Origin of the sequence: Pseudoalteromonas sp. S3431, from assembly GCF_000690035.1 — a bacterium.
Lineage (GTDB): Bacteria > Pseudomonadota > Gammaproteobacteria > Enterobacterales > Alteromonadaceae > Pseudoalteromonas > Pseudoalteromonas fuliginea.
This window is the reverse complement of the sequence record NZ_JJNY01000007.1, coordinates 1-57,671: the sequence shown is the minus strand read 5'-3', so window position 1 is coordinate 57,671 and position 57,671 is coordinate 1. Positions and strand designations below refer to the sequence as shown.

At 38.9% G+C, this 57,671-nt stretch carries 51 protein-coding genes and 1 pseudogene (1 of these 52 running past the window's edge); 28 read left to right on the top strand and 24 right to left on the bottom strand.

The genetic code is table 11. The annotated features are described in order from the left end of the window. The 5 genes and pseudogenes from DO88_RS16120 to DO88_RS16140 form a co-directional block, all read right to left on the bottom strand. A protein-coding gene (locus tag DO88_RS16120; protein ID WP_050482416.1) for a hypothetical protein crosses the window boundary here: on the bottom strand, nt 1-175 show its beginning. 698 nt of this gene lie to the left of the window's left edge; only the first 175 of its 873 coding nucleotides appear in the window; the start codon lies at nt 173-175; its stop codon lies beyond the left edge, outside the window. A gap of 72 nt (nt 176-247) precedes the next feature. Then, nucleotides 248-580, bottom strand: a complete 333-nt coding sequence (locus DO88_RS16125) for a DUF1493 family protein (protein ID WP_033038013.1) — start codon at nt 578-580, stop codon at nt 248-250. A 373-nt stretch (nt 581-953) separates the two neighbouring features. Further along, a pseudogene (locus DO88_RS16130) lies at nt 954-2,003 on the bottom strand (IS91 family transposase); the annotation flags it as partial. Continuing rightward, entirely contained in the window at nt 2,000-2,833 is an 834-nt protein-coding gene (locus tag DO88_RS16135; RefSeq protein WP_033038011.1) for a tyrosine-type recombinase/integrase, read from the bottom strand. The gene DO88_RS16135 and the pseudogene DO88_RS16130, both read right to left, overlap by 4 nt. Nucleotides 2,834-3,692: 859 nt before the next feature. Continuing rightward, nucleotides 3,693-5,069, bottom strand: coding sequence for an NAD-dependent succinate-semialdehyde dehydrogenase (locus DO88_RS16140; RefSeq protein ID WP_033038010.1), 1,377 nt, complete (start codon nt 5,067-5,069; stop codon nt 3,693-3,695). A gap of 199 nt (nt 5,070-5,268) precedes the next feature. Between DO88_RS16140 and DO88_RS16145 the strand changes: the two genes are divergently transcribed. After that, complete coding sequence (locus tag DO88_RS16145) at nt 5,269-6,309, top strand: NAD(P)H-dependent flavin oxidoreductase (protein ID WP_033038008.1); 1,041 nt, start codon at nt 5,269-5,271, stop codon at nt 6,307-6,309. A gap of 78 nt (nt 6,310-6,387) precedes the next feature. On the opposite strand, the gene DO88_RS16150 is transcribed toward DO88_RS16145, so the two are convergent. After that, nucleotides 6,388-6,903, bottom strand: a complete 516-nt coding sequence (locus DO88_RS16150) for an NUDIX hydrolase (RefSeq protein ID WP_008137549.1) — start codon at nt 6,901-6,903, stop codon at nt 6,388-6,390. 283 nt (nt 6,904-7,186) lie between these two features. On the opposite strand from DO88_RS16150, the gene DO88_RS16155 reads away from it, so the two are divergent. The 6 genes from DO88_RS16155 to DO88_RS16180 all read left to right on the top strand — a co-directional run bounded on the left by DO88_RS16155 (nt 7,187) and on the right by DO88_RS16180 (nt 13,629). Continuing rightward, a complete protein-coding gene (locus DO88_RS16155) occupies nt 7,187-8,527 on the top strand; it encodes a sigma-54-dependent transcriptional regulator (protein WP_007377040.1) in 1,341 nt (446 codons plus the stop codon). A gap of 58 nt (nt 8,528-8,585) precedes the next feature. Continuing rightward, on the top strand, nt 8,586-8,777 hold the full coding sequence (locus tag DO88_RS16160) for a histidine kinase (RefSeq protein WP_033016122.1): 192 nt from the start codon (nt 8,586-8,588) through the stop codon (nt 8,775-8,777). Nucleotides 8,778-8,805: 28 nt separating this feature from the next. Continuing rightward, nucleotides 8,806-10,290 carry a sensor histidine kinase gene (locus tag DO88_RS16165; RefSeq protein ID WP_008137547.1) on the top strand — a complete coding sequence of 495 codons (1,485 nt, stop codon included), beginning with the start codon at nt 8,806-8,808 and terminating at the stop codon, nt 10,288-10,290. Then, on the top strand, nt 10,291-10,752 hold the full coding sequence (locus DO88_RS16170; RefSeq protein WP_007377037.1) for a response regulator: 462 nt from the start codon (nt 10,291-10,293) through the stop codon (nt 10,750-10,752). A 10-nt stretch (nt 10,753-10,762) separates the two neighbouring features. Next, nucleotides 10,763-12,730 carry a hybrid sensor histidine kinase/response regulator gene (locus DO88_RS16175; protein ID WP_033031441.1) on the top strand — a complete coding sequence of 656 codons (1,968 nt, stop codon included), beginning with the start codon at nt 10,763-10,765 and terminating at the stop codon, nt 12,728-12,730. Between the two features lie 284 nt (nt 12,731-13,014). Beyond that, nucleotides 13,015-13,629 (top strand): fumarylacetoacetate hydrolase family protein, encoded by a 615-nt coding sequence (locus DO88_RS16180; RefSeq protein WP_033038006.1) that lies wholly within the window; start codon nt 13,015-13,017, stop codon nt 13,627-13,629. Nucleotides 13,630-13,683: 54 nt separating this feature from the next. Here the strand turns inward: DO88_RS16180 and DO88_RS16185 are convergent, their stop codons facing one another. Beyond that, a complete protein-coding gene (locus DO88_RS16185; protein WP_033038005.1) occupies nt 13,684-14,736 on the bottom strand; it encodes an aldo/keto reductase in 1,053 nt (350 codons plus the stop codon). Nucleotides 14,737-14,745: 9 nt separating this feature from the next. Then, complete coding sequence (locus tag DO88_RS16190; RefSeq protein ID WP_033038003.1) at nt 14,746-15,180, bottom strand: acyl-CoA thioesterase; 435 nt, start codon at nt 15,178-15,180, stop codon at nt 14,746-14,748. A 202-nt stretch (nt 15,181-15,382) separates the two neighbouring features. On the opposite strand from DO88_RS16190, the gene dinB reads away from it, so the two are divergent. Both dinB and DO88_RS16200 read left to right on the top strand, forming a co-directional pair. Next, complete coding sequence (gene dinB, locus DO88_RS16195) at nt 15,383-16,435, top strand: DNA polymerase IV (RefSeq protein ID WP_033016120.1); 1,053 nt, start codon at nt 15,383-15,385, stop codon at nt 16,433-16,435. A 130-nt stretch (nt 16,436-16,565) separates the two neighbouring features. After that, nucleotides 16,566-18,101: a M17 family metallopeptidase gene (locus DO88_RS16200; protein WP_033038033.1), complete on the top strand. Its 1,536-nt coding sequence runs from the start codon at nt 16,566-16,568 to the stop codon at nt 18,099-18,101. 362 nt (nt 18,102-18,463) lie between these two features. Here the strand turns inward: DO88_RS16200 and DO88_RS16205 are convergent, their stop codons facing one another. Together DO88_RS16205 and DO88_RS16210 are read right to left on the bottom strand one after the other, a co-directional pair. Then, on the bottom strand, nt 18,464-20,098 hold the full coding sequence (locus tag DO88_RS16205; RefSeq protein WP_033038002.1) for a methyl-accepting chemotaxis protein: 1,635 nt from the start codon (nt 20,096-20,098) through the stop codon (nt 18,464-18,466). A gap of 145 nt (nt 20,099-20,243) precedes the next feature. After that, on the bottom strand, nt 20,244-22,469 hold the full coding sequence (locus tag DO88_RS16210) for a S9 family peptidase (protein WP_033023629.1): 2,226 nt from the start codon (nt 22,467-22,469) through the stop codon (nt 20,244-20,246). A gap of 111 nt (nt 22,470-22,580) precedes the next feature. On the opposite strand from DO88_RS16210, the gene DO88_RS16215 reads away from it, so the two are divergent. Further along, nucleotides 22,581-22,985, top strand: a complete 405-nt coding sequence (locus DO88_RS16215; protein WP_007377028.1) for an HIT domain-containing protein — start codon at nt 22,581-22,583, stop codon at nt 22,983-22,985. 41 nt (nt 22,986-23,026) lie between these two features. Here the strand turns inward: DO88_RS16215 and DO88_RS16220 are convergent, their stop codons facing one another. Further along, complete coding sequence (locus DO88_RS16220) at nt 23,027-24,727, bottom strand: dipeptidyl-peptidase 3 family protein (RefSeq protein WP_007377027.1); 1,701 nt, start codon at nt 24,725-24,727, stop codon at nt 23,027-23,029. Between the two features lie 300 nt (nt 24,728-25,027). On the opposite strand from DO88_RS16220, the gene DO88_RS16225 reads away from it, so the two are divergent. Continuing rightward, complete coding sequence (locus tag DO88_RS16225) at nt 25,028-25,867, top strand: HDOD domain-containing protein (protein ID WP_007377026.1); 840 nt, start codon at nt 25,028-25,030, stop codon at nt 25,865-25,867. Between the two features lie 434 nt (nt 25,868-26,301). Here the strand turns inward: DO88_RS16225 and DO88_RS16230 are convergent, their stop codons facing one another. Then, nucleotides 26,302-26,958: a Crp/Fnr family transcriptional regulator gene (locus DO88_RS16230; protein WP_002962665.1), complete on the bottom strand. Its 657-nt coding sequence runs from the start codon at nt 26,956-26,958 to the stop codon at nt 26,302-26,304. A 287-nt stretch (nt 26,959-27,245) separates the two neighbouring features. Here DO88_RS16230 and DO88_RS16235 point away from each other — a divergent pair, with 287 nt between their 5' ends. Next, nucleotides 27,246-27,482, top strand: a complete 237-nt coding sequence (locus DO88_RS16235) for a YgjV family protein (protein WP_007377025.1) — start codon at nt 27,246-27,248, stop codon at nt 27,480-27,482. A gap of 52 nt (nt 27,483-27,534) precedes the next feature. Here the strand turns inward: DO88_RS16235 and DO88_RS16240 are convergent, their stop codons facing one another. The 5 genes from DO88_RS16240 to DO88_RS16260 form a co-directional block, all read right to left on the bottom strand. After that, nucleotides 27,535-29,211, bottom strand: a complete 1,677-nt coding sequence (locus tag DO88_RS16240; protein ID WP_033038000.1) for an amidohydrolase — start codon at nt 29,209-29,211, stop codon at nt 27,535-27,537. Between the two features lie 133 nt (nt 29,212-29,344). After that, the gene (locus tag DO88_RS16245) at nt 29,345-29,581 is read right to left on the bottom strand and encodes a calcium-binding protein (protein WP_007377023.1); all 237 of its coding nucleotides are present in this window, start codon (nt 29,579-29,581) and stop codon (nt 29,345-29,347) included. Nucleotides 29,582-29,590: 9 nt separating this feature from the next. Further along, on the bottom strand, nt 29,591-29,827 hold the full coding sequence (locus tag DO88_RS16250) for a calcium dependent protein (protein ID WP_033016114.1): 237 nt from the start codon (nt 29,825-29,827) through the stop codon (nt 29,591-29,593). 290 nt (nt 29,828-30,117) lie between these two features. Next, entirely contained in the window at nt 30,118-30,345 is a 228-nt protein-coding gene (locus DO88_RS16255) for a hypothetical protein (RefSeq protein ID WP_007377022.1), read from the bottom strand. A gap of 24 nt (nt 30,346-30,369) precedes the next feature. Beyond that, nucleotides 30,370-30,603, bottom strand: coding sequence for an EF-hand domain-containing protein (locus tag DO88_RS16260; protein ID WP_033037999.1), 234 nt, complete (start codon nt 30,601-30,603; stop codon nt 30,370-30,372). A 331-nt stretch (nt 30,604-30,934) separates the two neighbouring features. On the opposite strand from DO88_RS16260, the gene DO88_RS16265 reads away from it, so the two are divergent. From DO88_RS16265 to DO88_RS16300, 8 genes are all read left to right on the top strand, one after another. After that, a complete protein-coding gene (locus tag DO88_RS16265) occupies nt 30,935-32,392 on the top strand; it encodes a sensor histidine kinase (RefSeq protein ID WP_033037997.1) in 1,458 nt (485 codons plus the stop codon). A 1-nt stretch (nt 32,393) separates the two neighbouring features. Next, nucleotides 32,394-32,936, top strand: coding sequence for a hypothetical protein (locus tag DO88_RS16270; protein WP_007377018.1), 543 nt, complete (start codon nt 32,394-32,396; stop codon nt 32,934-32,936). A 2-nt stretch (nt 32,937-32,938) separates the two neighbouring features. Then, the gene (locus DO88_RS16275; protein ID WP_033037996.1) at nt 32,939-34,285 is read left to right on the top strand and encodes a sigma 54-interacting transcriptional regulator; all 1,347 of its coding nucleotides are present in this window, start codon (nt 32,939-32,941) and stop codon (nt 34,283-34,285) included. A gap of 10 nt (nt 34,286-34,295) precedes the next feature. Continuing rightward, nucleotides 34,296-34,796, top strand: a complete 501-nt coding sequence (locus tag DO88_RS16280; RefSeq protein ID WP_033037994.1) for a DUF1543 domain-containing protein — start codon at nt 34,296-34,298, stop codon at nt 34,794-34,796. A gap of 601 nt (nt 34,797-35,397) precedes the next feature. Then, on the top strand, nt 35,398-38,433 hold the full coding sequence (locus DO88_RS16285) for a TonB-dependent receptor domain-containing protein (RefSeq protein WP_033037992.1): 3,036 nt from the start codon (nt 35,398-35,400) through the stop codon (nt 38,431-38,433). A gap of 57 nt (nt 38,434-38,490) precedes the next feature. After that, on the top strand, nt 38,491-39,597 hold the full coding sequence (locus DO88_RS16290) for a metallophosphoesterase (RefSeq protein WP_033037991.1): 1,107 nt from the start codon (nt 38,491-38,493) through the stop codon (nt 39,595-39,597). Nucleotides 39,598-39,817: 220 nt separating this feature from the next. After that, a complete protein-coding gene (locus DO88_RS16295) occupies nt 39,818-41,905 on the top strand; it encodes a winged helix-turn-helix domain-containing protein (protein ID WP_033037989.1) in 2,088 nt (695 codons plus the stop codon). A 146-nt stretch (nt 41,906-42,051) separates the two neighbouring features. Continuing rightward, a complete protein-coding gene (locus tag DO88_RS16300; RefSeq protein ID WP_033037987.1) occupies nt 42,052-43,203 on the top strand; it encodes a murein transglycosylase domain-containing protein in 1,152 nt (383 codons plus the stop codon). A 374-nt stretch (nt 43,204-43,577) separates the two neighbouring features. On the opposite strand, the gene DO88_RS16305 is transcribed toward DO88_RS16300, so the two are convergent. Both DO88_RS16305 and DO88_RS16310 read right to left on the bottom strand, forming a co-directional pair. After that, nucleotides 43,578-44,015, bottom strand: a complete 438-nt coding sequence (locus DO88_RS16305) for a hypothetical protein (protein ID WP_033037986.1) — start codon at nt 44,013-44,015, stop codon at nt 43,578-43,580. 128 nt (nt 44,016-44,143) lie between these two features. Next, complete coding sequence (locus DO88_RS16310; RefSeq protein WP_033023621.1) at nt 44,144-44,362, bottom strand: hypothetical protein; 219 nt, start codon at nt 44,360-44,362, stop codon at nt 44,144-44,146. A gap of 132 nt (nt 44,363-44,494) precedes the next feature. On the opposite strand from DO88_RS16310, the gene DO88_RS16315 reads away from it, so the two are divergent. Continuing rightward, nucleotides 44,495-45,754, top strand: coding sequence for a multifunctional CCA addition/repair protein (locus DO88_RS16315; RefSeq protein WP_033037985.1), 1,260 nt, complete (start codon nt 44,495-44,497; stop codon nt 45,752-45,754). A 6-nt stretch (nt 45,755-45,760) separates the two neighbouring features. Here the strand turns inward: DO88_RS16315 and DO88_RS18945 are convergent, their stop codons facing one another. The 3 genes from DO88_RS18945 to pdsR form a co-directional block, all read right to left on the bottom strand. Beyond that, nucleotides 45,761-45,925: a hypothetical protein gene (locus tag DO88_RS18945; RefSeq protein ID WP_002961633.1), complete on the bottom strand. Its 165-nt coding sequence runs from the start codon at nt 45,923-45,925 to the stop codon at nt 45,761-45,763. Nucleotides 45,926-46,177: 252 nt separating this feature from the next. Beyond that, nucleotides 46,178-48,316: a proteobacterial dedicated sortase system histidine kinase gene (pdsS, locus tag DO88_RS16320; protein WP_033037984.1), complete on the bottom strand. Its 2,139-nt coding sequence runs from the start codon at nt 48,314-48,316 to the stop codon at nt 46,178-46,180. Next, nucleotides 48,316-49,005 (bottom strand): proteobacterial dedicated sortase system response regulator, encoded by a 690-nt coding sequence (gene pdsR, locus DO88_RS16325; RefSeq protein WP_033038032.1) that lies wholly within the window; start codon nt 49,003-49,005, stop codon nt 48,316-48,318. Before pdsR ends, pdsS begins: the two co-directional genes overlap by 1 nt. Nucleotides 49,006-49,209: 204 nt before the next feature. On the opposite strand from pdsR, the gene pdsO reads away from it, so the two are divergent. Genes pdsO through DO88_RS18655 form a run of 3 tightly spaced genes read left to right on the top strand, consistent with a single transcriptional unit; the run spans nt 49,210 to nt 52,608 of the window. Next, a complete protein-coding gene (pdsO, locus tag DO88_RS16330; RefSeq protein WP_033037983.1) occupies nt 49,210-49,941 on the top strand; it encodes a sortase-associated OmpA-like protein PdsO in 732 nt (243 codons plus the stop codon). Nucleotides 49,942-49,987: 46 nt separating this feature from the next. Then, on the top strand, nt 49,988-52,006 hold the full coding sequence (locus tag DO88_RS16335; protein ID WP_033037982.1) for a marine proteobacterial sortase target protein: 2,019 nt from the start codon (nt 49,988-49,990) through the stop codon (nt 52,004-52,006). Beyond that, entirely contained in the window at nt 52,003-52,608 is a 606-nt protein-coding gene (locus DO88_RS18655; protein ID WP_081824594.1) for a class GN sortase, read from the top strand. Before DO88_RS16335 ends, DO88_RS18655 begins: the two co-directional genes overlap by 4 nt. Here DO88_RS18655 and DO88_RS16340 read toward each other — a convergent pair. Further along, nucleotides 52,503-53,462: a DMT family transporter gene (locus DO88_RS16340; RefSeq protein WP_033023620.1), complete on the bottom strand. Its 960-nt coding sequence runs from the start codon at nt 53,460-53,462 to the stop codon at nt 52,503-52,505. The genes DO88_RS18655 and DO88_RS16340 overlap by 106 nt on opposite strands. 119 nt (nt 53,463-53,581) lie before the next feature. Here DO88_RS16340 and proB point away from each other — a divergent pair, with 119 nt between their 5' ends. The 4 genes from proB to DO88_RS16360 all read left to right on the top strand — a co-directional run bounded on the left by proB (nt 53,582) and on the right by DO88_RS16360 (nt 57,144). After that, a complete protein-coding gene (gene proB / locus DO88_RS16345) occupies nt 53,582-54,685 on the top strand; it encodes a glutamate 5-kinase (protein WP_007377006.1) in 1,104 nt (367 codons plus the stop codon). Between the two features lie 116 nt (nt 54,686-54,801). Then, a complete protein-coding gene (locus tag DO88_RS16350; protein ID WP_033037981.1) occupies nt 54,802-55,161 on the top strand; it encodes a glutaredoxin family protein in 360 nt (119 codons plus the stop codon). Between the two features lie 39 nt (nt 55,162-55,200). Continuing rightward, nucleotides 55,201-56,685 carry a glutamate--tRNA ligase gene (gene gltX, locus DO88_RS16355; RefSeq protein WP_033037980.1) on the top strand — a complete coding sequence of 495 codons (1,485 nt, stop codon included), beginning with the start codon at nt 55,201-55,203 and terminating at the stop codon, nt 56,683-56,685. Between the two features lie 159 nt (nt 56,686-56,844). Then, on the top strand, nt 56,845-57,144 hold the full coding sequence (locus DO88_RS16360) for a hypothetical protein (protein ID WP_007377003.1): 300 nt from the start codon (nt 56,845-56,847) through the stop codon (nt 57,142-57,144). Between the two features lie 13 nt (nt 57,145-57,157). On the opposite strand, the gene DO88_RS16365 is transcribed toward DO88_RS16360, so the two are convergent. Then, nucleotides 57,158-57,553 (bottom strand): hypothetical protein, encoded by a 396-nt coding sequence (locus tag DO88_RS16365; RefSeq protein WP_033037979.1) that lies wholly within the window; start codon nt 57,551-57,553, stop codon nt 57,158-57,160. Between the last annotated feature and the right edge of the window lie 118 nt (nt 57,554-57,671).

The window sequence follows — 57,671 nt, the reverse complement described above, 5'->3', positions numbered from 1 at the left end:
TGCCTTCATATAAACTGATCGAATAGCAATTGACTTGCTTACCGCTATCACCTGTTCTTGGAATGCGAGTTGGGCATGGCTTTGTTAGTAAGCTCTTTAAAATCCATTTCTGCAATTTATTCATATGATGTGGATTACTTTGTATATGTAACTTTTCAATAACGGGCGCAGACATGTGGGGCATAATGGCGCAGCCGCCCCGCGTGTATGCGTCCCAGCGAACGAAGTGAGTGAGTTTATTGAGTTGTTATACAAGTTTTTCAAAATCACCTTGTTCACAAGCATTGACTAAATCAGCTACAGTAAATCTTTCCTTTTTCCTTACTAAATGCTCGTCTTTTAACTTTAGCTTACGAAACATATAGAAAGCTCCCTTGTAGCAAGGCTCTGAGCTGAAATAATCTGTGAATTTCAAGTTGCATAGATCTAAGTTAAATTGTTCATAACAACGCTCAAAAACTTCCCAAGCGTCATCGCCGTCGATATTCAAATCGACTAAAAAAGTACTGTCCATTGAAATCGATTCAATAGGCAAATTCATTTCTTGTGAAATTATTTCTACCACTTTATCTCTAATCATCAGCTACTTGTATAACACTTTAGTATTTATGCGACACGCAGTTTGTGTTGCATAATCGCTTGTTGGACTGAGGCGCTACCTGCTCGGTGTGTCAGAGTTGGTGTTGTTTATGCTATGGGAATTTGCTTTTTAGAGGCTCTAGCTAAATCAGCTAATTTAATAAGCTTACCTATTATAATTTAAGCTTTCCCTGCATTGCTCAGCGTTTATTATCTATTCATTAAACCGAATGTTTAACCGTTAAGCAAGGATATTTTTCGCTCGCACAGTCGCTATTAGCCTGAGCAATTAAGCAGGTTAACTTATTGATTTGATGCAGCAAGCAAGGCTGCTGACTCGTTCGCGCTATTTTATTTGTCGCCTCATCTAAATTCATCACACCAATAAATCGTAAGGTACCCGTCTTGCATGACTGGCAAGACCAATGGGGTATTAATCGTTCTTGCTCTACCTTCGGCTTCACCGCTTTGCATGGGGTTGCTGATACTTGAGCCTTTATTAACCCTAACTTTCGCTTGCGACACGCATTAGCTAAAAAGCCATAGTGACGAATGCGCATAAACCCTTTGGGCAATACATGTTGTAAGTAGCGCCGTAAAAATTCATCACAACTCAGAGTCATGACTTTATCGCGGTTGTTATCTGCATAATCGCGGTATTTAAAGCTCACTGTTTCTTCAGTCGCTGACACTAATCGCGATTCTGACATCACGCCTTTTCGGGTATAACGAGCAAGGTAACTAACTAGCTTTTCACTGTACGTTAAACAGGCTTTGCTATACACGCACCATTTGGCTGGCGTACTTATCTTCGCTAATGAACTATCGCATTCATTGAGCGCCGCGAGCATTTTCCCTCTAAACACTGTTGATAATGCTTTAACGGGGTATAAATAGCCTTTTTCTATTTCATGCCATTGCGCTTTATCAAGCGCACCTGCGGGTATCAAGCAATGCAGGTGAATATGCTGACTTAAGTTCTGCCCCCACGTATGCAGTACGCTTGTCATACCTAACTGACCATGCCTCTTTCGTTTCGCAAATTTACACAGCGTTTGCCATGCGACTTTAAATAAACAGTGATACAACGCGTTTGGGTTGTAGTGCGCAATGATATTTAACTCATGCGGGAGCGTAAAAACAAGGTGGAAATACCGACACGGTAATAAATCTTCCTGCTGTTTTTGCACCCATTTAGCCGTAGCCATCCCTTGGCAACGTGGGCAATGACGGTCTCGACAACTACACCCAATTTGTTGTACTTCACTACAGTTATCACATTGCCATGCTTGATAACCGAGCTGACCCGTTCTGCATGATTGAAGGTGTTGGCAGACTCGTAACTGCTGATAACTCATTATGTGGTGCTGCCGATAATTCCCAAGGCCAGAATTTAAAATATCAGCGAGGTGCAAGCCGCTCATTGGTTTCCCCAACTTGCGAGTAAATCAATACCACCATGCCCTAATTCAGGTAACCAGTGTAAGTAACTTTGCGTGGTTCTAATGTCACTGTGACCAAGCTGATGTTGAAGTTGATGAAGCGGCATCCCTAACTCAAGTTGATGTGTTGCATAAGCATGGCGTAATACATGTGGATTACAGTGCTTTAAACCACACATTTGTGCATGTTTTTTCAATGCCTTTCTGAAGCTTGAGGGTGACATAGGTTTATCCATTAACCATCGTGAATAAAACATCCAGCCCGTTGGGTGATACATTTTCCAATAGCAACGTAATTGATTTAGCACGCTATCTGATACAACAACATAGCGTGACTTATCTCCTTTACCCTGTTCAATTAAAATGGTTTTACGCTGTCCATCGATGTCTTGCACTTTGATGCGCAGCAGTTCGCCAATACGCAAACCACATCCATAACACACCACTATCAATGTTTTTAAGCGCATATCCGTGCAACTTTCTATAAGTCGTCGAATATCATCACGCGATAAATAAGTAGGTGCCCGAGGTTTTGCTTTAGGCAAGGCTATGTCTAAGTTCAGTGGGCGGTGTAAAATATTCTTAAACAAAAACCAAATGCTGTTTATTTGTATTTTTTGACTCGCTCTGGAGAGCTTGCGAATGGCGGGATCTTTAAAAAAGATATTCAGCTCATCATCAGTAATTAAATCGAGTGGTTTATTAAAATAATGGCTGAGTTTAAGTAAATGCTCGCAGTAACTTTTACAGGTACTTTGTGAATAACCACGGTAGGCTATTTCAATTTTGACTTGTTCAATGAGTGTATTCATGACTTACCTCCAAATATGGGATAACCCCAAGGTAAGTGTGGCTCAAATGGTCAGAATAGGATCTCCGCGTAGCGGATTAGTTCAACAATTTAATAGTGCGCTCATCGCGCATATTTCTGCCGACTAGACGCTTATTCATCTACTTTTAACAAATAACCTAAAGCATTACTACCAAAAGTTTTTTAAAGCTTTAAAGTAAAGTTTAATAGAACAATATGCGCGCGTCGCTCATTTTCATGGATATATGCGCAAAGAGCAGTTTGACCAATCAAGAACTACGATATTTAGTCAACCTCAACGTCAGCTCATCGCTCATTGTTGCCTGTCAGATTAAGTCTATCCGTTTAGTATTAGCTACTACAATAAGTTGTTGGCTCTGTGGTTAATAAAGTTTATCGGGCTTTACGGACTTAAACTATTTGAAGAGCATCATAGGGTATTTTCTTTCATAGTATTCGCTATGTTTATGTCTTTAAATACACGGCTTAACAGGTTTGTAAGCGTAATTTAAAATAGCGACAAAAGTAGCGTGCTTACATTTTTATTAAATAAGCTAAATTGTGAATTGAGTTTTAAATTATTAAAATTTAATGAAGTAGCAATGGTTAGTTTGTAACTTTTTATTTTGAAGGATATTTAATTCTCAAAAGCGCGATGTAAAATCGCACCTACGAATATATCCAAAATTCGGTACTATCACTTACTAAAAACCAAGTATTGTCTCCTGAAAACTACTTTCTAAAGCTATAAATAAAAAAGCCTAAAAGTGGTTACCCACTTTTAGGCTTAATAATTTTTGTATTTTAAACACGTATTAAAAATCTTTATTTAAAACGCGTATTTCATTTATGTAGCTAAATTAGCTGGCGATCATAATGCTTTTAACATTTACGAACTCACGCATACCAAAGCCGCCATGTTCTCGTCCGTAGCCACTGCCTTTAACGCCACCAAACGGTAAGTTAGGTTGTGCTAAACCGTAGCCGTTAATGTTGATCATGCCGGTGTCAAAGTGCTTTTTAGCGAGCTCAATGGCTTTTTTCTCATCTTTTGAGAAAATACCACCGCCTAAGCCATAGCGAGAGTCGTTGGCGATTCGCATTGCGTCGTCGTTGTCTTTGGCTTTAATAAGCGAAGCAACTGGACCAAATAATTCGTCGTCGTAAGCAGGCATACCTGGCGATAAATTATCAAGTAGCGTTGGTGGGTAGTAGTAACCCGTTTGCGATGGTATTTCGCCGCCCGTTACTATGTTTGCACCTGCTTTTACTGACTCCATTACTTGGTCGTGAATGCCGTCGCGTAAATCTTCACGTGCCATTGGGCCTAAGTCTGTGTCGTCTGCCATTGGGTCGCCCATTTTCATGGCTTCAAACTGCTCTTTTATTTGCGCTTTAAAGTCATCGTAAAGTGACTCAACAACAACATAACGTTTAGCTGAAACACATGTTTCGCCATTGTTGATCATGCGCCCGGTTACACAGGTTTTAACTGCAAGCTCTAAATCGGCGTCATCAAGTACTAAGTAAGCGTCGTTGCTGCCCAGTTCTAACACTGTTTTTTTAGCGTGTTTACCCGCTTCTTCAGCTACTTTTTTACCTGTGGCATCACTACCCGTAAAGGTTACGCCGCTAATTGCCTTGTGAGCAATGAGTGAGCTGGCGGTTTTACCATCGATGAGTAAGTTGTTGAAGCAGTACTCTGGGAAACCGGCTTGCTTAAATAGCGCTTCAATTTTTTCAGCCATGCCAAATACGTTACCAGCATGCTTTAATACGGTTGTGTTACCTGCCATGATGTTAGCGGCGCTGTAACGAATTACCTGATAAAGCGGGAAGTTCCACGGTTGAATACCCAGTAGTACACCCGTTGGTTGGTAGCTAATGATTGCACGGCCGCCATCCATCTCGCGATCTTCATCGGCAAGTACTTGTGGGCCGTTTTCAGCAGTATAACGACAAATGCCTGCGCACAGCTCAACCTCTTGTAGGCCTTGCTTGTACACCTTGCCCATTTCTTCGGTCATAAGTTTTGCAATCGCTTCTTTTTGCTCTTCAAAAAGTGATGCTAAGTTATTTAAATATTTCGCGCGTTCAGCGAATGACGTTAAGCGCCATTTTAAATATGTTTCGTGAGATTTTTCTATTTCCTGCTCCGCTTCTTTTTGAGAAAGCAGTGTATAGGTTTCAATGGTTTGCTCAGTTGCGGGATTAATCGTTTTAACTGTGTTACTCATTTATATCTCCTTACTAATTATGTATAGGTAGTAGTGCAAAACGAACACCAACTATTTAAAGATATAAAATTAAGTGTAACCTATTGTTATTTGTAGTTTTTTGTTTTTATTTGTGAGTGTGCTTATTTTTTATTTAGTTAGTTTTCTGATATGTTCTGTAAATAATGCAAGTTGCAGAAAAAATTACATGGAGAATAAAATGATACGGACACTTTTTGATATTTCAGTTGCGCTAATACAAGCGCCTATGGCAGGTGTGCAAGATGCCAACTTAGCTGCGAGTGTTTGTGAGGCTGGTGGGCTTGGCTCATTACCATGTGCGATGCTTTCTAATCAGCAGCTTATCGAACAGCTAGAGTTGCTTAGCCGCTCAACCAGTAAACCTTATAATCTTAACTTTTTTTGCCATTCAACCTTGCAATATACCAAGCTGCAAAAACAACAATGGCATTCATTATTAGCCCCTTATTTTAATGAATACGCGATTGCTGAAAGTAGTTTAACGGACGAAGCTTCTCGACAGCCAATAAATCAAAGTGTTATCGATATTATTGCGCCTTATAAACCTGCCGTGGTGAGTTTTCATTTTGGTTTACCTGCGCCTTCTTTGCTTGAACAAATTAAAAGTTGGGGAACAAAAGTCATTTCTACCGCAACAACTGTTGAGGAGGCTAAATGGCTTGCTGATAATGGTGCAGATGCTGTTATTGCCCAGGGCTTAGAAGCGGGCGGACACCGTGGTCATTTTTTATCTATGGATTTAAGTTTGCATAAAAGTACGGCTGAACTAGTGCAAGAATGCGTTGCGCACGTATCAGTTCCTATAATTGCTGCTGGTGGAATTGCAACTGAGGATGATGTAGCACATATGCAAACATTAGGCGCATCAGGGGTACAAGTTGGCAGTGCGTATTTACTCTGTAATGAGGCAACTACGTCAAAGCTTCATCGTGATGCTATTTTAGCTCAACAAAAAGATAGTACCGCGCTTACTACGTTGTTTTCAGGTCGTGCTGCGAGAGGCGTTTGTAATCGCGTTATGCAAGAGCTTGGTGCAATACCTGCACATGTGCCACCATTTCCTTACGCAAGTATTGCAATAACGGCTTTAAGAAGTAGGGCTGAATTGCTAGGTGGTAGTGGCTTTTCACCTTTGTGGTGTGGTCAAAAATACATTCCAAGAGAGAACATTAGCGCAGCTCAGATTACACAAATATTAATGCAAAAATGGTCTGTATAAATGCGTAGCTGTAAATAGTTGAACGCATGTTAGCTACGCAGGTAAAAGGGCGTATAAGTAATTAAGCGTGAGTCGTAATTAAAAAAGTTGTTTAGCAATCTTTTTGAGTAAATAGGTTTCACGAAGGATCGATAACCCTTGCTTTTCACTATTTGCTAACGTGCGTTCGTTGTGTGCGATTGCATCGCTAATATTAACCCATTTAGCGGTCATTCCATTTTGCTGTTCGTAATGCTCTAGTTGTGTTTTACCCAGCTCGTCGGCAATATTACAGACGTAGCAATACGATTTGATATGGATAATATCAAAGTCCTCTTTATACCAAGGGCGATACTCTTCATAGAGTCCAAAAGCTTTAACTACACTTATTTGTTGTGCACCGGTTTCCTCGCTTAGCTCACGTATTAAGCCTTGTTCAATACTTTCGCCGTCATCTACTCCACCGCCTGGCAGGCTGTAGTCTTCATAACGATTTGTATACATTAAAAGTATTTTATTATTTTTAGTAACAATGGCACGGGCTGTTAAGCGGGTAAAAATAGTGCCTTCATTAATATTAATACCAGAGTGAATCAAGGTTTTTAATTGCTGCATTTCGTCTCCTTTTTAAGTTTGTAATGATAACAGTTGCTACCATTGTATAAATAGAAACGATTTTAATTATTTTTTAGGGTGTGTTCCTTTTTCGAGATTAAAAAAATTCAATCTTGAAATATTACCACGCCTAGTGATCGATTTTTTTAAGCATACGTAAATATTAAGTTGGTAATATAAACGCAGTGAATCACTTAAGTTAATTCAGGTTATTAGATTCTAGGCGTGACTTTAAATTTGTATTTAAGGTGCGTAGAATAATAAAAAAGCATAGGGATTTATCATGTTAAACATACTTTTAGTTGATGATGACGTTGAGTTTAGTGACGTTGTTTGCCACATAGTCGAATTCCTCGGCCATAATATAAACACCGCAACCAGTTTAAAAGAAGCACACCAATGGTTTGAAAATAATACTTTCGACCATGTGCTGCTTGATTTTATGTTACCTGACGGCAGCGGTTTACACCTACTTGATCATTTGAAAATGATTGGTCAATCTCCAAAAATTACACTTATATCGGGCCATCCTTCAGTTAAGGGGATTTTAGCTGAAATGTGTGAGCCTAATGTTGGGCATTTATTAAAACCATTACAGCGAGAAGACTTAGAGCTGGTTTTAAATGGGCCTAAAAAAACAGCTAAAAAAGTAAAACCCAGTGGTATTACGCGCCACTTTGGTAGCTTAATCGGTGAATCAGAGCCAATGCAAAAACTCTACACCATGATTGAACGTGTTGCTAAAACAAATGCTAACGTGATGCTAATGGGAGAAAGTGGCGCAGGTAAAGAAGTGGTTGCTCAGGCTATCCATAACGCTAGCCAGTGCGAAGGTCCATTAGTTGCAAGTAACTGTGGTGCGCTTTCAAAAGAGTTAATTGGTAGTGAATTATTTGGCCATGAAAAAGGCGCATTTACCGGTGCTATAGCGCGCAAGGAAGGTGTGTTTGAACAATCTAACGACGGTACTTTATTTTTAGATGAAGTAACTGAAATGCCGATTGATATGCAGCCAAATTTATTGCGTGTACTTGAAACTAAAAAAGTAACGCGTGTTGGTGGAAATAAAGAGATACCCACCAATTGCCGAGTTATTTCGGCGACGAATCGCTCGCTTATAGATTTAGCGCAAAATAATGTAATTCGTGAAGATATTTATTTTAGGCTGGCTGTTTTTCCTATCGATATACCGCCACTTCGCGATCGTAAAGAAGATATTCCACTTTTAGCTAAAGCTTTTTTAGAGCAACTAAATGATGAAAATGGCACTTCATTTAGTTGGAAGAGTGAACAGTTAAAAGAGCTGCAAAATTATGAATGGCCGGGTAACGTTCGTGAAATTCGCCATGCGATACATCGTGCATTTATTATGAGCGATCCGCAATCAAGTGAAATTACACTGCCTGATAATTTAGAGTCACCTTTTTCTCGGGTTAATAATAAAACCGCTGAAAAGCAGGTATCGGCAGGGCAAACAATCGAAGAAGTCGAAAAAGAACTTATTCATGCCACGCTTGATAAAGTACAAGGTAATAAAACGCTTGCAGCCCAAATGCTGGGTATTAGTACAAAAACACTTTATAACCGCCTTAATGCGTACGGTGGGATTGGTGAATACAAGTAATTTAAGTTCAGGTTAAATAAAAGGAAATAGAGTGTCTGAAGAAAATAACGAAGCCATAATGCTTAATAAATTAGTTCATGATGCAAGAGCCCCGTTAAATAGAATCTCAATGAATGCGGAGCTAATTAAATTAGTGTTGGAAAACGATATGCCCAAACAAAAGGCACTCGAGGCCCTAGATAAAATAATTTTAAACTGTCAGCAGTGCAGTGAGAGTTTACAAAATATTACAGAGCATAATAACGGTTAGTAAATTCAACTAAGGCATTTATACATCTATGAGCAAGCAAAAACAGCAAGGTAAAGCGAATGTTACATGGGCCGCTTTTATAGTCGTAGTACTAAGTATTATTGTGGGTAATGCTTTTTTGGCGTTAAATACTATTCAGGGGTTAACGCAAACCCAAAAGAGTTTAGACAACACCAGCATGCTAACCACTGCAATTGAGCAACTGCATTTGTCCATAGTGCAAGCTGAGTCAGGACAGCGTGGCTATTTATTAACAGAAGAAGATGATTATTTAACACCGTATTATGATGCTATTGGGCAGTTAGAAGCACAAACTAATCATGTAAAGTCACTTCGTTCTGAAATTGATGGTCAAGCTGAGCGAATTGCTGAGTTGTTACTGCTTGTTGAGCGTAAAATACGTGAATTAAAGAAAACAGTTAATCTTGCATTAGATGATAAAGAACGACGTGCGTTAAATATAGTTAACACACATAGCGGTAGAGACCTATATAAGCAAATTCGTGAACATATTAATGAAATTCAAGACCGTGAATTACTCTTTAAGGTGAGTCACTTTTCGAAATTAGCAAAAATAAAAAATGAGGCAAAAATTACCTTTGCCATTACAGCCATAACAAGTGCTTTGCTTATTATTGGTATGTTTATTATGACCAGACTTAATTTAAGAAACGCGGCGCAATATAGGCTAGAACTTGAAAATCAAAATGAAACATTAGCAGGTAAAGTGTCTGAGCGTACGCAAGAGTTAACCCTGTATTCTGATGAGCTAAGCCGAAGTAACCGAGAACTTGAAGAGTTTGCTTTTGTGGCAAGTCATGATTTACAAGAGCCGCTTCGAAAAATTCAAGCCTTTAGCGACCGCCTCGAAACCATGTTTAAAGATGAACTGGGTGAAAAAGGGATGGATTATATTGGCCGTATGAAAAATGCGGCGCAACGCATGTCTAACTTAATTAACGATCTATTAGAGTTTTCACGCATTACAACGCGCGGTAAAGACTTCGCTGATACAAATTTAAACGAAGTGGTAAGCGATATATTAAGTGATTTAGAAATTGCGATAAAAGAGTCTAATGCACGAGTAGATGTAGAAGACTTGCCGGTTATTCAGGCTGATAAAAGCCAAATGCAGCAACTATTTTTAAATCTATTGTCGAATGCGGTTAAATTTAGGCATCCGGATGTAAGCCCACACATAAAGATTAGTTATGTGCATGAGGATATTTTTAGTGCTGATCATAATACGCATTTAAGTTTCCAAGTTATTACTATAAAAGATAATGGCATTGGTTTTTCACAAGACTATGCCGACAAGATATTTGTTCCATTTCAGCGTTTACATGGTCGTTCACAATACAAAGGGACTGGTATTGGTCTTTCTGTATGTCGGCGTATTGTAGAGCGTCACGGTGGAACAATTACAGCCCAAAGTAAAGACGGTGAAGGTGCTACCTTCGTTATAAAACTACCTGTGGAAGCTGCGCTTTTCACATTGCAAGGAGAGGCTTAAATGCCCTATTCAAAAGTAAAACCGATTACTATTTTAATGGCTGATGATGATGAAGATGATCGTTTGCTAACACAAGATGCCCTTGCTGAAAGCCGTGTACTTAACGAGCTTCACTTTGTTGAAGATGGTGTTGAGTTACTTGAATATTTAGAGCGCAGAGGTAAATTTGAAGATAAAGCTGTGTCGCCACGACCAGGACTTATATTGCTTGATTTAAATATGCCAAGAATGGATGGCCGTGAGGCACTTGAGGCCATTAAATCAAATCCCAACTTGAAAGGTATTCCGGTTGTTATTTTAACTACGTCTAAACAAGAAGAGGACATGGTTAAAGGTTACAACTTAGGCGCTGCATCGTATATAACCAAACCCGTGACGTTTGATGGCTTGGTTGAGCTAATGAAAACGCTAGGAAAGTATTGGGTAGAGTTTGTAGAGCTGCCGACAACTTTTAACGATTAAAGGAGATTTTATGTTAGATAAAGTGACTCAGTTGCTGCTTGTAGAAGATGATGAAGATGATTACATACTCACCTGCGACTATTTAGACCAATTGGATTCACACACGTTTAACATTCAATGGATTAGCTCCCCAGAGCAGGCAATTGAAACGCTTAGTAAAAATGAGCATGACATTTGCCTGCTTGATTACCGCCTAGGTGCATCTAATGGATTAGATGTATTAAAAGAAGCCATTGCGAATGGCTTTAGCGGCCCAATTATTATGCTTACTGGGCAGTCAAACGACGAATTAGATTCAGCGGCGCTTGATGCTGGTGCAGTAGATTACTTAATAAAAACAGAAATGAGCTCGAGCCGTTTTGCACGCGCTATTCGTTATGCACTTGCTCGTAAAGATGTTGAAGGCGAGCGAGTAGAGCGTTTAAAAGCCGAAGCCGAAAATCGCTCAAAAGATCGCTTTTTAGCTCATTTGAGCCACGAATTACGTACCCCTCTATCGTCCATTTTAGGGTACACCGAACTCTTAATGCAGAGCGACTTTAGTCAGCAAGCAGAAAATGAGCTAGGTGTTATTTATCGAAACGGTAAGCACTTATTGAGCTTGTTAAACGATGTACTCGATTTATCTAAAATAGCTGCCGATAAACTAGAGCTGACCCTAAGTGAAGTTAATCTCGATAGCATGCTTGCTGATGTATACACATTAATGCGTGTGTCTGTGCTCGATAAAGGCCTTACGCTTCGCTTTGAATCAAATCAGCCATTACCTTTGGTTGCACAACTAGATGCAACAAGGGTGCGTCAAATTTTAATAAATTTGATAAATAATGCGGTTAAATTTACCGATAAAGGCGAAATAGTTGTTAATGCGTGGACACAGTGGGTTGATGAGCGCGAAATGCTATTTTTTAGCATTAAAGACTCAGGTATGGGCATTGCCCCTGAAAAACAAGAACTGATTTTTAAACCGTTTGAGCAAATTGCCGATGTAGAATCGCGCTCTGTTGGTGGTGCTGGTCTTGGTTTGGCAATATGCGCTGAGTTATTAGCGCGTATGCAAGGAAGCATTAGTTTAGACTCCGAAATTGGCAAAGGCTCTACATTTACTATTTCTGTGTATCCGGGCGATATAAGTGAAGTAGAACGACAGGTACTTAATTTTAGCAGTGCCCCACAATTACAAAGCAAATCAGCACCTTGTAAGGTGCATGGACGTGTATTAGTGGTAGATGATTTACGCGATTTACGCATGTTGGTTGGCCACATGATTAGTACTTGTGGTGCAAGGGTTGATTATGCGGAGCATGGGCAACAAGCGCTGGAAAAAGTGCGTATTGCGGATGCTTACAAAGCTCCATATGATATTATTTTTATTGATATTCATATGCCTGTAATGGGTGGCAAGGAAGCGACTATAGAGCTTAGAAAAATGGGCTATAAAGGCCCAATAATTGCGCTTACAGCGGCAACGATGAAAGGCATTCGAGAGGAATTGGCAGCCCTTGGTTTCAACGATGTAATCCCCAAACCAGTTGACAGTGCAGTTTTGTACCAGTGTTTACAAGATTACTTAGTGGCGCCTGAAAGCGCACCACAACCTAAAAATATAAATAGTAGTAAAAGTTTAACCGAGAAGAAACAGCGTTTTTTACTTGTTGAAGATGACCACGATGCTGCGCAAATTACGCAACTACTTTTAGAAAGTTTAGGTGTAGAGACCGTGATTGCATCGAGTTGCGCGCAATGTTTACAAATACTCAATCACGATCAGCAATTTAATAAAGTATTGTTAGATATGCACTTACCTGATGGGCGTGGCATTGATTTAGGCCAGCAAATTAATGAACGATACCCTGAATTACGTTTAGTGATTGTAAGTGGCGCAGAGCCAGATCCAAGAGAAATAAAAGATTTAAATATTGACCGAGTTTTACTTAAACCTATTAATTTGAGCTTACTCGAAACGCTTATTAGTTAGGGCCTGTTTATCTTTAGAGGTTAAATTTGCAGCAGTATGTTTGGTGTTTAGGCAAGGCAGAGCCTGTGTAGTGTGGTTATTCCCCATAAATAGGCGATAACGTAGCACAAATGCCAAATATGTGCTGCCCGAAGGGTTCTGCCCAGGGGCTATTTACTCTTTGTTGCTCGGTTTTTACTTAGCCCACTAGGTTACAAACCTCGCGCCGCGATTAAATAGCCCCTAGATTGAACAAATTTTAATCCTGAAAGGTCAACAGGCCCAATAACTGAGACATTATTTATATGAATTCAATAAAGCTAGTATCCGAAGAATTAACGCCAACAAAAATAGTGTGTGTTGGCCGTAACTACACCGCACACATTGCAGAGCTAAACAACGAAACGCCAGATCAAATGGTGTTATTTAACAAACCAAATAGCGCGATTACTAATACGCTATTTGCAGCTCATAACGGCGATACGCTGCATTACGAAACCGAGTTATGTTTTGTAATTAAAAATAAAAAATTTGTAGGCGTTGGACTCGGCCTTGATTTAACTAAGCGTACCGTGCAAAGTAAATTAAAAAATAAAGGGCTACCTTGGGAGCGCGCTAAAGCATTTAATGGCTCGGTTATTTTAAGTGATTTTGTAGAGCTAACCGATGCGATGAAGCATTTTACATTTGAACTTAAAATTAATAATGAAGTAATTCAGCAAGGCGATACTCATTTTATGCTGCATAACCCTGACTCAATTTTACACGAAATTAGTGAATTTATGGGTTTAGAAGATGGTGATGTGGTTATGACAGGTACGCCGTCAGGCGTAGGTGAAGTGATTGCCGAAAGTGTGTTCACAGTAAGACTTTACGCTAATGAGCAATGCTTACTTGAGCAGCAATGGAGTGTAAGTTAACTGGACAATTAAACAGGTAATTAAACGTGATTTAGTTACCTGTTTAGGTTTGTATTAATAGGGCATTGGATTGTTTCTAAAAATAACATCGATACTTGTAAGTACGTCGTCACTTAGCGTGATATCAAATGCATCAATATCTTCTTTTAATTGCGCCATATTTGTTGCGCCAATAATTGAAGACGTTACACCGTTTACTTGATTACACCATGCAAGAGCTAGTTGAGCAGGGGAAATATTGTGATCATGCGCAAGTTCAACATACTGTTTGGTTGCTTGCTCTGCGTTTGGTGTATCTCTAAAAATACCGTTACGTTGCATAAAGGTCCAGCGAGAGCCTTCAGGGCGAGCGCCGTTTAAGTATTTACCCGTTAATAAACCGGCAGCCAGAGGCGACCATGGTAAGTAGGCAATATCTTCATGAACACATTGCTCTATTAAATACGGCCAGTCTTTAGCATGCGCTAGGCTAAACTCGTTTTGAATAGATACCATGCGCGGTAAGTTATGCTCTTTTGACAGGTTTAAAAATTGGCTTATTCCCCAAGGTGTGTCGTCAGATAAACCACAATGCTTGATTTTACCTGCTTTAACACAATCGTTTAAACCTTCTAAAATATCCAGCATGCCAGCTTGGTGTTCTTGTGTGTTTACGTCGGTAAATTTAAGCATACCTGGCCACTGCCTACCAAAATGTGGGGTAGAGCGGTTTGGCCAATGTAATTGGTATAAATCTATGTAGTCGGTTTGAAGGCGCTTGAGTGAATCGTCCACTGCTTCTATTACTGTTTGGCGAGTAATATTACCGCCATCGCGAACCCATGCTAAGCCGTTACCAGCAATTTTGGTTGCAAGTACAATTTTATCGCGCTTTTGTTGGTTACGTGATAGCCAGTTGCCAATAATTTGTTCAGTTTTACCATAGGTATCGGGTGATGGAGGAACTGCGTACATTTCGGCTGTATCAATAAAGTTTACGCCTTGAGCAAGTGCGTAGGCTATTTGTTCATCAGCATCATTTTGGGTATTTTGCATTCCCCAAGTCATACTACCTAGACATACTCTTGAAACATTAACACCACTGCTTCCTAGTGGACTGTATTGCATAAAATTTCCTTATTGCTCGTCTTGAGCGTAGCTAATTAAAGCCGATAAAAGAGGCTCTGAAATAGGGGCTTTTTGACCTGTTTCAAAATCAAACATAACCACTTTCGAATTACCGGTTGTGGTTATGGCATTTTGTGCGTGACTAAATACTGTATAATTCATCATAAATCGGTCTGTTTTAATGTCAGAAATAGTGACGCCTACAGTAAGGGTATCTGGAAAAGTAACAGGGCGCTTATAACGAATATTATTTTCGCTTATAACAGGGCCGATGCCGCTTGGGTTAATTGTATCAAATAAGTTTATTTTATTTAAAAAGTCGATTCTGGCTATTTCAAAGTAACGCAGGTAAACCACATTGTTTACGTGTTGAAGGGCATCCATATCGGCCCACGCTACAGTAATGTCAGTATGAATAGGGTGCTGATCTTTAAACGTTTGCATGCACTTTAACTCTTTATTTTAAAGCACTAGATTATCAATATGACGATATGACCTCAAGGTAATTAGTGCGCTGTTTTTATGTATGACGAGTTTACTAAACTTGAACCCACCATAATAAATCGATTAATCAGAGTTTAGGAGCTTGCTTATTAATAATGATTAAACAATAATGGCTGTATAAATAAACAGTGTTGTAATGGTGATGAAAAAGTTTATTCATATAGATATGGACTGCTTTTATGCGGCAGTTGAGATGCGCGATAATCCTAAGCTGGCCAATGTGCCGCTTGCTATTGGTGGCAATAGTCGCAGAGGTGTACTTTCTACAGCCAACTACATTGCCAGAGAGTATGGCGTGCGCTCAGCTATGTCTAATTATCATGCAAAACAATTATGCCCTGATTTAGTTATTGTACCTGGGCGCATGGCTGTTTATAAAGAAGCTTCAAATCAAATACGTGAAGTATTTAATCGTTACACCAACTTAATTGAACCACTCTCTCTTGACGAAGCTTACCTTGATGTAACTGATAGTAGCGTTTGTAAAGGCAGTGCTACGCTTATTGCGCAGCAAATAAGAGCTGATATTTATAATGCTACAGGGCTTACTGCATCCGCTGGTATTGCACCTATTAAATTTATTGCCAAAATAGCGAGTGATGAAAACAAGCCTAACGGTCAGTTTGTTGTATTACCTGATGAGGTGGATGATTTTTTAGCACAGTTACCTCTGGGTAAAATTCCGGGTGTCGGTAAAGTAACGCTCGAAAAACTCAATTTAAAAGGATTATATACAGGTAAAGATGTACGCGAAAAAGGCGTAAATTGGATGCAACAGCATGTAGGTAATTTTGGCGTATCGCTTTACCAAAAATGTGCAGGTGAGTATGTCGGTAAGGTATCTACTAATCGTATTAGAAAGTCGCTAAGTGTTGAGCATACCTATGAGTATAACAAAACCAGCTTACAAGAATGCCTAGAACAGTTGCCTACGTTGTTAGATGAGTTAAAGGTGCGCTTGGAAAAACAACAATTACAAAATCGGATTAATAAACTGAGCGTTAAAGTTAAATTTGCGAATTTTATAGTAACCTCTGCGGATCAGGCTTATCACCAATTAAATACTGAGGTTTTTACACAACTACTTACTAAAGCTTTCCAGCGAGGTGTGCAGCAACCGGTCAGGCTTTTAGGTATTGGGGTGGGCATAAAAAATCAACCAGATCAAAACTTCCAACTTAGTATTCTCGATTAAGCTGTAAAGCCTGTAATTGCAAGTTGCCACTAAAAAGTGGATTAAACTAAACACTTATCGCAGCTTGCTGGTCTTCAATATTCAAATCGACGATAATAGGGGCTTATGTTTTTTAACAGGACCTTTATTTATGGCATATCCAAAAGCCGTGTTGGCTCAGCCAGTAAGTGCTAACCTTGAATTCGCATCACATGATGCATTAATCATTATTAGTGATGACTTTTCTCAATTACCAAATAACTCGCTACGTGATGCTGTTTTAGCACAATCAAAAGTAGATTCTCGCATTGGTAAGCAAGTTATTTTATTAGTGATTGAAAATAAGCGTGTAGTACTTGCGCCAACCGGTCCACTAAACAGAGATTATGACGATGTGCGCCGTTATTTTGATGCAGCTAAACTTGCAATCAACGAAGCGAAAGCATCGGGTAGTATCAACCCTGCATTATTTTTACCAAATTTAAATGGCGATAGCCGTTATCAGCATGCTTTAGAAGTTGCTTATTTAGGTGCTTGCCAAGCATTATGGCAGCCATTAGAAGCGCGTGAGTTTCATGGTGAAGGTATTGAACCGATAACAAGTATTGGTTTAGTTGGTGCTAGCGAGCAAACAATTAAAGCCGTTAATGCAATTGCTGCTGGTCAATATGCTGCGCGTGATTTATGCGGTACTGAACCTGAACGTATGGCTCCACCGCGCTTTGCAGATTACTGTGTTGATTTATTTAAAGGCTCAAACATTGCGGTTGATGTAATCGATGATATTGCAGCTATTGATAAAAATTACCCAATGTTAAGCACTGTTGCTCGCGCATCGTATGCAGTTGAGCGCCACCACCCACGTGTTGTTAAGCTTGAATATGTACCAGAGGATGAAATTACTCGTACCCTAATGTTTGTTGGTAAAGGCCTTGTATACGATACAGGTGGAGCCGATTTAAAAGTAGGCGGATATATGGCTGGCATGAGTCGTGATAAAGGCGGCGCAGCATCTGTTGCTGGCTTTATGAAAGCAGTTGCTGATTATCAACCTAAAGGCGTTAAAGTAGTATCGTACTTAGCCGTTGTTCGCAACTCTATTGGCTCAGATTGTTTTGTACCAGATGAAATAATTACTAGTCGTGAAGGTATCCGTGTACGCATCGGTAACACCGATGCAGAAGGGCGTTTAGCAATGGGCGACCTGCTTAGCGAAATGAAAGATTTAGCTAAAACTGAGGTTAATCCAACGTTATTTACTGTAGCTACATTAACGGGTCATGCAGCTCGCGCAATGGGTCCATACGGTGCGTATGTTGAAAATGGTCCTGCTCGTAGCGCTGGTGTTTCACGTCAAATAGCTGACCTTGGAGATTTGTGGGCCGATGGCGCAGAAGTGTCGCGCTCACGCCGTGAAGATTACGACTTTATTAAACCACGCACGCTGGCTGACGATGTTTTATCTAGCAATAACGCGGCATCTGCAGTTACTGCGCGTGGGCATCAGTTCCCAATGGCATTTATGGCTATCGTAGGTGGGCTAGATAAGCACGGTAACGACTCTACACAGCCTTTACCTTACGTACATATGGATATTGCGGGTAGTGGCGTTGAAGGTGGTGATTGGCAGCACGGTAAGCCAACTGCGGCATCAGTAACTAGCTTGTTTGCTCGTTACTGTTTATAAAATTTAAGGCCTGTTGACCTTTGTGGATTAAAATTTGTTATACCCAATGGCGGTTTGATCACGACTCGAAATTTTTAACCTAGTGGGCTAGGTAGTTGCTCCTGCGTTACTTATATATGTAACGTAGGATGAGGCCAAAGGGTAGAGTATGTTTGTCATTTATGAAGAATAACCAGATACCATAAATAGGCACTGCTTTGCTTAATTACCAAACATACAGCTGAAAATTTAATCTGGAAAGATAAGCAGGCCTCAATATATAAATAAAAGCCCCAAATTATGAACCATAATTTGGGGCTTTTAATTTACACTATTTAAAATGTGATTCGAGGCTGATTTTTATTCTGAGTTCAATATATAAACTATAGCTTAAAGCGGTTAACAACATTGGATAACTCCGAGCTGCTTTGTTTTAGTTTATCACTAGCATCGGTAAGTTGTTTTGTATTGCTTAACGACTGTTCAGTTGAATGTGATAGGTCATTAATACGTAAATTAACTTCATCGGCTGCAGATGTTTGCTGTTCAGTAGCACGCGCTATTTGACTGTTCATTTCAGTTATTACTGATACAAGTCTTTCAATTTCGTTAAGTGACGTGTTGGCAGATGATGCTTGATCAACCGTTGATACGGAAAGTGTTTGGCTCGCTTTTACGGCTTCAACAGCTGCTTTAGTACCTTCTTGCAGCTTGGTGATCATTGATTGAATTTCATCAGTACTTTTCCCCGTACGACTCGCTAGTGTGCGCACTTCGTCGGCAACAACGGCAAAGCCTCGGCCGTGCTCACCTGCTCGAGCTGCCTCAATTGCAGCGTTAAGTGCAAGTAAGTTGGTCTGCTCCGAAATACTTCTAATAACATCGAGTACAGAACCTATATTATGGCTTTCGTTAGCTAGATCTTCCGTTACACGGCTCACTGTTTCTATATTGCTAGAAAGGGTTTCTATGGCAGTGATTGTTTTAGCTACAACATTTTTACCAGTAGATGCATTTTTAGCTGCATCATTAGCAGCCTGTTCTGCGGCTTCCGCATTACGGCTTACATCATGTATTTGGTGAGTCATTTGCTCCATTGCGGCGGCAACTTGAGTAGAGCTGTCGTTTTGTAATTCTATGAACGATTGACTTGTTTTACTTGATTCGTCAACAGTATGAACGTGCTCATTAACGTCTCGTACACTTTGTGAAACATTAGTTAGTGATTCACGCATTTTTGATATAAAGGAATTAAATGATTTAGAAAGCTCAGAAATCTCATCGTTGCCTTCTTCATTTAAAGTGCGCGTTAAATCGCCTTCGCCTTGAGAAATATCTTTCATCATATCGGCTGCAAGACGTGTTGGGATAAGAATACTTTTGCCAATAAAATAGCTAAGTAAAATAATGGCTAATATCATTACAACAGCATTGAGAATAATTAGGTTTCGTTGTTCTGAAAATGCGGTATCAATTGAATCAAGGTAAACACCAGAGCCAACAATCCATTGCCACTGATTAAATCCTTTAACAAATGCAATTTTTTCAACGGGTTTATCTTTACCTGGTTTTGGCCATTTATAAGGTATAAAACCCTCGCCATCTTTTTTCACTATATTTACCATATCAACAAATAATGCTTTCCCGTCGGGATCTTTATTATTGCTTAGGCTTTTACCTTCAAGTGCCGGTTTTATGGGGTGCATTACCATTTCTGGTTGGTAGTTATTAATCCAAAAGTAATTAGTTTCATCGTATCTAAGTGCTCGAATAGTTTGTATCGCTTGGGATTGAGCTTGTGTTTGGGTAAGCGCTTTATTTTGTTCCAGCTCATAAAAGTGATCGATTATGCTATACGCGGTTTCTACTACATTTTGTGTTTTAAGGTATTGTTCGTTCTTAAGGGCATTGTATTGGTGAGTTAAGCTCGAAATACTCAATACAATTAAGCCAAAAATAACAATACCTACTAAAATGGCAAAACGTTGGAAAATACTAAAACGACGAAGATTAAGCATACATTTATCCTTTATGAGTTTGCACTATTAAGTGCATAGAATAAGCGTAGCTAAAAAGTGTATTTAATCTAGGCTTAGCTGCTAATAAAACAAAAAAAGGCTGATTTTTCAATCAGCCTTTAGTCTACCTTTAATATTAACTCATCTATTTAACATCAAAATGACGATTAAAGAAGTTTGTTATGGTTTGATGTAGGTGTGTTTGCACTTGTTTCCCACGTAGGCTGTGTTTAGAGCCTGGGTAGGTCATCATTTCAAACTGTTTTTCGTTATCTTGAAGCTGTTTAAATAATTTAGTGGAATGCGTAAACAATACGTTGTCGTCAGCCATACCATGATAAATCATTAATGGGCCTTTTAAGCCATCTGCATATGGAAATACTGCGCTGTCTTCGTAGCCTTTAGCATTTGTATCGGGGTGACCTAAATAACGCTCTGTGTAATGTGTATCGTATAGAGCCCAATCGGTTACTGGTGCACCTGATACGCCGGCTTGAAAGTAATCGCCCGCTTTAAACATAGTCATAAGTGCCATGTAGCCGCCGTAGCTATGGCCATAAACACCAATGCGTTGTGGGTCTACGTAATCAAGGGTACGTAAAAACTCTACGCCTTTAATTTGATCGGCAACCTCAACCACACCTAATTTTTTATAAATAGCATCTTCAAACTTTTTACCACGGTTGTACGAACCACGGTTATCCAGTTGAAAAATGACATAACCTTGTTGCGCCATGTACTGAAAGTACAAGTTTTTACTGCGCCAGCTATTCGTTACTCGCTGAGCATGCGGGCCGCCGTATACGTTAACAATAACAGGATGCTTTTTGCCATCAGCAATGGTGCTAGGCTTAAATAAACGGTAATGCATAACTTGGCCATCATCGGCTTTAATTGTGCCGTATTCTGGTTTTGTTAAGTCGCTTAAATAAGGAGTAAGGGGGTGGCTACTATCTAGCTTATTTTCTTCAAGCCAGGTAATGAATTCGCCGTTTACTTTACGAAGTGCTGCTGAGTTTGGTTTATTATCAGACGAGCTATTATCGATAAAGGTTTTATTGTCTTTTGCTAGCACAACATTGTGGTACTGACCTTTTTCGGTGATACGTTTGGCATCGCCTTTTTTAAATAAAGGCGCGCTGTATAAATGGCTTTCAAGCGGTGTATCTTTTCGACCGGCAAAGTAAACAATGCCTTTTTTCTCATCAATACCTTTTAAGCTATCAACAGCCCAATCACCAGAGGTGATTTGACGTACAAGTTGACCGTTTGTGCGATACAGATATAAATGTTTAAAGCCGTCTCGCTCAGATGCCCATACAAAATGTTTTTTGTCTTTTAAAAACTCAAGATCAAAATGTAGGTTAATCCACGTTTCGCTATTTTCGGTCAGTGCTACTTTTTGGGCTTTAGTTTCGCTGTTATAAAAACGCAGTTCTAATTTATGTTGCGAGCGATTTTGCCATTGGTACGACAGTGTATTGCCGTCTTTTAGCCATTTAGCGCGCGCAATGTAAATGTCTTCATCTTTACCTAAATCAATCCAATCTACTTTTTGGTCGTTTAGCTTAACCACACCAAGTTGAATTTTAACGTTATCGGTACCTGTAAACGGGTAGCGCTGGTTAAATAATTTAACTTCGTCAGCGTAAATTTCGTTACGGATAGCTTCTTTTACTGGGGTTTCGTCAACGCGGGTATAGGCAATTTTAGTTTCATCACCTGACCACCAGTAACCTGTCATGCGGCTCATTTCTTCTTGAGCTACAAATTCGGCCATGCCGTTTTTAATTACGCCGCCGCCATCTTTACTAAGCTGAATTTCTTTACCAGACTCAAGCTCTAAAGCGAATAGGTTTTGCTCTCGAATAAACGATACGTAGTTACCTTTAGGTGAAAAGCGTGCATCGGTTTCAAATGTTTCAGTGTCGGTTAGTTTTTTACTTTTAGCAGAGGCTAAATCGTAATAATAAAGGTCGCCATTGAGTGGGAATAAAAGTGCTTTGCCATCTTTAGACCATTTGTATTCAAGTATGCCTTTACCAAAGATACGTTGGCGTTCGCGGCGTGCTTTTTCTTCATCTGATAGGTTTTCTGGGCCTGAAAATAACTTTGCTGAATCAACTAGCACACGATTGGTGTTATCTTTTAGGTTGTATTCCCATAAATCGTAGCGATTGTAGTCATCGCTTTTACCTTGCAAATAAGTCACACGGCTGCCGTCAGGCGAAAATTTAAGTTGCACAGGTGATTTACCTGAAAGGCTTGGATCGTCAAAAATACGCTCCAGCGATAAAGGTTTTGCTTGAACAGCAAGGGTGCCAACCATTAATGGCAGGGCCAGTGAAAGATGTTTTATTTTTTTTAGCACAAGGTTGCCTTCGCTTTTATAAATATTGCTTTGAATGGTAAAGCCAAGCGTGTGCAACTGCAACTAAATGCTATAAAGTGGCAATTATTAAAGACAAAGTAGGACATAACAATGACTAACCCTGAATTTAAATTAGCGCCAGAGCTTAAACGCGACTGTATAGAACTTGCCGATTGGCCGTTGTGTAAAGTACTTTTATTGAACGACAGCTTGTATCCGTGGTTTGTATTAGTGCCTAGGCAGGCTAACTTAAAAGAGATAATTGATTTATCTGAGGATGATCAAATTGTTTATTTAAAAGAGTCAGCCAAGCTAAGTAAATTATTAATGGATGTATTTAAACCTGATAAATTAAACATAGCGGCTTTAGGTAATATGGTGCCGCAATTACATATTCATCATATTGCGCGTTTTACGAGTGATGCTGCATGGCCTGCGCCAATTTGGGGTAAGCACCCAGCAGTGCCTTATACAGATCTACAAATCACAGAGCTAAAAAAAGCGCTGCAGTTTTAAGCTGCAACGCTTTTTTAGGGTTTAACTAAGTTTAACTAAACTTATTTAAGCCCTAGTACTTCCCTACCTTGCTTAAATGTTACATCTACAGGGATATTAGCTTTACTTAGTTTTTCTAAGTCTTTAGCAAGTTCTTCTTTAATGTCGCCATGCGTTGCAATTAGTTGATCTACTTTTTCATAATCGCCATCACCTTGTAAGGTTAAAATTAAGCGAGAAAGCTTGGCCATTGCAATGCTCATTTTTTCCATATTAACGCGGTATAAGCCTGCTTCATTTTTAGAAAAAGCACCTTCTTGAGCAAAAAAGTTAAAGCGGATCATATTTGCTTTACCATGCGCGCTTGATGCTCCAAAACGAACTGAGCGGAATATACCTGCCATGAAGGTCGTGTAATAATCTTCAATAGTGCCTTCAGTAATTTCGCCTTTTTTAAGTAACTGTTCAATCATGTATAGACCTAAAATATCGGCTTTACCTTCTTCAAGTGCACTTGCGTGTTCTTGTAGTGATTGACGAACAGTGCCTTTACCTGTGATTGTATTTTTAATACCTAAACCGTGAGCCACTTCATGGAACATCGTATTGGCAAAAAATGCATCAAAAGTAATGTGTTTACGCTGCTCTGGTACAATTAGCTGCTCTGAAATTGGCACTAAAATTTTATCAAATTTAGCACGCATCGCATTTTTAAGTTGTAGACGACGAGTTCCTTTTTCTAGCTGTACTTGCTCATCGTTTGGTAAGTTAATTGCGATTGTTTTACTACCCGCGTTTGAATGCCCAGCGTAGTAAACAACATCATATGCATTTAGGTCGGCGTCAGAGCCTGGTACTTCTTGTTTGTACTTAGCATCAACGGGTAAGTCTTTTTGAAGCTCAGGTAAAAATGCTGCAAATTTAGCTAGGCGTTCACTCCATTTTAAATCTTTAATTAATACATAAGATTCATAAGCAGCGCGGTAACCAAATAACTGATCTTCATAAGTTTCTATAGGACCAATAACCACATCAATAGGGTTATTTTTCATGTCCATCCATGCAAAGTCAGAGACTTGGAAGTCATCTTTTTGCAGAGCATCAGCTCGAAGATTTAAATAACTAGCAAATTCTTTGTCATCGGCGAGCTTACTGGCTTCGCGCAAAAGATCAGCTGCTTTTGCAAGTTCTGCAGCGTATTCTTTTGAGTAGGGTACGCTATAAAGCTTACCTTGCTCGTCACGCTTAATTACAGAATAAAGCCCTGTTTTGTCTTTTACGTCTGCATTATTTAATTCTTCTTTGGTTATGTCAGCAGGGTAAAACTGTGCACCAAGTGGCTTTTCTTTATAGCTGGATAAAAATGCTTTATCGCCATTTAAACGATCCCATGGGCCATAGTTTATATCGGCAAATTGACGTACTTTTTCGTCACTTAGCTTTGCTAAAAAAGCATCTTTATTATCACCAAATGCTTGTTTCCAAAATAACTCATCCATTACTTTTGAAGCGTCAATAAGCTTTGCAACCATCGCTCGTTGGTTGTCGCTCAGGTGTGATAAATCACTTTGCAGACTAAAGTCGGTGTAAATATCTAAACGTTGTTTATCTGCATTAATAAGCTTAGGGCCTGATTGTGCACTGCTTTTTTGAGCAAGCTCTACGGCTGTGTTGTCGGTAGAAGACGGCGCTTGTTCAGAACATGCACTAAGAAAAACGACACCAGAGAGCATAATTGCTTGGCTAATTTTATTTAAGATCATTATGTTGCCTGTTTGAAAAGTAAGTTTAATAATTTTTATGCACCAGCTAAGTAGCTAAATACATATAAACGTTTGCTTATAGTGACTGCATTAAAGCAAAACTAAATGGTAAATAGCAAGTGTTAGGCGTTGTAAGACAAGCCCTTGCGATAAAAGACATAGAATAAGGAATAAACTTCTATAATTTTCTTAACTTTAACGGTAAGTTAGACAATACTAATTGTACTATGAAAATTACAAAAATTAATTGTCGAAGTTTGCAGTTGCATTGCAATCGAAGAACAAAAGGATGACAGATCTATGTCTACAGAAAATGCATTATTAACAATTTTAGTCGATAGAATAAATAACGATACACTCGTTTTACCTACATTACCTGAAGTTGCTGTAAAGGTTCGCCAAGCTGCTGATAACTCTGATGTCAATTTGATGCAAATGGCAGATGTGATATCACAAGATCCCGCGCTTTCCGCTCGTATGATAAAAGTAGCTAATAGTGCGATTATGGGGCGCTCTGTAAAAGTATCCAATTTACAACAAGCAGTGACACGTATTGGACTTCGTCAAATTAAAAATATTGCAACAGCAATGGCTATGGAGCAATTATTTGTATCTAATAACGAGATAATTAAAGGCTACATGGGCAAAGCTTGGCAAAAAACATTAACGGTTGCGAGTCATTCAATAACACTTATGGAGTTTTACTTAAAAAATAATAAACATACTTCATTAAATCGCGATTCAATCACTCTAGCTGCATTGGTTTATAACATTGGCGTGTTACCTATTTTAACTGAAGCTGAGCGTCATCCTGAAGTATTTGCTAACCCGAGCTTTTTAGCTCATGCAATTCAAAAGCTTAGTGGGAAAATTGGTTCTTCTATCATGCGTGCTTGGGAGTTTCCTGAAGAATTTTCTAATGTCGCTTTAAGTTGGGCTGATCCGAGTTATAAGTTAGAACAAATAAGTTATGTCGATTTCATTCGTATTGGCGCTATTTTAGAGGGAACACTCCAGGTTTCTGATAAGTCAGCTGCTTTACAAGTGTATATAGAAAAAGGGGTTATCCCTTCCATGGATCTGTTCTCGAGTGATGAATACAACGATATGCTTGACGATGTGAAAGACATGTTTAGCTAAAGTAAGTAATACCAGTCCGTTTAGATTATTTAAAGGTTTATACGGATTGGTATTAATGTTGACTATTAAAACACGATTTAATTGCAATGCTGTTTAAGGTATACATTGGAGCAATTTTTTGAAATATTTAAATAACCTGAACTCTGGATAATAAATCCATCCCGAGCAGCAATTTTTAGCGCTAACTGCGTTGAATTTACTTGCAATAGGCCAGTTATCGACAGTATTTTCTTATCTCAAAATAGGTCTCTTAATTAAGCGAATTGGGGATTATTTGCTGTACAAGCACGCACATTCTAACATTGTCATATTAAAAATCTGATAATCGCAACTCATATCAAATTTTTAACTGAATGTTGTAAGGCCTTAAATAACCTTTTTATGGATAACGTTTTACTAATTATTTAACTAGCCAAGCCAATTAATCAAAAACCTTAAAGCTGAGCAAAGCTGTCTACGTATTCACTTAGTTTGGGTATATCAACCGCTTGCAAACCATCGTTACTTCTAAGCACTAAGCCTTTTTCTACAAGTTCTGTAACAACCCGCCTGTAAGCTCTCTCAGTTGTTGCAAAACGTTCGGCTTCTGCATTTACCGTAGGGTAAGCTCTAAGCAGTGTAGGGTTGTTGTTTTCGGCTCTTAGTAAACAATCTTTAGCTATGTTGTAGCTTAGCGGTAGTAATAGCTTATCTAGATTGATTTTTTGATTTTCTTGAAATTTAGCCGCTATAGTCTGCGCTGTGTATAAACTCAGTTCTGGTTTTTCAAGCAGCAGCGCGCGCCAATGCCTTAATTCAATAAGGTTATAGGTTACATCACTAAAACACGTGACCGTATAAATACACGGATTATTATTTAGCGCTTCTATTTCACCAATAAGGGTGTTGTTACAATCCAATTGTCCTAACAGCAGGCGTCGTCCATTTCCTACATCGTAACTAAACGACACAGTGCCACTGCGTACAAGCACAAGCTTGCTTAAAGGCTGATCTTGATGGATCAGAACTTCTTTTTTTGATTGTTGATAGCTACTACCGGCAAAGGTTAAAAGCTGATCAACAAGGTAACTAGAAAAATGGTATTGAAACATCAATGTGCTCTTCGGACATTTGTCCTATTTATTACATCTTAATGACGATAGCATTAAGACACTAAGAATTTACGCTAACTTGCTACTAATACTATTAGCTTTGCTAAGAGTATTATTTTACCTTCATTTCCCGTGTAATGATTTAAGAAGTTGCTGGTATTTTCCGGCAAACTTTTTCAGGTTTTTTAAGCAAGTTAGCTTTTTTATTTTGTTGTTACTTTGCAATACTTATAAATGTCATAAGCTAGCAGTAGTGTAATGCTAACCTAAAGGCTGGGAGAGAACAATTGAGTTGGGAATATTTAGGTTATATTGCGTCAGCTTTATTGGTTGCATCGTTAACAATGACTGATGTAGTAAAACTACGCTGGTACAACATGTTTGGTTGTATTGTATTTACTGCATATGGTGTTGCCATTGGTGCAGTACCTGTGATTTTTACCAACGGCTTATTGTCGCTCGTAAATTTATATCACATTATAAAAATATATCGTCAGCCAAAAGTTGAAGCGCCTAAAAGCTAAAATACTACGCTGTAACTATAAAGGGTTAACTTGCGTTAACCCTTTATAGGTTTTATTTATCGATAATATTTTTTTCTTTTTCGTACCGTTTTATTCCTGCTATCCATGTTTGCAACACATTCGTTTCATAAATCTCATCAACAGGTATTTTAAAGTAATCTTTGTCTATTAAAATAAAGTCAGCCCATTTACCTTGTTCTAAGCTACCAATTTTAAACTCTTGATGTGCGGCATACGCACCGCCTAAAGTAAATGCACGTAATGCATCTTCTCTACTTAATACTTCACTTGCACGCCAACCATTTTTAGGTAATTGATTGTGGTCCATGCGTGTAATGGCTGAATATAACCCATAGAATGGATTAGCGAGTTCTACAGGGTAGTCTGACCCAGCCGCAATAATAGAGCCTTGCTGTAAAAAAGATTGCCAAGCGTAGGCACCGCTTAGTTGTTTTTCAGTTAAGCGTTGCTCTGCCATATGCATATCTGATGTAGCATGCACTGGTTGCATTGATGGGATTATCTTTAACTTTTTAAAGCGAGGAATGTCTTCAAGCGTTACAATTTGCGCATGTTCTATACGGTTACGAAGTAATATCCCTCCCGTTTTTTTAAACACCTTCTCATAAGCATCAAGTACCACTTTATTTGCTTTATCGCCAATAGCATGGGTGTGAGCGCTAAAACCGCGCTTAAAGCTTTGCGTAAAGAGTGCTTCGAGTTTTTCTTGTGTCTCTAGCATTAATCCATGATGGCCTGTACGGTCTGCATAATCTTCAATAAGAGCTGCGCCACGAGATCCAAGTGCACCATCGGCGTATACTTTAACACTGCGGATTGACATGAAACTGTTTGCGTCTTGGTATCGCCCTGCTTTAAGCATTGTGTTTAAGTCGGGGCTAGCGCCACTTAACATGGCCACAATACGCACAGGTAAATTTCCTAGTTCACTGCGTTCTTTGTAAACTTCCCACGTTGCTTTATCAATGCCAGCATCATGGGTAGAGGTAATACCTAAACTTAATAAATGCTTTCCTGCTGCATCAAGCGAATCGCTTATATCTTGCTTGGAAGCTTCTGGCATATGCTGGGTAATTAGCGATTCTGCTTTATCTACAAATATGCCGGTAGGGTTGCCAAATTCGTCTTTAATTATTTCACCGCCTTCAGGTGCTTTTGTTTGGGCGGTAATACCTGCAAGTTCGAGCGCTTTTGAATTTGCCCAAATAGCGTGGCTATCTACACGTGAAAGCACAACTGGACGATCATTAACTACTTTGTCTAAATCTTTAGCTGTTGGGAAGCGGGTATCAGCCCAAAGCTCTTGGTTCCAACCTCGCCCTATAATCCAACCTTGTTTGTTATTGGCAAATATTTTTAGTTTATTTGTGACTTCATCAACTGATTTTGCACCACGTACATCAAGCTGCGATAAGTTATCTCCCAGGCCAATAACATGGCCATGAGCATCAATTAAGCCTGGTAATAAGGTGCTACCTTTTACATCAATGAGCTTGGCGTCTGGGTAGCTATTTTTTAGTGTATCGCCACCTACTTTTACTACTTTTCCATCTTTAATGACAAGGGTAGAAAACTGCTGTACTTCGCCTTTGTATAAAGGGGTGTAACCATTGGCGTTATAAATTACTTTTGTTTGTGCAAAAGTGTAGCTAGAACTTGCGCAAAGGCTGGCTAGTATGAGTGGTTTGATTAGTTTTTTGAGTAGCATAAGGCATTATTTTTTATTGTTAGTGAATCAACACTAACAAAATCATTTTTATAATACCAATATGATGAGATGGTTGGGGGACGAAGTAAACTAAAGCTAGTTAGTGATACCTACCTAGCTTAAGAGTTAACAATTATTTACTCGCGTATAAACCGTATTCATTTAATGTTAGCTTACCATCTTTATCTTGATCATAGCTTGAAAATCGAGACCAAAGAGCAGGGTCTATTGATGCTTCGCCACGTGTTAAAAAGCCATCTTGGTTTCTATCAAATTTATTAAATTGTTCAACAATATTATTGCTTGCGGCAAAACTTAGAGTGCAAAAAGTGCTGAATGCAAAAAGTGCCATATAGCGTATTTTTTTCATAGGAAATACTCAGTAGAGGTTATTGGTTAGATAATTTTTAAATTCGATTAATGAAATTTGGTTATCTTGATCTTTATCCCATATCAAAAATGTGCTCAATAATTGTGGTTGAGGTTCAAGTTCATCATGGGTTAAATAACCATTTTTGTTAGTATCGAGATGGGAAAAGCGTTGCTTAACATCAAGTGCTAGGGCGTCAAAACTTGATAGTATTAAGATGCTTGTAACAAAGGAAAGTATCCTCATGGTATTTCTTCCAAGAGATTATTTAACCTGTAATCTGGTTGAGAGGTTAATTAACACATCAGGCCTATTACAAGTAAATTCAACGCAGTCAGCGCTGGGAATAGCTGCTTGAGATAGATTTATTAACCAGAGTTCAGGTTATTTAGGTTATAAACAATTTAGTAGAAGCGGGGAAAGCACTTGCCATAATTTAAATCCCAACATTAAATCCTTTTACACACTCCCTCAGGGATTATGGCAAATGCTTTAGTTCACTCTACTAGATAAAAGCTTAAGCAAAACTTAACTTGTTAAGGCTTAAAGCTTTTAAACTCTGTCTTAGAAATTACTTCATCATCGTTTTCGTCTAAATCGGTAAATTGCTTCATTACTTCTTTGTCTTGCTTGGCTTCGATAATTGATATTTGTCCATCCATATCTTTATCTAAGTGGGCAAAACGCACATTTGTTGGCGATGCAATTACGGTGGCACTAATTGCTAAAAACATTAATGAAAAAGCGGCTATAAGTTGTTTCATAATCACGTTCCTTATTAAATGAGTTTATTGAATAAATTTTTTGAATTCATCTGGCGACAATTGCCCATCTTGATTAGTATCAATTTGAGAAAAATTCTCGTGTAACACAGCATCTTCACCTGCTTCGGCTTCACTTAATGTGCCGTTACTGTCTTTATCAAGTTCGTTAAAAGTCGCGTGAACGTCCATTGCGTGTGCATTAGCGCCTAAAAAGCCTAAAGCCAGTAATGATGAAATTACTAAAGTGCGTTTGTTCATAATTATTTCCTTATTGATTAAAGTTATTCCTCCTATTACAAAAATGGTGCCAATAATAATTATTGTTATTTTTCAATTGGTTATTATTTTTGCTTTAAGCCAGTGAGAAGTTTTTACTGGGTTTATTGTAATTTTTGTGCGCCTTTTGCAACATTATTTGGTGGGGGTGAAAGGGAGTTTATTAAAATCAACGAGTTACGTTGTCTCTATTTGGCGACACATTGTTTTTGTAGCGCTGGCTGTTAATCGTATTAAATATAATTGCTGGTTCAGCTAGTGTATAAGGTAAGCACCTAATAATAGAGCGCTTAACTTAAAAGGACTAAACGAAATGCCAGCAACCATAGCTAAAAAATACCAAGCAATGCTTAACTGGCGGCCTAATTTAATTGGGCAATTTGCAATGAGTATGCTGCTTTCGTTACTCCCGCTTTCTATAGTGGTGATTGTATTTTTAAATGCGCTTAACAAGCAATTAGCAGTTACTCAAAGTATCGTGAGTAACAACTATCAAGTTACCAAATCGTTTAATACTCTAAAACAAGAGCTCAACAGCCTTGAGCGCGCCACTAGGCAAAACTGGGTATTAAAAAGTGAATCGCTTGATAAGCTCATTGTCGATAAATGGCAATCATCCCTACAAAGCATTGATGAACTCAAATTTGTAAACACGAATAAAGAGTATATTCACCAATGGCAACGCTTATATACCACCTTACAAACCGCGCATGTAAAACTCGTTGAGCAAAAACAACAACAAGCTGAGCTATTTGTGCCAGTGAGCGATTTAGTTGCTGAGCTTACTGTATGGTTACGTGATAAAAACGAAGCACAAATTACCAATAACCAAAATGAGCTTACAAGCTTACAAACTTCATTTATAAACTGGCTGGTGGCACTTATTCCGCTTACTTTAATTGTTGGTGGTGGTTTTTTATGGCGTATAAGTGGGCGACTAAAAGGGTTAACTACGGTTATTGATAAGCTAGGGCAGGGGCATTGGCAGCAAAAAATATCTGTGAAAGGTTCAGCTGAGCTTGTTGAGCTAGGAGAAAAGCTCCAATGGGTGCAAGAGCAACTTCATATGCTTGAGCAGCAAAAAGATACTTTTTTACGCCATGTTACCCATGAGCTAAAAACACCGCTTGCTTCAATGGTTGAAGGCACTGACTTATTAACTGATGAAATAGTAGGCCCAATTACCGCTGAGCAAAAAGCAGTGCTTGAGCTTATTAGCCAATCTATGGTGCGCCTTCGCACAATGATTGACAGCCTGCTGAGTTATAATGCGATTCGCACCAGTAAAGACAGCTTAAGCGAAGTTGAATTTAGTCTTCTTATTAATAAAATTAATAGCCATTTTGAGCATCGCTTAAGTGCGCGTGAGCAAGCTCTGCAGTGGCAAAACACTTTACCTAACAAACCGCTTGCTTTACCTAGTGAGCTTATTGAGATGATTTTAATTCAGCTTATTTCAAATGGCTTAAAATTTTCAGATAATAAGCAAAGCGTTACTATTAATTTAGCGCTTGAGCAAAACCAGCTTTGTATCGTTGTACTTGATAAAGGGTGCGGTATTAAAGAGCAAGAAAAAACTCAAATTTTCAGCGCATTTTATCAAGGTAAACACAGTAAAAATGTTACGCTGCAAGGCAGTGGGCTGGGCTTAACTATTGTAAAAGAGTCTGTTGAACAGCTAAGAGGTACACTTACTGTTGAGCATAACGAGCCACATGGTTGCCGGTTTTCAATTAAAATTCCCATAACAAAAAGTCTAGGAGTTAATTAACATGCGCTTGCGTTTAATCGCTATTTTATGTGTGCTTAGTAGCATGGTTATATCAGGTTGTGAAATTAATAATGGGCAAAAAGAGCGTGTGTCAATTACACCTGCACCTGTGGTCGATACAAAAAAAACGAACGACAAAAACAGTAACCCTAGTCCAAAACCTAGACCAAAAATTGAACCAAGCTATCCTCCTGCAGAGCAAGTTATTGCATGGCACGCTAATCAGTGTGGCGGATTTAAATTGGTACCTAACAAAGATGTTTTTACAGGTGAAAACGAGCTTAAACGCTTTTTTAAATTTATGTGCTTAAACATAAATGATGATCCAAATACGGTAATGACTAAGTTGCTAAAACTCGATCTTGCTTACTTTTGGCCTGATGACATAAAGCAATATTTATGGCTTCAAAAGCAGCAAGTAACTATGCAAATAAATGCTAAAAAAGAGCAGCAAGCACTTAATAATAAAATGCAAGAAACCCTCTCATCGTTAGCTACGATTGAGCAGCAACTTTTACTACGAGAAGAAACGAAGGAGCAGTAACGATGGCAGCAACTAAAGTGCAAAGTGCAAAAGTATTACTCGTTGACGACGACGCTAGCTTATTAAAACTGCTCTCTATTCGTATTGAATCAAAAGGATACGAAGTGACAACCTGTGAAAGCGGCTTAACCGCACTACAAATACTTAAAAGCCAAGTGTTTGATGCCGTAATAACCGACTTACGCATGGATGAAATGGATGGTATGGCACTGCATCGTCAGCTGCAAAGCCGCTACCCAGCATTACCTGTCATTATGATGACAGCGCACGGCTCAATTCCTGATGCAGTAGAGGCAACTAAGCAGGGCATTTTTGCATTCATAACTAAACCCGTGGATAAAGACGAGCTATTTGACAGCCTTGCTAAAGCGATAGAAATTCATGGTGTTAACGCCGATGAAGCTGCACCTAAAAGTAATATAGTTACGCGCAGTGGTGCAATGCTGCACTTGTTAGAGCAAGTAAAACTACTTGGGCCAACGCAAGTTAATGTACTTATTTCGGGGGCTAGTGGTACTGGTAAAGAATTACTCGCACAGGCGATTCACCAGCATAGTCATGTAAGCGGTGGCCCTTTTGTTGCAATTAACTGCGGCGCTGTACCAGGGGAGCTTTTAGAGTCTGAATTATTTGGTCATAAAAAAGGCTCGTTTACGGGTGCAATTAAAGATCACCAAGGTTTGTTTCAACAAGCACAGGGTGGCACGTTATTTTTAGACGAAATTGGCGATATGCCGCTTAACTTACAGGTTAAGTTACTGCGCGTATTACAAGAAAAAACAATTCGCCCAGTAGGTTTTCAAGAAGAGATAGCAATTGATGTACGCATAGTGTCGGCAACACATAAAAATCTTCCTGAAGCTATTTTAAACCAGCAATTTAGAGAAGATTTATACTATCGCTTAAACGTAGTTAATTTAAAATTACCGCCGCTGTGTGAGCGCCGCGAAGATATAAGCTTATTAGCACAGCACTTTAGTGCAAGCATTGCTAAGCGCATGAACCAAACTGAAAAACACTTTGCAAGCGATGCTATGCATGCGCTTGTACGTTACGACTGGCCAGGTAATATCCGCCAATTACAAAACGTAGTAGAGCAGGTTGTAGCATTAACGCCAAGCGATGTTATTTCAGAGCACTTAGTGTTAGCTGCGCTAAATAGTAATGAAAAAAACGTAGAACCATTATCACTAAACGACGCTAAAAAAGAGTTTGAGCGCGACTATGTAATTAACACTTTAAAAATGGCTGGTGGTAACGTAGCTGAAGGCGCTAAGCTTGCCAAACGTAACCGTTCAGACTTTTATAAGTTGATTAAAAAACATAATATTGATGTAGATAATTTATAAAGAGAAGCAAATGCAGTTATTTATGGTGTATTTAGGTGGTCGAATTCAGGGTTGCCATATTGAAATGCACGATATTCGCTTTGTAGTAGGGGAGAATATAGAGCAAACCTACTCAAAGTTAAAAAGCCAGTGGGTAGGCGACAGAAGTAGTGTACACATGGATAGCTACATGGCAATTAATCATATTGATGGCTTTAAAGTAGAAGTTGTTGATAGCTATGTGGAGCAAAATAAACAACTTTATTTTGTAAATTTAGGCGCTTACAGAAGTGATTCTATGGCTGAGCAACACGACTTTGCACTGTATGTTGCAAGCAGTAGCCATGAAGCTAAAGAGCGTGCTAAAAACGATTTACTTGCAGGGCTTAGCCATATTCATAAAGATGATTTACATGATGTAGACGATTGCTTTGCCATTGATTTACTCGACAGCCAATTGAATATAAAGTTAACCCCCAGCGGTGAAGCACAAACCATAAAGCCAGATTGGTTTGGCTACCATATATTGTAATGACTTATGAGTATCGGAGCAGCTTGTTATTAACGCTGCTTTTTTTGTGAGATTAAAGCGACATAAAGACATGTTTTGCTAAAAGCAAAGCAATGAAACTAACTTTAATGACACCTATATTGCAACATTTCTCCTTCCGCACGATATTTATATCTTTCAAAAGCTAATAATTAATTGTATCTGCCTGATGTGGGTACTCTTTTATCTTTGCATGATCCAAGTTGTAAAAATACATAGAAAAAGTGCAATCACTCTTAAAGTTCATCATCAACCTCACCTAATTAGATGCCAATAATCTGTGGCAAAGTAAAAAGCGTGCCACCTAATAAAGCGCGCCATACATACGGTTAGAAAACAGTGTGTTTCAATGAAAGCTAACTACGGTATGTGATTGCATGCTTTATGTAATATTTTAAGTTATTGTTTTTAAATGAATAGACTTTAAAAAGATATAAAGAAGTGACATAAAGGAGGTTAAGGTGATTGCTATTTAATTAACATTTATTTAATTATAAGTAACAAATAAAATAATTAATAAATTGAACTGTTTTAACTTAAAAATAATGACATAAATATTAAAAACATTCATAAAGGGAAGCGTGTGAACACTTTATCAACAAGAAAATGCCTATTAGTAATCGCGATCACTGCAAGTTTTTCTCAGCAAGTGATAGCACAAGAAAATATTGATGTTGGACCACAAACAAATACAACGTTAGCTAAAAAAGTGGCCAAAACCAAAGAAAAAGTAGAAAAAATTGTTATAACAGGATCTCGTTTAAGACGTGATAGTTTTAGTGTTCCTACACCACTAGTTGTTATGACTCGTGAAGATATTGCTGATACAGGTGTGGGATCGTTAGCTGATATTTTAGTTGATGGTATTCCTTCATTAACTGAAGATATTAGTAATACTAATAGTCAGTCATTAGTTTCGGGTACCGGGCTTTCTACCGTTAATTTACGCGGTTTGGGTGCTAGTAGGACGTTAACATTGATTGATGGGCGTCGTGTTGTTTCAAATAGTTACAGTGGTAATAAAGTAAGTTTAAGTACGATCCCTAGTGGTATGGTGCAGCGCGTTGAAGTTATTACCGGTGGCGCATCTGCAACTTATGGTGCAGATGCGGTATCAGGTGTGGTTAATATAATTACGCAAACTGATAAAGAAGGCTTTAGTTTAAGCGGTCGAACAGGGGAGTCGTTTGAAGGCGGTGCAAAAGAATTCACGATTGATATGGATTACGGTACTTCATTTGATGATGATAAAGGTTACGTCTTTGTTAGCTCTAGTTGGGACCGTGAATTTGGATTAAGTTACTCAGATAGAAAACGTGCCCAATTAGAAGATGTTCATGGCTACGACAGCTCGCTTATGTGTAACACAATGCAAAATGCAGATGGCGATGATGTATGTATGCGTGATCAAACACCCGCCGATTGGGCAAGCAAAAGTGATGGAACTCTAGGAGGCGTATTTTTAGAGTCTAGTAATAATGACACTCAATTTTGGTACGATGGGCAAACGTTACGTGATGATTGGAAAGGTAACGAAGAGCGTTACGGTATTAATTCAAATGAGTATGTTGCGCTCAAAATACCAAATGATAAATTTAGCACTGCCGTAAAACTTAATTACGATATTAACGACTCACTAACAGCATATGCTCAAGTTCAGTTAAGCCTTACTAGTTCTTTCAATAATAAGTCACCAGAAGACGATTATGAAAGTGCCTATGTACCAACTTTTGATGCAGAAACTGGCGATGCTTTAGATGATATTCGACCTGGATATATTCCAATAGATAACCCTTATGTTCCCCAGGAGATGATTGATACTAATCCATATAAAGATCGTATTTATTGGGATAGACGTTTTGGTGAAGTAGGTAATATTACAACCGAAAATAATCGTACAACCCTTCGTACTTGGGCTGGTTTACAGGGAACCGCTTTTAATGATGAGTGGGAATGGGATATGTCGGTAGGCTTTGGTAAATTTCATCAAGAACAGCATCGTAATAACGAACTAAATATAGTCAAAGTAAACCAAGCTTTGCAAGCAGAGCAACTCGAAGATGGTACTATTCAATGTAAAGATGAGCAAGCACGTGCAGATGGTTGTGTTGCATTAAATATATTTGGCGAAGGTTCAATTACACCAGAAATGGCCGATTGGATACGCAGTAGTCCAACAATTAATACCTATATTGAGCAATATAATCTTTTAGGTTACATGACAGGGGATTTATTTAAGCTACCAGCGGGTAATGTATCAGCTGTATTTGGAGGTGAGTACCGCAAAGACACTGTTGATTTACAAACCAGCGAAGAGCTAAAAGTGGGGGGGATCACTTGGAATACAATTCCTGAGTTTAATGAATCAATGGATGTGTTTGAAATATTTAGTGAATTTAGTATACCGCTACTCAGAGAAGTAACTTTTGCTAAGTCACTTTCAGTCGAAACGTCATTACGGTTAGCACAATACAGCGTCGATAGTTTAGACAACGTAGCCAGTTATAAGCTTGGTTTTATGTGGATACCCGTTGAAGGTTATGGCATTAGAGCTAACTATTCACGTTCACAGCGTGCGCCAAGTATCAGTGATCTTTATTCACCTCCTCGAGGTGACTTTGATAGCTTTGATGACATATGCGAAGGTGTAACAGCTACCTCAACAGAAGTTGGCCATGCAAATTGTCGATTAGATCCAACTCTTGCTACTTTAATCTCTGAGGATGAAGCATTTGAGTTGGCAGATGAGAACAATAGTTACTCTCCAAATGCAGGTAATTCAAATGTAAATGTTGAGACATCAGATTCTTACACGTTTGGAATCACAATGGCGCCTGACTTTTTAACAGGCTTCAACCTCGCGATAGATTACTACGACATTTCAATTGAAGATGCGCTTGGAGAAATCCCTAACGAAGAAATATTAGAGCAATGCTATAACTCAAGCCTAAGTTATGGCACCGACAATGCATTTTGTAACGATATTACACGAAACAGTGAAGGCCAGATAACTAAAATTATCCAACGTGTATATAATTTAAACGAAGAAAGTGCGCGTGGGGTTGATATAACATTTTCACAAAAAATGGATCTAAATGATTACGGTTCTTTAACACTAAAAGGTGATTTTAATCACGTTATTGAGCAGTCAACGACTTATGAAGGTAACGATGGTTTAGAGACCTTAAATTATGCAGGTTATTATACATCTCAAGATAAAGGTTCGGTTTCACTTCGATGGAAGCTTGATGAGTTAAGTGTACGCTGGAAAGTCAAATACTTGGGGGGATTCAAAGATGAGCTAGAGACTGATGAAGATGTTAGCGATTATCTGGATGCTGTAGCTGATAATAAGGTCCTTTGTAATACGGGTGATATCGGGTGTATTGAAAACCCAGAGCCATTGTACTTCCAAAATTACGGAACCTACCTAAGACACGATATTTCAGCCTCGTATTCAATGAAAATGGATAAAAACTCTCGTTTGAAAATATCAGGCGGTATCAATAATATATTTGATAATAACGGTTTGTTCCACAAAAGCACTGGTAACTACTACAGTGGTTACGGTGGTGGTGTTGGTCGATTTGGTTTTATAAAAGCTGAATATTCATTTTAATCGACGATAGCTTTATTTAAGTTTTTGCCACAAGGATGTGGTTTCATAAGGTTAAATATGAAACATATATTTTTTTTACTACTGCCTTTATTAGTATGTTCTGGGTTATATGCATTTTTTGAATATGACTTGTACACAAAAAATCAACAAACAACAATTAATGAGTTTTTTGTACTAAAAGACGGGCCTTATATTGCTGAAAGTAACTCTGTATTAGATATAGCTTGGATTTGTAACGATAAGGCGAAACACCAAGCAACAGAATTTAAAAGCATACCAATTTATTTTTCTCAGTGTGGTTTAACCGCAGAGGTAAACACCCTTGAGTTTACTGAAGATATAATTGAATTTACTGGAGTTTCTAAAATAGCGGCTCTAAGTGATTTGCACGGACAGTTTGATTTAATGAAGCAATTATTAACCAATAACAAAATTATAAATAATGAAGGCAAGTGGAGCTATGGGGATGGCCATTTTGTGATTACCGGAGATATATTTGATCGAGGTGATAAAGTAACTGAAATTCTATGGTTTATTTTTGAACTTGAGCAACAAGCTAAGCAAGCTGGTGGCTCTTTGCATTTATTATTAGGTAATCATGAGGTTATGGTACTGAATAACGACTTACGTTACCTGCATGCTAAATATGTCCGCACGGCAAAGTTACTTGATGTAGAATTTGTTAGTCTATTTAATAAGCACACTATTCTTGGTCGTTGGTTACGGAGCAAAGCGGTGTTAGTAAAAATAGATGATTATTTATTTGCTCATGGGGGGTTTCACCCCGACTTTGCTAAAAGTGCAGTGTCATTGCAATCGATAAACACAGTTTTTAAACAAAATTTAGTTAAAGTTGAGCTAGGTAACCCTAGAGAGGGCTTTGCTAAAAAATTACACAAAAAGAACGGGCCTATTTGGTATCGCGGATATTTTAAAGATGATGGTGCAACAGATATAGAAATCGATTTGTTGCTACAACATTTTGAAATTAAAAATATAGTGGTGGGACACACCTCTCAAAAACGAATAGAGTCGCGCTACCAAGGTAAGGTGATCGCTATCGATAGCAGTATTAAAAATGGTGAGTACGGAGAAATTTTATTTATAGAAAATGGTCTATTTAGTCGAGGCACTTTATCAGGCAAACGTTTAGCATTAAATTAAGCTTAATATAAGGGGAGGATTACTTGCTCTTTTTTTATTTTTATTGGAATAGTCAATAATTCATCGTGACTAAATTAAAAACCAGCATTCACCTATCCAACATTTGTGTTTTAATTACTTAACTCATGTAGAATAAAATAATAACTCGTAAACAGTGAAATATTGTTTTTAGATGTAATTGTTTGTATTTTAAATAAAATAGTAAGGTAAGTATTTCATTATGGATGTTGAACAGCCTTTTTTTCTGGGTCCCTATACTGTGCTGCCTCAAGAAGATGCTATTTTAATCAACACTAAAAATAAGCAATCAATTCAACCAAAAGTAACAGAGGTACTTTGCTATTTGGTTTTACATTACCCTCGTGTTGTTTCTCGCGCTGAATTAATTGAGCATGTTTGGGGGAATAATGAACTCGTAGGGGAAAAAGCACTTACTAATACCATCTGGCAAATAAGGCAATGTTTTAAATATCCCAATAATGAAATTTGTGTAATAGAAACAATACGCAAGAGAGGTTATAAGTTATTAGTTAAACCACAAGCCGTTAACGTAGAACAAGCTCCTTCCCTTTCAAGTAAAAACGACAAATCTAATGCTATACCTTGGTTAACCACACTATTTTTAATAACTATAATCATAGGCTTACTTTCTTTTTACTTAGCTCCTAAAAAGGCAGCTAATGCCACTGTTACGCAAATAACTAAAGATCCTGGTAGTGAATTATTTGTTTCACCTTCACCGGATGGTAAAAAAGTGATTTATATATGGGCTAATAATGCAGGGCGTCACTTATATTTAAAAGAGTTAGCTGCACCTCAAGTGCCACCTATACAGCTTACTATTACTAATGCATCCTATAGTCGAGCTGTTTGGAGCCTTGATCAACAATATATTTATTTTTTATCTACAACTGCCTCTAAGTGCTTTGTTATAAAGTTTGAACTAATTAGTAAGAAGGAAACTAAACTAGCTACTTGTCCAGTTACAACTGGAGTTAAATATATTGCAATGTCATCAGATGGAAGAACGCTCGCTTTTAATTCTAAAGTGACAGGAGATATAGAAGACGGCATTTACTTTTTAAATTTAAATAACAATCAAGCAAAGCCTGAGCGGTTTAGTTGTCAAGACAATTGCGCATACAGAGAACGTGATATTGCTTTTTCTCCTAATGGTGAATACGTTGCCGTAGCAAGGCGTGCAAGTAATACTAGCGAAAATATATTTATAGTAAACTTAAAAACCAAAGCTGCTCAGCAAGTTACATTTAAGCATAATGATATTGAGGGGATGACCTGGCATAAAAGTAACGATTTGCTTGTCTTTGGAAGTCAAAAAGCAGATAAGCATTCAGGGTTTATACTTAATTTAAAAACCTTGAAGCAAACACCTTTAAATATATCTGGGTTTGGCTTTCCTAGCTTTTCTGCAGACGGCAGTCTATTTTACCAAAAGCGCCGAGAAACTTACTATATAGCGGGTTACGATCTTTCTACATCGGTTGGTACTAGTATTTATCCCGTTATTGAATCTGAGTTTAGCAATAAATACCCTACTTATTCAGAGGTATCCCAAGAGCTAGCCTATCTATCAAATGAAAGTGGTTATTACGAAGTGTGGCTATCTGATATTTATGGCAGTAATCGCAGGCAGCTTACTAATTTAAAAAAGAATGCTAAATATCCCCTTTGGTCTAATAATGGTAAGAAATTAGTATTTGCGAGTGCAATTAGTAAGAGTGAAAATGAAATTTATGTTTATAATTCAGTAACAAAAAAAATCAATCGCTTAAATATTACATTAGATAAGTTTGGTCGCCCTACTTGGCATCCTAATAACAAAGATCTTGTAATAAGGTTAAATGTAGCTGGAAAACGTGAACTCTATTTATTAGATACTAATACGCTTATGACAAAAAAAGTAACAGATAATAATGGACGTTTTGGCTATATGGATAGTGATAAAATACTCGTATATGTAGATAATAAAAAGGAGTTATATAAGGTTGATATAAATGAACCTCATATGCCTGTAAAACTGCTCGATAGAAAACAGTTTGGTACCCGCTATGGCTGGAGTATACATAACCATGAAGTTTATTTTAAAAGTGGTGATAAAGCAGGGGATTCAATAAAACGTTTTAATATTGGGAAAAAACTATTGACCGATATTTTGTATGTCCCAACAATCTCTATTTTAGATTCAGAGCCTTTTTCTATGATCCCTTTACATAAAAAACTGTTATTTACTAAAAGTCTATCGGAACAATCTAATATTAATCAATTACATCACCCATTATTTAATTGATTTTCAACGAATGAGTAACATAAATGCTTTGCTATTAGTTTGAACAATAGCTAATTGAATATAAAGTTGGCCCTAAGTAGGCTGCCATAAATTAGTTTTAGCTAAATATTTTATAGTGTTACTTAAAAAACAGATAGGGATAAGTTGTGAAAAAGTATGGCTTCTTAGTGTTTATTCTATTATTGACCGGTTGCGAGTCAATATCGCACTTAGCGCCAGTAAGGGATCTCAATAAACTTGCAAAACAAGTAAAAAACAATCCCACCGATGTTAAAGCAATTGAAAAACAAGTAAAAAAAACGCAGCGCTCAATTAAGCAGCAAGTGGGGAGCGTTAGTCAGCTATTAGCAACGTTAGAAAGTGTAGTTAGTCGTAAATGGGGTAAAAAAAATACTCAGCAACCAACACGCAGAAAATATGTAAAATACAGCAATGATTACCAAGCACGCGCTGTTATTGATTTTGACCGTAATATGGTACAGGTCGAAACCATAGCCACTAAAAATACCAATTCGCTTCTAACTCAAGCAATTGTAATGACATTATTGACCTCAAGTGATCCACATAAAACAGACATTTTTACCAGTGAATCGCCTATTTTAGGGGATGAACCTTTTTTGTATCAACAAGTGCTTGATGAAGACGGGCTCCCCATAAAATACCAATGGCGGGCAAATCGTTTTGCTCGTTACTTAGTAGACACTAAGGTACAAAAAAAACGTAGTGATGGTCATTCAATTACATCGGTATCTTTTCCTCTGGTAGAACAAAACGCTCACTTACGAAAGCAAAAATACAGTGATTATGTATTGGCTGCGGCAAAGAAATACCAAATATCTGCGTCGCTTATCTACGGTATTATTGAAACAGAGAGTCACTTTAACCCTTACGCAGTAAGTTCTTCAAATGCGTATGGTTTAATGCAAATAATTCCATCGCGCGCAGGAAGAGACGTCTATCAAAAAATAAAGAAAATACCAGGGGAGCCGAGTAAAGAAGTATTGTTTGATCCTAAAAGAAATATAGATATTGGCAGTGCGTATTTAAGTGTACTAAAAAATAGCTATTTAAATAAAGTACAAACCAAACAAAACCAACATTACGCCATGATTTCTTCATATAACGGTGGCGCAGGCAATGTACTAAAAATATTTAATTCAAATAGAACAATCGCATTTTCAAAAATTAACCAATTAACGTCGAGCCAGTTTTATAAAATACTCACAACTAAGCACTCTAGAGCTGAATCGAGACATTACTTAGAAAAAGTGACCGTAGCAGAAAAAGCATATCAATAAGTTTCAAATTTATTTGTTATTGATAAACAAACCATAGCTGAATTCCTGTTTTGGTTCAATCGGTTACTTCAATTTCAGGTGAAATATTAAAAGGAGGTTTGGTGCTATTTTAACTGCCGTTTAAAGGCTGTTACTGGTTTTTGAGTGGCTAGGTTGAGAGGGAGTGGATTTACTTTCTTTGTGTGTTTTTTTAGGCTGTGTATCTTGTTTACTTTCAAAACATTGGCATTTAAGTGAATATTATTTAGGTGCTTGAAAATACATAAGCCCTATGATGAATCAGCTTCCTTGCTGCATTAAAATAACGGAACAACGCTACTAAAATCTGCGGTGGAAAATAAGTATTAGTGCTCATCAGCGTGTGTTGTTATCTGTTAATTAGCTATCTTCATTAGAGTTGCAGTTATGACAGCCGTTGCACTAATACATGCTACTAGTAGTGGGACTATAACCTTCCATCGCTCAAAGTTTGAAACCTGCCTATCATGAATTTCAATAGCAACTTCTATTAATTTTTGCACTAAACTCGGCTCTAATCGCTCACGTATTTTCTTACCATTTTTGGTTTCGTAAGATGCTACGTAACGAGATACTAAAGAGACCCTATTTATTTTATCTTCCTCATCTCTAACACGAAATAGCTCAGGGTGGGATTTTGATAGCTCTACCCAAGAATTCGCAGACCTTGGAATTAGTTTTAGTTCTTCAATTAAGCCTTCTTCACTACGACTTGTATTTCGATGGAATGCTAATACCTGAATTAGTGCGATGACTTCGCCTAGCCGATGCTCTTTTAAGTACTCTTTTGACATTGCAATATATCCCCATGGCTCATAAATAATGAAGTGTTAGGTTGGATTGGAATCTCGTTTTTACACCGAAGGATAAGGCATGACCTATTGGTAACTATACCTTCGCTAATTACGCCACGAAAAATCAGTTATTCCTCTTGTTCTTCTTTTTCACTCTTAGCCGCCATTTTAAACGCCACAATAACCAATCCAAACATAGCAAACGGCAGTGCTGCCAACATGTATTCAACCACATTACTGTCTTGAAAGTTTGCTTGTAGTAAAAAGTGACCTGCTACGCACATTAAAATAACCACTAATAAAATGGGTAGTAACATGAGTTCTTTTTTTGATGAATGGTTTTTCATTGAATACGAGGCTATAGCTAAAAATAATGCGCCATTGTAATGAGCTTGTTTAGGCTTGGCAAATACCGCAGAATTTTTTAATTAATGATATGATTAGCGTCAAACAATTGGGCAAGTGTTATTGGGAATAAAGTGAAAAGTAACTTAAAACAAGTTTACCTCGTTGGCGGTGCAGTGCGCGACAAACTGCTAAATATAAAATCAAAAGATAACGACTATGTAGTGATTGGTGAAACGCCTGATACAATGCAGTCGCTCGGTTTTGTACCAATAGGTAGCGACTTTCCGGTTTATTTGCACCCAAAAACAAAAGAAGAATATGCACTAGGGCGCACAGAGCGCAAAAGCGGCAAAGGCTATACTGGCTTTGTGGTTGATGCAAGCCCAACTGTTACGCTAGAAGAAGATTTAGCAAGGCGTGATTTAACCATAAATTCAATGGCGCTTGATGAAAACGGCGATATTATTGACCCGTTTAATGGTCAAACTGACTTACAAAATAAAATACTGCGCCATACCACCGCTGCATTTGTAGAAGACCCTGTACGGGTACTGCGTATTGCCCGTTTTTTAGCGCGCTATGGCAGTGATTGGCGTATTCACCCAAGTACGTATGCATTGATGCGCGAGCTTAAAAATAAAGGTGAGCTAAATCATTTAGTACCTGAGCGCGTGTGGCTTGAAACCGAAAAAGCACTTGGCGAAAAACACCCAGAGCTTTATTTTGAAGCATTGCAAGGCTTGGGTATTTTCCCAGAGCTTGAGCGCATGGTTAATGTACCGCAGCCAGCAAATCATCATCCTGAAGGGGATGTATTTGTGCATACTATGTTGGTACTTAGACGCGCCGCAGATTTAAATTTTGATTTGGAAACTCGTTTTGCAGCGCTGACTCATGACTTTGGTAAGGCGCTTAGTTTTAAAAAGTATGGAAATTTACGTGGGCACGAACGCGAAGGTGTTGCAATTATTGAGGCGTTTTGTGAGCGCTTAAAAGTGCCTAATCGCTTTCGCAATGTTGGTGTACTCACCAGTGATAATCACACCCTTTGCCACACAATTGATCAGTTAAGGCCGCAAACCGTTCACAAGCTAATAGTGACTAACTTAAATGCTTTGGTGCATCCGAATCGTTTTATAGCGTTTACTCAAGCGTGCCAATGTGATGCGCAAGGCCGTGGTGAAACATTGGTTGATAAGCCATACCCGCAAGCAGCTAAACTGCGAGCAATTCATACTGAGCTGCAAAAAATGGATAAGAAGCAAGTAGTGCAAGATGCGCTTAAAAATGGCAAAAAAGGCCCTGAAATAGGCGAAGAAGTAAAACTAGCAGAAATAAACTGCATTAAAGCATTTTTACAAAGCGAGAAATTGGAAGCTCAACAACGTTAGGCTGAGTTAAATTAAATAGTGTGACACGCCTTCGTTTTTAGGTATGTCGGGTTTTCGAAGTTCTTTATAATTAGCGTTCTTTGGTTTTACATTTTCAGATTTAGGCTTTTTAGATGGCCTATATAGGTCAAAAATAAAGTCTAGCTCTTCACGTTCTAGTAATTCTTTCATAAAGTAATCTCCTCAATAAGCAACTAGGGTATGGTCGTTCGACTGAATTAAAAGTGAATAGTTACATATGAAGTTGTACTAAATTGTAATCGGCAGGTTTTAAGGGGTGAGAGGGGTTTGTTTGTTAATTTATATGGAGTTAAGGTAAATTAAATTAACTCTTTTTAACTAAAAATATACAGCTTAATTTATTACGTACTTACTATTTGCATATAATGCTGTGGCTATAAATATAACGGTATAAATACAGCCCTAACCATTTACTAACGGCAGTGTTACGGTAAATACGACACCATCAGCTTGTTCGTTGTTTTGCGCAGTTACGCTGCCTTTATGGTAATCGCACACCAGCCTTACTATATAAAGCCCTAACCCCAAATGTGGCTGTTGCTGCATTTGCTGGCTACGTACCGACACCATTGAATCAAAAATATGCTCAGTTAATCCTTCGGGTAAAGCAGGGCCTGTGTTTCTCACAGTTAATATTACTTTATTTTCGCTCTGCTTAAGGCTTACATTAATAGCCGTATTGGCTTCACTGAACTCCAGCGCGTTATTAATAAGTTTATCAAGCAGCTGAGCTATAAACTCCGGTGCACCTTGCATAGATAATTTGTTTTGGCCTACATCAAGCGTAAATAACTGGTTTGGGTAAGTAAGCTGATAGCCTTGCATGCAGCCATTTATTACTTTTTGTAAATCAAAAGGCTCAGGCTCGTTGCTTTGAATACTTTGCTCAAGGCGAGTGGCTTCGCTCATGGTGGTTATTATTTTCCCTAAGCGTTCAACGCCCTCACTGGCGCGATCGAGGTATTTTTGACTCAGCTCGTTTTGTGGCAAGCTTTGTAAGTTCTCGAGTGACGAGCGCACTACGGCAACCGGCGTGCGCAGCTCATGTGATAACCGCGACGACATGTTTTCTAAGTAATCGGTATAGCCACCAAGTCGGCTCACAATGTTTGAAAAACTACGTGATAGGTCGCCAATTTCATCGTTAGCGTCGCTGTAATTAATACTGCCGGTAACACGCCCTTGTGCATCAATCGCTTGCTCAGCAGTATCGCGCAGTCGCCTAATTCGGTTTGATATACGTGAGGCAAAAAAGAACAAGGTGACAGTACCAATTAGCATCACAGCTAAAATAACGTTAAAGAGTTTTTCGAGCGATTTGTTACGCAGCGTACGTACGCCGTTTGTGGTTTCCTCTGCTATTACCGCGCCAATTACTTGGTCTTGGATCCAAATAGGGTAAGCGGCCGATAAAATAACGGCTTTACTGTCGGGTGTTAATCGCCAAGACGATGCTGGTTGTCCTTTTAATGCTTTCGCTAAATGTGTGCCCTGCATAGAGGCTACATCGTGCAGGGTATCTAAAAACTCATTTTCGGGGCGCGTTAATATTTTATAGTAAATAGGGTGTAAGTAATTTTGCTCAAAGCGCTGCCACCAAGTTTCAGGTGCTTGGTTAGCAAGCCCATCAGCCCATACGCCATCTGCATTTTGAATAGTACCCGATTGCGCAAGTACGCGATGATGGTTATCGACCACCCAAATGCGGCTACCACTGTGGCCCATGCCTTTTAAAATACGGCTAATTTCTGGAGAAGGGACTAATACTGAGCCTAAATCGTTTGGGTTATTTAAGTTTGAGGTCGACATTATTTTAGGCTCTAACAATGCCTCTTTACTATCTACGTCAACAATAGCAAAGCCAAGTTTGTTGCCTAGCATGCTAATAGGAAAGCGCAGCTCTACGTTATAACCTGATTCGGTACTTTCAAAATAGCCCTGAATTTTTGTAAAAGGGGCTTTGGTATTTGCATCAAACGCATTAACCCAGCCATCTTGGCGTGGCGCAATTATATAGGTATTAAATTGGCCGTCAGGTGTTTTTAAGCCAATTTGTAAATAATCGTTATTGGTAATACTTAAGCTATTTTTAGCGCGATAAATAAGGGTATTGTCGGTTACTTTAAATACGGCGTATAAGTAGTTATCAAATTTTCCCACCATATGATAAAACGATAAGTCACGGGCTTGATGTTTGTTATCTGTTTTTTGTAAGTAGCGCTTATCGTAATGCCAAAATAGCGGTTGGTAGCTGTCCCAATCGTTAAGTTTACCGTCGAGCTGAATAGGATTTTTAAGATTATAAGCGTATAAATCGCGGCCTTTTACTACTTGGTCTAAAAAGTTGGTTTGCTCGTCAAATAATGCAGGGCGCTCATGCAATGCGGTAGCAAGTGCGCGAGTGGTGCCTACGAGGGTTTTTTCTTGGCCTTGGCGTAAAAACTTTTCCATTTCCCATACGTACTCGTAGCCAAGCCACGGCAGCAAAAACAAAAAACATGAAAGCAATATAAATTTACTGCGCAGACCAAATCGTAGCATTAGTGTTGTTCCCACCGATAGCCCATGCCATACACGGTATCTATGCAATCAAAGGTGCTGTCGAGTGCTATAAACTTTTTACGAATACGTTTTACGTGTGAAGTAATAGTGCTGTCGTCTACATAAATTTTAGCATCGCTCATTAAATCGTTACGGCTTTTAACATGGCCTGGTCGCTGGGCGAGTGAATGCAGCATCCAAAATTCGGTTACGGTTAAATCAACTAATTGTTGCTGCCAAAATACCTGCATACGTTGCGTGTCGAGCGTTAACTGCCCGCGTGCTATGAGGGCGTTTGCATCAGCGGGTTGTTCAAGTGCTTCCATTCGGCGAAACAGCGCACCAATACGTGCAGCCAAGTGAGCCAAGCTTATGTCTTTTGTTAGGTAGTCGTCGGCGCCCATGCGCAGGCCGCATACGGTATCTATTTCGCTATCGCGGGCGGTTAAAAAAATAATAGGCAGTGTTTTAGAAAGCGATCGCAATGTTTGGCACAGTAAAAAACCACCATCTATTTCATGGCCTAGACCAATATCAACAATGGCTAAATCGGGCAGGGCATTTTTAAATTCAGCTTCAGCGCTGGCGCGATCGGCAAAGCCACTGACTTGGTAGCCCTGTGCACTCAGCATTTCTATGTAGTTTTCGCGGATTGCGGGTTCATCTTCAACGATGGCTATTTTTTTCATTTTAATCATTATCCTATCGGCTCTGTTGTGCACTATATCGAAGTTTTTAAGCTAAGTAAGGTTAAAAAGGCAATTGCCATTTTTTTGCCACAATTGCTCAGCAGTTTGCCATTTTTGATCCCCTTTGCTGCCACTTGAGCTTGTTTTAATACACCCATCAAAACAAAACATCACAAATTAAAAAGTAAGTTTAAGGATCAAATCATGAAGAAGACATTAATTGCGTTAACACTCGTTGCTAGTTTTTGTACTCCAGCAATTGCCTCAACATCTAACACGCCATCAAAAGAAGCCCATAAAGAAACGGCTATTGGTTTAGGTGCAGGCGCTATTATTGGCGGCGTAGTGGGCGGGCCAATTGGTGCGTTTATTGGGGCATTTGCCGGTGGCTTAATAGGTGATTCAAAAGTAGCTGATAACAAAATTGCAGAGCAAGAGCGTGCAATTACGGTCATGAAAGAAAAAACCAGCGATTACCAACACGTGCTTAACCACAACAATATGTTAGAGCAGCAGCTAGAAGTGCTTGCCAATCAAAATGAGCAGTTAACTCAAGTTCAAATTAATAACTTATTGGCGATGACGGTGCAATTTAAAACAGGTTCAAGTGTTATTGCCCCGCATTTTGCACTGCAGTTAGACCAACTGGTTACCTTGTTAAACAACCAACCACAACTCGCACTTGATTTAAGTGGCTTTGCCGATCAACGCGGCGACGAGCAAGCCAACCTTTTACTTTCTAAAGCGCGTGTAGATGCCGTGCAAAGCTACTTAATAAAACATGGTGTAAGCCATAAACGATTAAGCACGCAAGCATTTGGCGAGCAACAGACATTGACAAGTAGCAACACAGTAGAAGATAACTTTTTTGATAGACGTGTAACGCTTACCACTCGCTCAATGAATCCAGTAAATGGCCAAACGGCGAGTAACTAAATCTAACTGAATCTAAGTAAAATAAAGCGTTCGATGGAGTGATTTTATGTTGAGTAAACCAACCAAAATGCTTACGAAATTAAGCATTTTTATATTCATAGCGATTGTGCTGTTAGCAAGTTTTAAAAGCCATGCGCAATCACCCAAGTTAGAGCTTTTTGATAGTAATGGTGCGCCAGCAAGCCCAGCAATAATATTAAAAAGCGACGCCAATATGACCTTAACCGGCCTAATTAATCATGTTGTAGTAACGCAAACCTATCAAAACGAAAACCCGTTTGCAGTCAACGCGCGCTACGTTTTTCCATTGCCTGATGAAAGCGCCGTACATGCCATGACGATGCGTATAGGTGAGCGAGTCATTAAAGGCCAAATTGATAAAAAAGTGGAAGCCGAAAAAAAATACGAGGAGGCTAAAAAAGCAGGTAAGCAAGCGGCCCTTGTACGCCAGCAACGCGCCAATATGTTTATTACTAATGTGGCGAATATTGGCCCTGGTGAGCAAGTGATTATTGAGCTTGAGTATCAAGAAATAATTGATTACAGCAGCGGCACATTTGCTATTAGGTTTCCTACTACCATTACACCGCGTTATCACGCGATTAGTGGTGAGGTTGAGGTTAATACTCAAAATCAAGCGCACGTTAACTCACTCCTAACGGGATGGTTAAGCCCTGTTTACAGTATTAAAAGCAGTACTCAAAATGATAACGTACCAAGCAGCCAATTTAGCTTAAACATTAATATAGACGTAGGCTTAGAGCTGGTGGATATCAATTCTAAATTTCATAATGTTGATGTACAAAACACTGCGTTTGGACAATATAAAATAGCCTTAAATGAGACAAATGCAGTTAATCGCGATTTTGTACTTGAGTTTAAACCGCTGCAAAAAGAGCAGGCTCAAGCCGCATTTTTTACTCAGCAGTTTGAAAATGGTGATCGATACGGGCTTGCTATGCTAATGCCACCAGGGGATCACTTTACACAAACTCAGCGCTTACCTCGTGAAATGGTATTTGTAGTTGATACGTCAGGCTCTATGCACGGGCAATCTATGGAGCAAGCTAAAAAAGCCTTGTTTTATGCACTTTCATTACTTGATAGCGACGACAGCTTTAACATTATTGGTTTTGACAACATAGTAACTCCAATGAGCGATAAACCACTAATAGCCAGTGACTTTAATTTGCGCCGTGCAGAGCGATTTATTTATAGCCTAGAGGCCGACGGCGGCACTGAAATACAAGGTGCGCTTAATGCCGTACTTGATGGTAGCGAGTTTGATAGTTTTGTACGCCAAGTTGTATTTTTAACTGATGGCAGCGTAAGTAATGAAGATGCATTATTTAAAAATATTCAAAGTAAGTTAGGCGATAGCCGCTTATTTACAGTGGGTATTGGCAGCGCACCTAACAGCTTTTTTATGCGCCGAGCAGCAGATATAGGTAAAGGCTCATTCACGTTTATAGGCAGCACAAGCGAGGTGCAACCTAAAATGCAGCAGTTGTTTGATAAGCTAGCACATCCGGCTATTACTAATTTGGCACTAAGCGATGAAAGCGGTAACAACTTAGATTTTTGGCCATCACCACTACCTGATTTATATTTTGGCGAGCCTATCATGGTCGCTATAAAACTTAATAATGCTAAAAATGTGGTACTTGCTGGGCAAGCAGCACAAGGGCCTTTAAGTATTAAATTAAGTACACAAAATAGTTCAAGCGCTCAAGGTATAGCAAAACTGTGGGCGCGCCAAAAAATCAAGTCATTACTTTTATACAACGAGCAAAGTACAGTTAAAGATGAAGTACAGGATCTTGCGCTTACTCATCAATTACTTAGTCCGTTTACTGCTTTTATAGCGATTGAACAAACTCAAATAAAAGAAGTGGCAGAGCAAACGGCGCAAGCTACTAATGCATTACCACAAGGTATGGCAATGCGTTTACCGCAAACCGATGGGCAAAGCAGGTTACATATATTACTAGGCTGTATTTTATTATTGGGATTTAGCGCGCTTAAAATAAATCGAGGGCTTAAATTAAGCAGGGCACGTAAATGAAAAAGTGGCTAAGCGTGGGCTTACTAATAGCTGGGCTTGGATTATTTGGTCACGGCGCTTATATGCAGGCAAAAGCGTGGCTTGCTCAAGTATTAATTGAGCAAGCATGGCAAGAGGCGCTTAAATCACCCGGCACTAAAGTAAAACCGTGGTATTACGCCGACAGCTACGTTACTGCAAAGCTTGATTGGCCAAGTCATAATAAAACATTAAGTGTATTGGCTGGAGCGAGTGGCCGTAACTTAGCGTTTGCGCCTAGCCAATTTTTACCCGCAGGAGAGCTTGGCGGAAAAGAGTTTGGAAACGAAAAGGGCGCGCTAATAGCCGGGCATAACGACACCCACTTTGCATTTTTACAAAACGCCAAAGTGGGAGAGGCGTTTACTTTGCAACTGCAAAGTGGGGTGATTCAAAATTATAAGGTAACGGGGATTGAGGTTATTCATCAATCCCAAAACTCATTTTTACAAACACCTGGGCTGTATTTGCTTACCTGTTACCCTTTTGATTCGCTTGCCTCGGGTACTGATTTAAGATTGCTTGTATCTGCGCAAATGTCTTCGCCTGATTCGCTAAGCGGTATATCCACCACGAGTTCTTGATGGCGCTGGCTTACCATTACGCCAATAAATACCACAAATATGCTCAGCCATTGCCAAACGTTGAGCACTTCGCCCAAAATAATAGCTGACAAAATAAGTGTAAAAATAGGAATTAAATTAGAGTACGCAGCAGCGGTTAATACCGATACCTTGCTAATTGCATAGTTGTACATGCCATACCCGCCAAGGGTTACACACGAACCTAAATACAAAATGCTCATAAGCGCGGTTAAGTCGTGTTGGTTTTCGCTTGGTAGGTCGATAAAAAACAAAAACGGCGCAAAAAACAAGCTGCCGCTAATACCTTGCAACGCAATTAAAGTCAGGGGCGAGTAGCGATTAGCTAAATGTTTAATACTTACGGTATAAAATGCAGCGCACACCATAGCCATAAGCTCTAAAAAGTTACCCAGTAACGGATTAGGTGCCTGCTCAGAACTGGGTGAAAGAAGCGTAAGTAAAATACTGCCGCCAATACACAGCGTAAAGCCGACAACAATGGCTTTGCTTATATGTTCTTTAAGTAATACAAAGGCAAGCAGCGCAATAATAATAGGCAAGCAAGAGACAATAACACCGGCCTGCGAGGCTGATGTGTATTCCATTGCATGGCCTTCAAATAAAAAGTACAAGCAAGGCTCAGCAAGCGACATACCCACTAAATACTTCCAGTCACCTTTTAAGTACTCAAACCGAATAACGTAGCGCCATAAACAAAGCGACAAAACTAACGTGGTGAGCATGCGTAAAAATATCACCAATGCAGGGTCGTAAATGGCAATGGCGTATTTGAGCGCAATAAAAGAGCTGCCCCATAAAAAGGTGGCAATAATTAAACATAAACTGGCAGGCATAGAGAGTAATTTACATAATTTAATAAAATCAGATCCTAGCATGAATATTTTTAACTTGTTCAAAAATACCGAGCTGGTATAAATTAATTCATCTTTAATTAATCAGTAGTAAAAAGCACATGCAAAGGGAACAGGTAATAGTTGTAAAGCTTGGTACAAGCGTACTCACTGGCGGCACCGATAAACTAGATAAAGCACATATGGTTGAATTAGTACGCCAATGCTGCGAGCTTAAAAAGCAGGGGCATCACGTTATTTTAGTATCGAGCGGCGCGGTTGCTGCTGGGCGCGAACAACTATTAAAACCCTGTGGCAGAAGCTTAATTGATAAACAAATGCTTGCTGCAATTGGACAAGGTCAACTTATTCATATTTGGCAGAGCCTATTTGCTTTATACGGTGTAAACGTAGGGCAAATGCTACTTACTCGCGCCGATGTAGACGACAGAGAGCGCTACCTTAATGCCCGCGATACACTCAATGCGTTATTAAATTACGACGTTGTACCCATCATTAACGAAAATGACGCAGTCGCAACCAGTGAAATAAAAGTAGGCGACAACGATAATTTATCGGCACTTGTCGCTATTTTGGCTAATGCTAATAAGTTACTGCTACTTACCGATCAAGAAGGGTTATTTACCAGCGATCCGCGCACAAACGCCGATGCCACCCTCATTGGCGAAGTAACACATATAAACGATGAGCTGCGCCAACTTGCTGGTGGCAGTGGTACAAACTTAGGTACTGGCGGCATGGCAACCAAATTACAAGCAGCCGACATCGCAAGGCGTGCAGGTGTTGAAGTTATTATTGCTAAAGGCGCAGGTAAAAACGTTATTTTAAAATGTATGAGTGACGAGTTACCAGGTACACGCTTTTTAAAACTCACCGCTCCAAAAGATGGCCGTAAAAAATGGCTACTCGCTGGGCCTAAAAGTACCGGCCAAATTGTTATAGATACAGGTGCTATTGCAGCGCTGCAAAATAAAGGCGCAAGCTTACTTGCTAAAGGCGTTACTAATGCATTTGGACGTTTTGAACGCGGTGATTTAATTGATTTAATAGATAATAAAAATCAAGTGATTGCACGGGGCTTAACGCGCTTTAGTAGTACCGAGGTAAACAAAATAAAGGGTGCTCATTCTAGTCAAATAGGCCAATTACTCGATTACGATAGTGGCGCAGAAGTACTTCATAGGGATGATATGGTATTGCTATAGAAGCACTTTTAGTAAATTAAATTACGTGAGTGTAATTCTCGCAGTATTACACTTTTTTGATTGTAAATTTGTGCTAAAATCTGGCTCCTTAAATTGTTGTAAGCAGAGCACAGAACATGAAATTAGTTCGTTGGTTTTTAGGTTGTATAATCTTATTCTTTAATTTTGTATTTACTCCTCGCAGTAAAAAGCGCGCAAGCGACGAGCAAGCACAGCTTGATCTGCAAACCTCACAATTTAAACTGTATCAATTTAAAGCATGCCCGTTTTGTGTAAAAGTACGTCGCGCCATTAAACGCGAAGGCTTAAACATAGAAACGCGTGATGCAAAAGACAATGAGCAATATCGTCAAGAGCTACTAGAGCAAGGCGGTAAAGTTAAAGTTCCTTGCCTGCGTATAGAGAAAAACGGTCAAGTACAATGGCTGTATGAATCAAACGATATTATTGCTTACTTAAACAAAGTAGCTGCATAAACCACTTTTATTATCTCACTTATTTAAAGAGAATATACCATGACAATTCGCACCCGTGTTGCCCCGTCGCCAACTGGTGACCCGCATCTTGGCACCGCTTATATCGCCTTATTTAACTACTGTTTTGCTAAACAACAAGGCGGTGAATTTGTACTTCGTATAGAAGATACAGACCAAGTACGTAGCACGCCAGAGTCTGAACTTGCGATTATGGATAGCCTACGTTGGTTAGGGCTTGAGTGGGATCATGGTCCTGATGTGGGTGGCGAATTTGGTCCTTACCGTCAATCTGAGCGTAGCGATTTATATAAAAAATACGCGCATCAGTTAGTTGACGATGGCAAAGCGTTTTACTGCTTTGCAACAAGCGAAGAGCTTGATCAAATGCGTGAAGAGCAAATGGCAGAAGGCTTGCGCCCTAAATACGACGGTCGTGGTTTAAACCACACAGATGAAGAAATTAAAGCAAACTTAGCGGCAGGCAAACCTTACGTTATACGTATGAAAATCCCAAGCGAAGGCACATTTAAGTTTAACGACTACCTACGTGATGAAATTGAGATCCCGTGGGAAAACGTAGACATGCAAGTGTTATTAAAAGCAGATGGTTTCCCAACGTACTTTTTAGCGAACGTAGTTGACGACCACCACATGCAAATTAGCCATATTTTCCGTGGTGAAGAATGGATTAACTCAGCACCTAAGTTATTAAAACTTTACGAAGATTTTGGTTGGGAAGCGCCAGTACTTGGTCACTTACCATTACTACGTAACCCAGATAAATCAAAGCTGTCTAAGCGTAAAAACCCAACATCTATTAATTACTATAAAGAAATGGGTTACCTGCCAGAAGCCGTACTTAACTACTTAGGTCGTATGGGTTGGTCAATGCCTGATGAGCGTGAAAAGTTCACACTTAATGAGATGATTGAAAACTTCGACATGAAGCGCGTATCGCTTGGTGGTCCAGTATTCGACGTAGATAAATTAAGCTGGTTAAACGGCATGTGGATCCGCGAAAACCTAACCGACGAGCAGTTAATTCAGCGCTTTGTTGATTGGAAGTTTAACGGCGAAATGCTCGCTAAAATATTACCAGAAGTTAAAACACGTATTAATACGCTGTCGGATATGGTTGAGCTTGCAGGGCACTTTGTAGGTGGTATTCCAACTTACGATCCTGCGCTATTAACAGCCGGCAAAGCAGACGAAAACGTGATTCGCCAAGCGCTGCAATTTTTTGTATGGCAGCTTGAAGGTTTACGTAGCTTTGAAAAGCCAGCTATTTTTGCAATTGCAAAAGAAGTTGCAACATTCCACGAGCTTAAAATTAAAGACTTTTTAGAGCCAATTTTTGTCGCAATTACAGGCAAAACATCAAGTACGTCAGTGCTTGATGCAATGGAAATATTGGGGTCTGACTTATCACGTGCTCGTTTACGTGTAGCCCTTGCTCATTTAGGTATTTCTAAAAAGCAGGCTAAAAATATAGAGCGTGCGTACCGCGAATACCCAAGTGCATAATTGCTAAACAATGTACTTTTAAAAGCCGAGCTTTATTAAGCTCGGCTTTTTTGTTTCAGGCTGTTTAGCTATATAACATCGTATTTTGATATTGTTTAGCCTAAGTATTCATAATTTACTAAATGCTACAATAAGGCATATAAACTCATAGGAGGCAGTATGATTGCAACCGTTAAAAACAAAGCTATTTTTAGCAGTAATACATTCTCGATAAACCTTGTTACTTACCCAACTAATCACAGCGTAATGAACCATATTGATCCCGTGCAGCAAGGGCGCTATTACAAGCTCAATTTTGTATTAGAGCAACCTAAAACAGGTGGGGTATTTAAATGCTCAAAATGCATTATAAATTTATTTAATCGTGTGTATTTGTTTAGACCCGATAAGTACGAACACAGCGTATCTAAAATCGAGTCTGGAAAGCGCGTACTACTTAGCTTTGCGCTTAATATATAATTTGCACTTTTACTTATTGATAGTCGTAGGCTTGTCCGCTACATAAAACAGATAAGTCGCAATACGATACAGACGTTTCGCTACAAGAGTTAATAGTAAAAGCATTCCCGCCTCTGCGCATGGCATCAGCTTTAAGTAAATCGATAGCATTTGATTTAGAGCGATTGTAACTTACATTATTGCTACCCATACCGTCGCCATCACAGCTTTCACCTTCTATTCGCCCTAAAAGGGTAGCGCCACTTTCGTGTGCTTCTTGGTCGCTATAAAACTGCTGTAAATCTCTTTTATTAACATAGGTGCCAATTTCTTGAGATAAAACGCCGTTGTCTATATCTGTATGAAAAGTAACGCCAGAACAGCCAGTTAACACGAACACCACACTCATTATTGTTATAAAACGCCGCATATTTATTAGTCCCTTAATTTATTTAATACCAATCTGCTTATATATGGGCTATTTAACGTTAAGAAAATTACGCTAAAACTAGGCAAATATTTTTGTATCTAGTTGTTCTAAATAAAAA

Coding starts and splice junctions, on each gene's coding strand:
- gltX (WP_033037980.1), top strand. CDS start 55,201: ATGACAATTCGCACCCGTGTTGCCCCGTCGCCAACTGGTGACCCGCAT.
- DO88_RS16175 (WP_033031441.1), top strand. CDS start 10,763: ATGTTAGATAAAGTGACTCAGTTGCTGCTTGTAGAAGATGATGAAGAT.
- dinB (WP_033016120.1), top strand. CDS start 15,383: ATGAAAAAGTTTATTCATATAGATATGGACTGCTTTTATGCGGCAGTT.
- DO88_RS16340 (WP_033023620.1), bottom strand. CDS start 53,462: ATGCCTGCCAGTTTATGTTTAATTATTGCCACCTTTTTATGGGGCAGC.
- DO88_RS16185 (WP_033038005.1), bottom strand. CDS start 14,736: ATGCAATACAGTCCACTAGGAAGCAGTGGTGTTAATGTTTCAAGAGTA.
- DO88_RS16335 (WP_033037982.1), top strand. CDS start 49,988: ATGTTGAGTAAACCAACCAAAATGCTTACGAAATTAAGCATTTTTATA.
- DO88_RS16365 (WP_033037979.1), bottom strand. CDS start 57,553: ATGCGGCGTTTTATAACAATAATGAGTGTGGTGTTCGTGTTAACTGGC.
- DO88_RS16220 (WP_007377027.1), bottom strand. CDS start 24,727: ATGATCTTAAATAAAATTAGCCAAGCAATTATGCTCTCTGGTGTCGTT.
- DO88_RS18945 (WP_002961633.1), bottom strand. CDS start 45,925: ATGAAAGAATTACTAGAACGTGAAGAGCTAGACTTTATTTTTGACCTA.
- DO88_RS16260 (WP_033037999.1), bottom strand. CDS start 30,603: ATGAACAAACGCACTTTAGTAATTTCATCATTACTGGCTTTAGGCTTT.
- DO88_RS16245 (WP_007377023.1), bottom strand. CDS start 29,581: ATGAAAAAAATACGCTATATGGCACTTTTTGCATTCAGCACTTTTTGC.
- DO88_RS16140 (WP_033038010.1), bottom strand. CDS start 5,069: ATGAGTAACACAGTTAAAACGATTAATCCCGCAACTGAGCAAACCATT.
- DO88_RS16165 (WP_008137547.1), top strand. CDS start 8,806: ATGAGCAAGCAAAAACAGCAAGGTAAAGCGAATGTTACATGGGCCGCT.
- DO88_RS16125 (WP_033038013.1), bottom strand. CDS start 580: ATGATTAGAGATAAAGTGGTAGAAATAATTTCACAAGAAATGAATTTG.
- proB (WP_007377006.1), top strand. CDS start 53,582: ATGCAAAGGGAACAGGTAATAGTTGTAAAGCTTGGTACAAGCGTACTC.
- pdsR (WP_033038032.1), bottom strand. CDS start 49,005: ATGAAAAAAATAGCCATCGTTGAAGATGAACCCGCAATCCGCGAAAAC.
- DO88_RS16170 (WP_007377037.1), top strand. CDS start 10,291: ATGCCCTATTCAAAAGTAAAACCGATTACTATTTTAATGGCTGATGAT.
- DO88_RS16150 (WP_008137549.1), bottom strand. CDS start 6,903: ATGCAGCAATTAAAAACCTTGATTCACTCTGGTATTAATATTAATGAA.
- DO88_RS16250 (WP_033016114.1), bottom strand. CDS start 29,827: ATGAGGATACTTTCCTTTGTTACAAGCATCTTAATACTATCAAGTTTT.
- DO88_RS16155 (WP_007377040.1), top strand. CDS start 7,187: ATGTTAAACATACTTTTAGTTGATGATGACGTTGAGTTTAGTGACGTT.
- DO88_RS16310 (WP_033023621.1), bottom strand. CDS start 44,362: ATGAAAAACCATTCATCAAAAAAAGAACTCATGTTACTACCCATTTTA.
- DO88_RS16215 (WP_007377028.1), top strand. CDS start 22,581: ATGACTAACCCTGAATTTAAATTAGCGCCAGAGCTTAAACGCGACTGT.
- DO88_RS16225 (WP_007377026.1), top strand. CDS start 25,028: ATGTCTACAGAAAATGCATTATTAACAATTTTAGTCGATAGAATAAAT.
- DO88_RS16240 (WP_033038000.1), bottom strand. CDS start 29,211: ATGCTACTCAAAAAACTAATCAAACCACTCATACTAGCCAGCCTTTGC.
- DO88_RS16270 (WP_007377018.1), top strand. CDS start 32,394: ATGCGCTTGCGTTTAATCGCTATTTTATGTGTGCTTAGTAGCATGGTT.
- pdsO (WP_033037983.1), top strand. CDS start 49,210: ATGAAGAAGACATTAATTGCGTTAACACTCGTTGCTAGTTTTTGTACT.
- DO88_RS16350 (WP_033037981.1), top strand. CDS start 54,802: ATGAAATTAGTTCGTTGGTTTTTAGGTTGTATAATCTTATTCTTTAAT.
- DO88_RS16265 (WP_033037997.1), top strand. CDS start 30,935: ATGCCAGCAACCATAGCTAAAAAATACCAAGCAATGCTTAACTGGCGG.
- DO88_RS16145 (WP_033038008.1), top strand. CDS start 5,269: ATGATACGGACACTTTTTGATATTTCAGTTGCGCTAATACAAGCGCCT.
- DO88_RS16290 (WP_033037991.1), top strand. CDS start 38,491: ATGAAACATATATTTTTTTTACTACTGCCTTTATTAGTATGTTCTGGG.
- DO88_RS16205 (WP_033038002.1), bottom strand. CDS start 20,098: ATGCTTAATCTTCGTCGTTTTAGTATTTTCCAACGTTTTGCCATTTTA.
- DO88_RS16180 (WP_033038006.1), top strand. CDS start 13,015: ATGAATTCAATAAAGCTAGTATCCGAAGAATTAACGCCAACAAAAATA.
- DO88_RS16255 (WP_007377022.1), bottom strand. CDS start 30,345: ATGAAACAACTTATAGCCGCTTTTTCATTAATGTTTTTAGCAATTAGT.
- DO88_RS18655 (WP_081824594.1), top strand. CDS start 52,003: ATGAAAAAGTGGCTAAGCGTGGGCTTACTAATAGCTGGGCTTGGATTA.
- DO88_RS16200 (WP_033038033.1), top strand. CDS start 16,566: ATGGCATATCCAAAAGCCGTGTTGGCTCAGCCAGTAAGTGCTAACCTT.
- pdsS (WP_033037984.1), bottom strand. CDS start 48,316: ATGCTACGATTTGGTCTGCGCAGTAAATTTATATTGCTTTCATGTTTT.
- DO88_RS16295 (WP_033037989.1), top strand. CDS start 39,818: ATGGATGTTGAACAGCCTTTTTTTCTGGGTCCCTATACTGTGCTGCCT.
- DO88_RS16360 (WP_007377003.1), top strand. CDS start 56,845: ATGATTGCAACCGTTAAAAACAAAGCTATTTTTAGCAGTAATACATTC.
- DO88_RS16305 (WP_033037986.1), bottom strand. CDS start 44,015: ATGTCAAAAGAGTACTTAAAAGAGCATCGGCTAGGCGAAGTCATCGCA.
- DO88_RS16275 (WP_033037996.1), top strand. CDS start 32,939: ATGGCAGCAACTAAAGTGCAAAGTGCAAAAGTATTACTCGTTGACGAC.
- DO88_RS16190 (WP_033038003.1), bottom strand. CDS start 15,180: ATGCAAACGTTTAAAGATCAGCACCCTATTCATACTGACATTACTGTA.
- DO88_RS16280 (WP_033037994.1), top strand. CDS start 34,296: ATGCAGTTATTTATGGTGTATTTAGGTGGTCGAATTCAGGGTTGCCAT.
- DO88_RS16135 (WP_033038011.1), bottom strand. CDS start 2,833: ATGAATACACTCATTGAACAAGTCAAAATTGAAATAGCCTACCGTGGT.
- DO88_RS16160 (WP_033016122.1), top strand. CDS start 8,586: ATGCTTAATAAATTAGTTCATGATGCAAGAGCCCCGTTAAATAGAATC.
- DO88_RS16230 (WP_002962665.1), bottom strand. CDS start 26,958: ATGTTTCAATACCATTTTTCTAGTTACCTTGTTGATCAGCTTTTAACC.